Below are 45277 nucleotides of genomic sequence, written 5' to 3'. Positions count from 1 at the left end.
GTCTTGCCGTGGTCAACGTGACCAATCGTGCCGATGTTGCAGTGCGGCTTCGTCCGTTCGAACTTTTCCTTGGCCATGGCCAAACTCCTGATGGCCCGGGTCCGTCAGCGGAGGGGCGCGATGCTGATCTTTTAAAAACCTGGAGCGGGTAGACGGGATCGAACCGACATCCTCAGCTTGGAAGGCTGCTGCACTACCATTGTGCTATACCCGCGCGGAGACTACGGAAGTTCTTTCGGAACGCCGCAGCCGGTTCCTCTCCGTCGTCCTGATCCGTCGTATCCGTCAAGGCGCGTGGTGGGGGAAGAAGGACTCGAACCTTCGAAGCTTACGCAGGGGATTTACAGTCCCCCCCCTTTGCCACTCGGGACATTCCCCCAGCGCGCCTTGTCGAACCGTCGGACCCCTCGTTTCCGCCCATAAAGAAGCGGGACGAAACAAAAGCCTTCGGCTTGTCGCCTCCTCTAGGATAGAGGGGGCGCCCAGACCCGAAAGCCCTTGGGGCTCCAAATCGGAGGGCGTCTTATAGTGTCGTCGAAATCAGAACGCAACGACCGTAAAAGCGGTAAAAAACCGGTCTTCGGAAACCGTCCCGACGGCCCCCGCGACAAGGGCCAAAAGCCCGCTGCGCAAGGGTTTGGCCGGCGCGAGGAAACTCCTCGCCAGCCCCGTTCGCCCGATCGGGGCAAGTCGGACGCCGATAATTTTCTGTGGGGCCGACATCCGGTTTTGGCCGCTCTGGCGAATCCCGCCCGTCGCGGCATGGGTCGTCTGCTGGCCACGGCCGAGCGCGCCGCCGAGATCGAGAACAATGCTCTCGCAAACGGCCATAAGATCGAGGTGGTCGATATCCAGGCCCTGACCCGGATGCTGCCCCCCGGCGCCGTGCATCAGGGACTGGCCTTCAAGGTCCAACCGCTGGAGGGCGTGTCGCTGGAAGAGCTGGCCGATCCGGCTGAGGGCGTCATCGTCATGCTGGATCAGCTGACCGACCCCCAGAACGTGGGCGCCATCTTCCGTTCGGCCCTGGCGTTCGGCGCGCGGGGAATCATCGTTCAGGACCGTCATGCCCCGGCCCTGGCCGGCGCCCTGGCCAAGGCGGCCGTCGGCGCCACCGAACGCCTCCCTCATGCGCGCGTCACGAATCTGTCTCGTGCGCTGGAGCGGCTGGCCGATCTAGGCTGGCGCGCGGTCGGCCTGGACGGAACGGGCGAACAGACGCTGGAAGAAGCGCTGGATCATCAGCCGACCGTTCTGGTCATGGGGTCCGAAGGCGACGGCATCCGTCGTCTGGTCGCCGAACACTGCGACGTCCTGGCCAAAATCCCCATGCCGGGCGGATTCGAGAGCCTGAACGTGTCCAACGCGGCGGCGGTCGCGCTTTATGAAGCGGCGCGCGCGCAACGCGGCTGACAGAACGCCGCACCGAGGCTAAGGAGCGGAAATGGAATTCCTCTCGTCTCCCGAACTCGCCAGCCAGGCCACGGCCCTGGGCCAGGTCTTGCTGATGGATCTGGTCCTGGCCGGCGACAACGCCGTCGCCGTGGGCCTGGCCGCCGCCGCCCTGCCCCAGGACCAGCGTAAGAAGGCCATTCTGATCGGCCTGGCCGCCGCCGTCGTCATGCGAATCGGCTTTGCGCTGATCACCGTGCAGCTTCTGGCTCTGGTCGGCCTGTTGCTGGCCGGCGGCCTGCTGCTGCTGTGGGTGTGCTGGAAGATGTGGCGCGAACTGCGCGAGCAAGCCACGCACGACCAGGCCGAGGCCGAAAAGGAACTCGAACTGGCCATGAGCATCGAGCACGGCTCTGGACCGTCGCCCGAGGAACTGGGCCTGAAGCGCAAGAGCTTCGGCGCCGCCCTGCTTCAGATCATGGTCGCCGACATCACCATGTCGCTGGACAATGTGCTGGCCGTCGCCGGCGCCGCGCACGAACACCCCTGGATCATGGTCTTCGGCCTGGTCCTGTCGATCGCCCTGATGGGCGTCGCCGCCACCTATATCGCCAAGCTTCTGCACCGCTTCAGCTGGATCGGCTACATCGGTCTGGTCGTCGTCCTTTATGTCGCCCTGCACATGATCTGGGACGGCGCCCGTCAAGTGGTGGTGCGCACCGGCCATATGGACGAATTCAACGCCTCGGCCCCCGCCTTCCTTGAGATCGGTCCCGAGGAAGCGGCCAAACATCTGGGCCAGAAGCGCACCGGGGACAGCCCGACGCCGGCGCCCGCCGAACCGACGGTCGCGCCATGACCGTCGCCACGGTCACCGTCGAAGAGGCCGCCGCCTGGCTGCAGGCCGGCGAAGCGGTGCTGATCGATGTGCGCGAGCCTCACGAGTTCGCCGCCGCCCGCATCGACGGCGCGATCCTGGCGCCGCTCAGCCAGATGCCCGCCGCTTGGGAGGCGTTGGACCTTCCGGCCGACAAGAATATCATCGTCCAATGCTTGAAGGGCGGCCGCAGCCACCAGGTCTGCGCCTTTGTCGGCCCGACCGGCCCCGACGGCCAGCCGCTGTTCAACCTGACCGGCGGCATCCAGGCCTGGAATGCGGCGGGGCTTCCCATCGTGTTCGCCGAACAGGACTGATCAAAGGACGCACAGACAAAAGCCGCGCTCGATCCCGAGCGCGGCTCTTTCTTTGCAACACACGTGGGGTGGATCAGCCGTCCGCGCCGCCGAAGCGTTCGGACCATTCCGCGACCTGGGCGTCCTCGATCTTGGCGAACAACACACCCTGGGCCTCGACCTTGCCGCCGACGGGCAGGACGTTCAGCAGATCCTCGTCGGCGCCAGGCCAGCTCAGGTCCTCCATCCCAACCGACGCCGCGATCTTGGGCGCGGTGAACGGCAGGATCGGCGCGGCCAGACGCGCGAACAGGGCCACCAGGTTCAGACCCGTGCGCACCCCGACCGCCGCGCGGTCTCGATCGGTCTTCAGCGCCGTCCAGGGCGCGGCGACCTGCAGATACTCGTTGCCCAACACCCAGGCGGCGCGGATGGCGACAGCGGCCTTTCTGAACTCCATCGCTTCCAACTGTTCGGTCGCCTCGGCGACGGCGGCCTTGATATCGGCCTCCAGCTGGATCTCGACCGGTCCGGCCTCGCCGCCCTCGGGCACCACGCCGTCGAATTTGGATTCCGCGAATTTGACGATGCGGTTGACGAAGTTGCCCAGCACGTCGGCCAGGTCCTTGTTGGTCGAGGCCTGGAAGTCCTCCCAGGTGAAGGCCGAATCCGCGTGCTCCGGCCCATAGGCCGTCAGACGCCAGCGCCAGTAGTCGGCGGGCAGCAGCTCCAGCGCCTGATCCATAAAGACGCCGCGCTTCTGGCTGGTCGAAAACTTGCCGCCATACCAGTTCAGCCAGTTGAAGGCTTTCAGCTGGTCCACGGTCTTCCACGGCTCGCCCGAGCCGATGATGGTCGCCGGGAAGCTGACGGTGTGGAAGGCGACGTTGTCCTTGCCCATGAACTGGACATAGCGAACGTCCTCCGCCCCCTCGTCCAAACGCCACCAGTCACGCCACGTATTGCCGGTCGCCTGCGCCCACTCCTCGGTCGCGCCGATATATTCGATGGGGGCGTCGAACCAGACGTAGAAGACCTTGTCCTCCATGCCTGGACGCGGGAACCCTTCCTTGGTCACCGGCACGCCCCAGGCCAGGTCGCGGGTGATGCCCCGGTCGATCAGCCCCTCGTCCAGATGTTTGTAGGCGATGGACTTGGCCAGCTGTTGCCAGCCCGTCTTGCCGTCGACCCAGGCGCGGATTTCCGGCTCGATTTTGGTCTGAAGCAGATAAAGGTGACGCGTGTCGCGCACCTCCAGGTTCTTGGAGCCCGACACTGACGAATAGGGATCGATCAGGTCGGTCGGATCCAGCAGGCGTCCGCAGTTGTCGCACTGATCGCCGCGCGCGCCGACATGGCCGCAGTGCGGACACGTCCCCTCGACATAGCGGTCGGGCAGGAAGCGGGCGTCGTCGATCGAATAGATCATCCGATCCACCCGCTCTTCGATCAGGCCATTCTTCTCCAGCGCCTCGGCGAAATGCTGGGTCAGCCGATGGTTCTGCGGGTTCGACGACCGGCCAAACCAGTCGTAGCTCAGGCCGAAGGCCTGACCGGCGGCCTTCTGAATCTCGTGTTGCTCGTCGCAATAGGTGCGCACATCCTGACCGGCCGCGGCGGCGGCCAGTTCGGCCGGGGTGCCGTGTTCGTCGGTGGCGCAGATATAGAGCACCTCATGCCCCTGAGCCTGCTTGAACCGGGCCCAGACGTCGGCCGGCAACATCGAGCCCGCCAGATTCCCCAGGTGCTTGATGCCGTTGATGTAGGGCAGCGCCGAGGTGATAAGGATGCGGGCCATGATCGTCCAGGTGTTCGGGGAAGCGCAGGGATATAGAGCGGTGGCGCGGTTTCCTCAAACGCCTTGCGGCAGACGGCGCGCAATACGGATGAAACGCCCGGTCAGCAGGGTCGAGGACGCCAGGCTGGCGATCACCACCGCCCACACCAGGCCGTTGACGCCCATCTGGTGCGCCAGCACCCAGCCCAGCGGCATCATCACCGCCCCATAGGCGGCGAAATGCATGATGGTGGGCCACCAGACGTCGCCTGCCGCGCGGTTGGCCTGCGCCGCCACGACCTGAATGCCGTCCGCCACAAAGAACAGCGTCGCCAGCACCAGGGCCGGCGCCGCGATGGCCAGCAGGGCCGGGTCGCGATTGTAGGCGCCGACGATCAGATGGGCGCTGGGCCAGACCAGCAGGGCGACCACCAAGGTCAGGGCCGTCACGACGCCCAGCCCGACCAGCCCGGCGCGCATCACCCCTCGCCCGTCGCCGGCGCCATAGCTGCGGCCCACCAGCACCGCCGTCGCCGACGACAGCCCCATCGGCAGCATGAAGACGATGGCCGAGACGTTGAGCACAACCGCCCAGGCCGCCGTCTCCGCCGTACCGATCTGACCGGCGAAGAAGGTGAAACCGGAAAAGGCCCCGACCTCGATGAAATAGGATGCGCCGGCGCCCAGGCCGACCTTGACCTGTTCGCGCGCGGCCTTGGGATCGCGCTCGGGCTTGTCGAAGATGCCCAGCGCCCGCGCCTCGGGCAGACGCAGGATGTAGATCACCAGAAAGATCGCCAGCGCGGCCCGCGCCCCGAACGTCGCCCAGGCCGAGGCGAAGGCGCCGTCGAAGCCGAAGCCGAGCAGGTCCGGGACCAGCACGATGTTCAGCACCAGATTGACCCCGTTCGCCACCCACATGGCCACCATGCCGGGCTTGGGCCGGCCCAGAGCCTCCAGGAAGAACTGGCCCGTCACCGAGACCAGATAGAAGGGCATGGACAGGGCGAACACCACCAGGGCAGGCCCCGCGCCCTCCGCCAGACCGTCCTCCAGCCCCAGCTTGCCCAGTCCCCACGGGCCAATGGCGATCAGGGCGATCATCGACACGACGCCGATCTGCAACGAATAGGTCAGGCCGCGACGCAGCACCGAGCCGACCGCGTGCCGACGCCCCTCGCCCAGCATCCGCGCCGTCACCACCTGCACGCCCAGCATCAGGCCCACCGCCGTCGTCACCACGATCGACGTCGGCGCCCAGGCCAGAGAATGGAACGCCAGTTCCTGGCTGGAATAGTTGCCCACCACGATGGCGTCGGTCAGCCCCATGGTCATGATGCCGATGCGCGCCAGGATCACCGGCCATGCCAGGTTCAGCAGGTCGCGGAAGGCGGTACGGGTCTGGGGGCTGAGCGCGATCATCGGACGCGGCACAGGCCACGCCGACTCGCCGGGGTCAACTCCCAAAAACTTTGAGGGCTTGGCCTACCAGGCGCCCAGTTCGCGCAGCTGACGCACCAGTTCTTCCGGAGCCTCGCCAGCGTCGAGGTCGGTCAGATCGACCGGCGCATCTTTTGGCTCGAAATATCGCCAACCCTGGAAGGGACGCCGAGCCATGGGCGCGGTGCGAATGACTTTGGGTTCGAGCGTGATCTCGCATCGGATCTGCTTGCCCTCGCCCAAGGTTGTGATGTCCAGCACCGGCTGTCGACAGACGATCGTTCCCTTCACCACCCAGTAAAGAGAGCCGCCGTCCTCGATCTCGGTCGCCCGTTTCGGTGTCATTCGCGTATGAACCACCAGCGGCCCGCCCTTGGCGGCGCGGGTTTCCAGCCATTCGACGTCCGGCACCCCGACGCCCAGCTTGATCATGTGAAGCGGCATGGCGACCACGTAGTGCCCCTTAAACGCATTGGCCAGATTCTTAATCTTAGAGGGCTAACCATCGGCTCGCGCCGCTCAGTTCGCCCAGCGCCTTTAGGACCAGTATGTACGGATTGATTACCCGCCTGACGGCCCATCCCGGCCGCCGCGACGAACTGGGCCTCTGCCTGCTGGATCCCAATGTGAAGCGACCGGGCTGCCACAGCTACGTCGTGGCGCACGATGTGAATGACGCCGACGCCCTGCTCGTCACAGAGGTCTGGATGAGCAAGGCCTCGCACGATGCCTGGTTCAACACGATCCGCGAATCCAGAGTGATGCGTCCGGCGCTCGGCTTGATCGCGCTATGGGGCGACACGGTCGTGACGCGCCCGATCGGCGGCGTGGGGCTTTAGTCCGCCTTCACCACCGCCAGCACGGCCGCCTCGACGACCTGGTCGCCAAGAGACGCGACGCTTTCCACCACGCCGTCGAACGGCGCGGTCAGGGCGTGTTCCATCTTCATGGCTTCCAGCACCACGACCGGCTGGCCCTTCGTCACAGCGTCCCCTGCCTTGACCGGCGTCGCGACGATCTTGCCCGGCATGGGCGCGCGCAGCGAACCATCCGACACCGCGCCCGCGCCTGAACCCACGGCGGCGCGATAGGGCGTGACGCGACGCGCCTCGCCATCGACGAACAGGACAAACCCGTCATCGACGGCCTGATAGCCGAACAGGCGATCCCCCGCCTGAACCTGGTCGAACCCGACGTGGGCCAGTTCTCCTTGAGAACCGCGCCAGCCCGTTTCGACCGGCGTCACCGCAGCGGACACGCCCTGACCGTCGACATGGGCCCAGACGGTCGTCTGCGCCGGCGCATTCAGACGCACGCCATAGGACAGGCCTGGCTGGCCGCCCCAAGGGCTGAACCGGTCCGAACGCGCATCGACCGCATCCGCCGCTGCTTCCGCAATCAGGGTCAGAGCCGCCAGCGTCGCTTCGTCGGAAGGCTGCGGCTGCAAAGCCGCCTCCTCCGCCGCGATGAAGCCAGTGTCCACGTCGCCTGCGACGAAGCGCGGATGCTCCAGGCAGCGTTTCAGGAAGCCGGCGTTGGCCTTGACCGGCCAGACCTCGACCTCGCCCGCCGCCTCGGCCAGACGCGCCGCCGCCGCCTCGCGCGTGTCTTCATGCACGATCAGCTTGGCGATCATCGGGTCGTAGAACTGGCTGACCTCACCGCCCTGCTCCACGCCTGTATCGACGCGGATGCCGTCCGGCATGACGAAATGCTCCAGCTTGCCGATGGAGGGCAGGAAGCCGTTGGCGGGATCCTCGGCATACAGACGTGCCTCCATGGCCCAGCCGTTTAGCTGTATCTGATCCTGCTTCAACGGGACCGGCTCGCCCGCCGCCACGCGGAACTGCCATTCGACCAGATCGACGCCCGTCACGCTCTCGGTCACGGGATGCTCGACCTGCAGCCGGGTGTTCATCTCCATGAACCAGACGCCGTCCGCCTTCAGCCCGTCCGAGGCGTCGGCGATGAACTCGATGGTCCCGGCCCCGACATAGTTGACCGCCCGGGCCGCCTTGATCGCGGCCCCGGTCACTGCGGCGCGCACGGCCTCGCTCATGCCCGGCGCGGGCGCCTCTTCGATCACCTTCTGGTGGCGGCGTTGCAGCGAACAGTCGCGCTCATAAAGGTGGACGACCTCGCCGTGCTTGTCGCCGAACACCTGCACCTCGATGTGGCGTGGGCGGGTGATGTAGCGTTCAATCAGAACCCGGTCGTCGCCGAAGGCCGCAGCCCCCTCGCGCTTGGCGCTGGCCAGACCGGCGGCGAAATCGGCCGGATCATCGACCCGTTTCATCCCCTTGCCGCCGCCGCCCGCGACCGCCTTGATCAGCACCGGATAGCCGATCCGCGCCGCCTCGGCCGTCAGGGTCTCTTCCGACTGGTCCGCGCCCTGATAGCCGGGCGTCACCGGCACCCCGGCCTGGATCATCAGCTCCTTGGCCGCGTCCTTCAGCCCCATCGCCCGGATCGAGGACGGGTCCGGCCCGATCCAGACCAGGCCCGCCGCCGCGACGGCCTCGGCGAAGTCGGCGTTCTCACTCAGGAAGCCATATCCGGGGTGGATCGCTTCGACCCCTGTCGCCTTGGCCGCCGCCAGCACCTTGGCGCCGTCCAGATAGCTTTCGCGCGCCGCCGCCGGTCCGATCAGCACCGCCTCGTCGGCTTCGCGCACATGCAGGGCGTTGGCGTCCGCCTCGGAATAGACGGCGATGGTGCGAATCCCCATCCGCTTGGCGGTGCGGAAGACACGGCAGGCGATTTCGCCGCGATTGGCGACAAGGACGGACTTGAACATGAAGCGGTCTTAGCCGGATCGTGCGCATCAGGCGAGAGGCAGAGCACGACCCTTCTCACGCGACGCGGCAGGCGTTAAGCCCCTCCCATGTCCCTGCGCCCCCTCTTCGTCACCCAGGTCTATGAAGCCTCCCTCGCCGAAGGGCGTGGCTGGCCTGACTTCAACGCACAGCTGATCGACGTCATCCGGATGATGGCCGAGGAGGACGAGGCCGGCCGCCGGTGGTGCAAGGCCAACGCCTATCGCGGCTATACCTCCTACGGCTCGCTGGACGACCTGCCGCAGCGGTTCCCCGAGTTCGCCGAGCTGAAGCGTCACCTGGATCGCCATGCCGTCGCCTATGCCAAGGCCCTGAACTTCGACCTGGCGCGCAAACCCCGCCTCGACAATCTGTGGGTCAACATCCTGAAGCCCGGCGGCGGCCATACAGGTCACATCCACCCGCACGCCTTCCTGTCGGGCACCGTCTATATCGCCGTGCCAGACGGCGCCTCATCGCTGAAGCTGGAAGATCCCCGCCTGCCCTTCATGATGGCCCGCCCGTCGGTGACCGATGACGCGAGCGAGGCCGAGCGGCCGTTCGTCTATCTGCAGCCTCAGGCAGGCACGGTGCTGATGTGGGAAAGCTGGCTGCGGCACGAGGTGCCGACCAACCTGGCCAAGGCCGACCGGATTTCGATCAGCTTCAACTACGCCTGAAATCGGCCGCCGTTTCCGGCGGCCGATCAGCGCATTCAAACCGTCCAGCTGGCCTTGCGCTTTTCCAGGAAGGCGGCGACGCCCTCGCGGCCTTCGTTTGATACGCGGGCGCGGGCGATGCGTTTGGCGGTTTCATCCATCAGACCGTTGTCGATCTTGTGGTGGGCGATGTCGTTGACCAGACGCTTGGCCTCGCCCATCGCGCCCGGCGCATTGTTGGTCAGGCTGTCGCTCAGCATCGAGATGAACTCGTCCACCGATCCCTCGGGCAGGACCAAGTCGATCAGGCCGGCATGGGCGGCGTAGTCGGCGTCGAAGGCGTTGGCGGTCAGGAACAACTGGCGGGCGCGGCGCGCGCCGACGGCCTCGATCACATAGGGGGCGATGGTCGCCGGGATCAGACCCAGCTTGACTTCGGAGAAGGCAAACCTCGCCCCCTCGACCGCCACCGCCATGTCGCAGGCGGCGACGATGCCCGCTCCGCCGCCCATGGCGTTGCCTTCGACCACCGCCACCGTCAGGGCGGGAATGTCGTGCAGGGCCTTCAGCATTTTCGCCAGGCCCATGGCGTCGTCGCGGTTGTCGCTCTCGGACCAGCCGGCGGCGTCGCGCATCCAGTTCAGATCGGCCCCGGCGCTGAAGGTGCCGCCCGCCCCCCGAATGAAGACGGCCCGCACCCGGTCCGCGCCGTGCAGCGTTTCGAACGCCTCGTGCAGGGCCGCGATGGTCGCCGCGTCGAAGGCGTTCTTCTTCTGCGGACGGTTGATGGTGACGAAGACGACGCCGTCGGTGGTCGAATCGATCTGCACCAGATCATCGTCGGCGTCCGGCGCCGCATCGGGCAGCAGCGGCTGGGCGATGCTGTTGATCTCGGCCGCCTCGGCGTCGGTGACGTCCAGGGCGTTGAGGTCGGCTTCGGTCGGTTGATCGGCCATGGGGGTCTCCAAACTGCGTGTCCGCTCACAACGAGGCGCGGACCAATAGGTTACATCCGGAACAGGCCGAACGTCGTCTCCGGGATGGGGGCGTTCAGGCTGGCGCTGATGGCCAGGCCCAGCACATCACGGGTCTGGGCCGGATCGATGACGCCGTCGTCCCACAGGCGGGCGGTGGCGTAATAGGGATTGCCCTCGTCCTCATACTTCTGGCGGATCGGCGCCTTGAAGGCCTCGGCGTCGTCAGGGGACCAAGTCTCGGCGTCGCGGTGCACGGTGGCCAGGACGCTGGCGGCCTGCTCGCCGCCCATGACCCCGATCCGGCTGTTGGGCCAGGTGAACAGGAAGCGCGGCGAATAGGCCCGGCCGCACATGCCGTAGTTTCCGGCTCCGAAGCTCCCGCCGATCAGGACGGTGAACTTGGGCACTTCGGCCGAGGCCACGGCCGTCACCAGTTTGGCGCCGTCCTTGGCGATGCCGCCCGCTTCGTATTTCCCGCCGACCATGAAGCCACTGATGTTTTGCAGGAACAGCAGCGGAATCTTGCGCTTGCAGGCCAGTTCGATGAAGTGCGCGCCCTTCTGGGCGCTTTCGGAAAAGATGACGCCGTTGTTGGCCAGGATGGCGACCGGATAGCCCCAGATGCGCGCGAACCCGCACACCAGGGTCGAGCCGTACAGGCTCTTGAACTCGTCGAACTCCGACCCGTCCACCAGCCGGGCGATGACCTCGCGCACATCATAGGGGGCGCGCACGTCGTCGGGGATCAGGCCGTACAGCTCCTCCGCGTCGAAGGCCGGCGCGCGCGGTTCGCGCACATCCATCTCGACGGCCTTGGTCGTGTTCAGATTGGCGACGATGGAGCGCACGATCTCCAGCGCGTGCTCATCGTTCTCGGCGACATGATCGACCACGCCCGAGCGACGACCGTGGGTCTCCGCCCCGCCCAGCTCCTCCGCCGAGATGACCTCGCCGGTTGCGGCTTTCACCAGGGGCGGCCCGGCCAGGAAGATGGCGCCCTGGTTTCTGACGATGATCGTCTCGTCCGACATGGCCGGCACATAGGCCCCTCCGGCGGTGGACAGGCCCATGACGCAGGCGATCTGGGCGATGCCCTTGGCGCTCATCCGGGCCTGGTTGAAAAAGATGCGGCCGAAATGGTCGCGGTCGGGAAACACCTCGGCCTGGTGCGGCAGATTGGCCCCGCCGCTATCGACCAGATAGACGCACGGCAGGCGGTTCTGCTCGGCGATCTCCTGGGCGCGCAGGTGCTTCTTCACCGTCATGGGGAAGTAGGCGCCGCCCTTCACCGTAGGATCATTGCAGACGATCATGACCTCGCGGCCCGAAACGCGGCCGATGCCGGCGATGACGCCCGCCGCCGGGGCCTCGCCGTCATACATGTCGTGCGCAGCCAGCTGCCCGATCTCCAGGAAGGGCGAGCCGGGATCCAGCAGGCGCTCGACGCGGTCGCGCGACAACAGTTTGCCGCGAGCGACGTGACGCTCGCGGGACTTGTCAGACCCGCCGCGCGCGGCCTTGGCCACATGGTTGCGCAACTCGGCGACCAGGGCGCTGTTGTGCGCGTGCAGGGACTTGTATTTTTGGCTTTGCGGATCGACCGCGGACGTCAGCTTCGGCATGGGGCTGGTTTAGGCGGGGTCGAGGGGCGCCACAAGCGTCTGCCGCCATCCTTGCTTCCTCGCCCCTTTTCGCCTATAGGCCCCGCCTTTCCAGGGCTTCGGTCCTGTCGCGGAGCACCAAAGGGTTGGACGTTCGGTCCGGCCGCCGCGCCAGGAGCCATCGTGGAGACCGACTTACCCGGTCGTTTCCGCGCCGACGCCCACAAGGGAGACTACCGCATGGCTCTTTACGAGCACACGGTCATGACGCGCCAGGATATCTCGGCGCAACAGGCCGAAGCGCTAAATGACACCATCAAGGATCTGATCGTCGCCGGTGGCGGCTCGGTCGCAAAGATCGAATACTGGGGTCTGCGCAACCTGACCTACCGCGTGAAGAAGAACCGCAAGGCTCACTATTCGCTGCTGGCCGTCGACGCCCCTCCGGCCGCCATGGCCGAAGTCGAGCGTCAGCTGTCGATCAACGAAGACGTGCTGCGCTGGCTGACCGTCCGCGTCGAGGAACTCGACCTGGAACTGTCGCCGCTGCTGGCCCGCCGCGAGCGTGAGCGCGAGCGTGAGCGCGAGCGCACCCCGCGCGACGACGCCGCCGCCGACGCCGAATAAGGAACCCGGAACATGACCGATACCACCGCCCCGACCCCGGGCGCACCGGCGGGCTCCGGCGCCGCCGGCCGCCGCCCCTTCTATCGTCGCCGCAAGGTCTGCCCGTTCTCGGGCGCCAATGCGCCGAAGATCGACTACAAGGACGTCAAGCTGCTGCAGCGTTACGTCTCCGAACGTGGCAAGATCGTGCCTTCGCGCATCACCGCCGTCTCCCAGAAGAAGCAGCGTGAACTGGCCAAGGCCATCAAGCGCGCTCGCTATCTGGCCCTCCTGCCTTACGTGGTGAAGTGAGATGAAGGTCGTTCTGCTTGAACGCGTCGAGAATCTCGGCGCCATCGGCGACGTCGTGTCCGTCAAGGACGGCTTCGCCCGTAACTTCCTTCTGCCGCGCGACAAGGCCCGCCGGGCCACCGCCGCCAACCTGAAGGCGTTCGAACTCGACCGCGCCGCCATCGAGCAGCGCAACGAGAAGAACAAGGCCGATGCACAGAAGGTCGCCGACAAGATCGACGGCCAGACCTACGTCATGATCCGTCAGGCCGGTGAAACCGGTCACCTGTACGGTTCGGTCGCCGGTCGCGACGTCGCCGAGGCCATCCAGGCCGAAGGCGGCAAGGTCGAGCGCTCGCAGGTCGTCCTGAACACGGCGATCAAGAGCCTGGGCGTCCACGAAGTGCCGGTTCGCCTGCACGCCGAGGTCCGCGCCACGGTCAAGATCAACATCGCCCGCTCGATGGACGAGGCCGAGCGCCAAGCCAAGGGCGAGGACGTGATCCGCAGCCAGTTCGACGATGAGCGCCAGGCCGCCGAGCAATCGGCCCAGGAACTGATCGAAGGCGGCGCCGGTCAACAAGAAGGCTTCGGCGACGAAGCCTGATCCGACCGGATCCCAAACGACATCAAGGGCGCGTCTCGCAAGGGACGCGCCCTTTTTGCTGCGCGGCAGACGGTCGCCAACCGCACGGCCGATCGCCACCTTGATCTATGACAAGATTACAACAAACCCAGATCATTGATCTCCCAGACGGACATCTAGACATTAAGCTTGCTTGACGTCGTCACATTGCGGTCACAGCCTGCAATCGCGGCTCGCGTTTCGATTATACGCGCAAGATTATTGCGCCTCTTGAGAAGCTGGCTCAGGGCGACGGCATGGCGGCCTGCCGAGCGCCGACACAGAGGGCTGTCGTGCATCGTCGGGGACTATCAATGAAAATCGGATACGGTCGTCAGGCCCTGTTGGCCTTTGCCTCCACCAGCGCTCTCTTCATCGCCTCATCGGCATTCGCTCAGACCACCCCTCCGTCAAGTGAAGCCACCGATGTCGATGAGATCGTCGTCACCGGCACGCGCACCGTCGGGCGCAGCCGGCTCGACAGCGTCGCGCCCGTCGATGTCATCACCGGCGAAACTCTGGCGAAACAGGGCACCGGCACAGAATTGGCCGCGGCCCTCGCCGCCACCGCGCCGTCCATCAACTTCCCTCGTCCCGCCATTTCCGACGGCTCGGATCATGTTCGTCCGGCAACCCTGCGCGGTCTGGCTCCTGACCAGACCCTTGTCCTGATCAACGGTCAGCGCGGCCATGTCGGCGCCCTGGTCAACGTCAACGGCGCGCTTGGCCGTGGCTCCACAGCCTTCGACCTGAATACGATTCCGTCGATCAGCCTTGGCTCGGTCGAAGTCCTGCGTGACGGTGCTTCGGCGCAATATGGCGCCGACGCCATCGCCGGCGTCATCAATCTGCGTCTGCGTCAGGCGTCGAGCGGCGGCGGCATCACCGCCAACTACGGCATCTACGACACCGACTTCACGACCGCGCGCGGCGAGCACAGCCGCCGCGACGGCGAACAGACCTCGCTCGCCGGCTGGGTCGGCCTGCCCCTGTTTGGCGACGGCTTCCTGACCCTTTCGGGCGAAGTCCAGAAACGCCAGCCCACCAATCGCTCCGACTACGCGGCGACCACCGCCGTCAACGGAGGCAGTGCGACCACCGTCATCGGTCGCTTCGGCGATCCCTATACAGAAGCCTACACCGGCTATTTCAACGCCGGAAAACCGCTTGGCGGCGAATGGGAAGCCTATGCCTTCGGCGGCTATCAGAAGCGCAAGTCCGAGGCTGCGGCGACCGCCCGCGCCTTCAACAACTCAAACAACGTCACCGCCATCTATCCCAATGGCTTCCTGCCAATCATCGCCGCCGACATCGACGACTACAATATATACGGCGGCCTGAAAGGCCCCGCCGCCGGCTTCGACTGGGATATCTCGGTCGGGTACGGCCGAAACGAGTTGGACTATCGCGTCCTGAACTCCCTGAACGCCTCCTATGGCGCCGCGTCTCAGACCCAGTTCGACGCCGGCGGCCTCAGCTACGGTCAACTGACCATCGGCGTGGATGCGGTGAAACAGATCGAAGCGAACCTGTATGAACCGCTCAACGTCGCCTTCGGAGTCGAATACCGACGCGAGGACTTCAACGTCACCGCAGGCGAGCCGACATCCTACAACAAGGGCCCCGTCACGGCCGGCGGCGCCGGATCGCAGGGCTTCCCTGGCTTTGCGCCATCCAATGCGGTCGATGTCGATCGCAACAACATCAGCGCTTACATAGACCTGGAGGGCAAATTCTCCGAACAGTTCAGTGTCGGTCTGGCCGGGCGCTACGAGGACTATTCCGATTTCGGCGATCAGTTCACGGGCAAGATTTCGGGACGCTACGACTTCACCGAGGCCTTCGCCCTGCGTGGCGCCATTTCGACGGGCTTCAAATCGCCAGCCCTTCAGCAACAGTACTTCAGCTACATCGCCACCAACCTTGTCGCCACAGCGGGCGGCGTGGTGCTGCAGCAGAACGGCTCGTACCGGGTCGACGATCCTATCGCGATCGCCTTGGGCTCAAAGCCGCTGGAGCCCGAGACCTCGACCAACTACTCGCTCGGCGCGGTCTTCCGACATGAAGGCTTCGAACTGACGGTGGACACCTACCGCATCGATGTCGCTGACCGGATCATCTATTCCGAGACGCTCGGCGTGTCGCGGCCCAGCCAGACGGCGCAATCCACGGCTGCCATTCAGGCTCTGCTCGCTCCGTTCGGCGTGACCGGCGCGCGGTTCTTCCTGAACGGTGTGGACACCTCGACCAGCGGCGTCGATGTCGTGGCGCGCTATCGGACGCAGCAGGATTTCGGGCGGTTCGATTTCACACTGGCGGGCAACTTCAACTCCACCGAAGTGACCAAGACGCCAGCGGTTCCCAGCAACCTCGCCATTGCCCCGTCCGACGCCTTCCTCTTCGACCGCTCTTCCAAACTGTCGTTTGAGCAAGGCACGCCGGAACAGAAGATTGTCGCCAGCGTGGACTGGTCGCTGGGCGACTTCGGTGCGACCTTGAAGGGCACCAGCTACGACAGCGTTCTGGTCGCCAACAACAACGCCACCCTGGACTACGAAACGGGCGACGCGCTGCTGGTGGATCTGGAGGGCCGTTACACCCTACCGTTCGGCGTGTCGCTCGCTGTCGGCGTGAACAACCTGACCGACGAATATCCAACCGCCACGCCGACCAACATCAACGGCGCGACCGGTTCGGTGGGCTACCCGAGCTACTCGCCTTACGGCTTCAACGGCCGCTTCTTCTACGGCCGTCTGAGCTACAACTTTTAAGCCAACTGATATCCCACTCGAATGGGGCGTTCTTCGGAGCGCCCCATTTTGCGTGGCAATAGATTTCCTACTGACTGCCGCAACAAAACATGGCCGCCTGCGTCGATTGACCCGCCGCACCTTCGCCCTGATATGGCCATGACCGCCGGGATCTCCCCGACCTTGCGGTTGGAGAGGCCATGAAGATCACCCCCCGTTTTACGGCTACGCCGCTCGCCATCGCGCGATGTTGCGGCTGAGACCGCACGCCATACCCAATCCCAAGCCGATCATAAAAAGCCCGTCGCGGTTAGCGGCGGCGATGCGCGCTCGCGCCAAAAAACAAACTTTAGGAAATCTCTCAATGCGCTCTCTTTCTCAACGGGCCGCCGCACCGGCCCTGCTCGCCACCGTCTCGACCTTCGCCCTGCTGACCGCCGCCCCGGCCTTTGCTCAAAGCGCCGAACCCGTCGCCGATGAGGCGGCGCAGGTGGACGACATTGTCGTGACCGGCACGCGGGTCCAGAACCGGTCGCGCCTCGACACCCTGGCGCCCGTCGACGTCGTGACGTCCGAGGCGTTGCAGACGCGCGGCACGACGGAGTTCGCCACGGCCCTGGCCCAGGCCGTGCCGTCGCTGACCTTCCAGCGGCCGTCCGCCAACGATGGCTCGGACTCGATCCGCCCGATCACCCTGCGCGGCCTGTCGCCGGATCAGACGCTGGTGCTGGTCAACGGCACGCGTCGCCATGCCTCGGCCTTGGTCAACGTCAACGGCGTGGTGGGGCGCGGGTCAGCCGCCGTCGATCTGAACACCATTCCGACCGGCGCTCTGGACCGGGTAGAGGTGCTGCGTGACGGCGCCTCGGCCCAGTACGGCTCGGACGCCATCGCCGGGGTGGTGAACCTGCGCCTGAAGGAGGCCTCCAGCGGCGGCGGCGCCAGCGTGACCTACGGCCAGTATTTCACCACGGTGAAGACCGCGCGCGGCGAACGCGACGAGACCGACGGCGGCACAGTTACGGCCTCGGCCTGGCAAGGGTTCTCACTGGGCGACGACGGCTTTCTGACCCTGTCGGCGGAGTATCTGAACCGCGAGTCGACCAATCGCTCGGACTATGACCCCCGTGCGGCGGCGAACGGCGCGATCACCGCCCGGTTCGGCGATCCGGATGTGGAGCAGTGGACCGTGTTCGCCAACGCCGGCAAGGGCCTGGGCAACGGCTGGGAGGCCTATGGCTGGGCCGGCTATCAGGACCGCGACAGCGAAGGCGCCGCCTTCCCTCGCCTTTCCGACAACGTCAACAATGTCGCCTCGATCTACCCGAACGGCTTCCTGCCGAAGGTCGCCATCAATTCGAAAGACGCCTCGCTGGCCGGCGGCCTGCGCGGCGAACTGGCGGGCTGGAACACGGACATCAGCCTGACCTATGGCCGCAATGCTCTGGACTTCCGCACCGAGGATTCGCTGAACTCCACCTACGGCGCGACTTCGCCGACCAGCTTCGGGTCCGGCAGCCTGATCTATGACCAGTTGGTGCTGGGCGCCGACTTCAGCCGTGAGTTCGAGGTCGGTCTGTCCGGCGGCCCACTGAACTTCGCCTGGGGGCTGGAGCAGCGCTGGGAAAACTACAAGATCGAGGCCGGCCAGCCTGAAAGCTACAACCGCGGGCCGTTGGGCGCCAACACCGCCCTGACCGGCGGCGCCCAGGGCTTCGTCGGCTTCCAGCCCTCGAACGCCGTGGATGTCGACCGCGACAACTTCGCCGCATACGCCGACGTCGAAATTCCCCTAACCGACAAGCTGCGCGTCGAGGGCGCCGTGCGGTTCGAGGACTATTCCGATTTCGGCGACACCCAGACGGGCAAGCTGTCGGCCCGCTATGACTTCACCCCCAGCTTCGCCCTGCGCGGTTCGGTCTCGACCGCCTTCCGCGCGCCGTCGTTGCAGCAGTCGTATTTCACCTCCACCGCCTCGGTGATCCAAAACGGCGCCGTCGTCGAAACCGGCACATTCCCGGCCACCAGCGCGGTCGCGACGGCTCTTGGCGCGCGTCCGCTGAAGGCTGAGACCTCGACCAACTACTCGGTGGGCGCCGTGGTGCGTCTGGGCCGGTTCGACCTGACGGTCGACGCCTACAAGATCGACATCGACGATCAGATCGTTCTGTCGGAACTGATCAACCGGACGTTCTCGGGCCAGGTCGCCGGCCTGCTGGATCCGCAAGGCGTTCAGGCCGCGCGCTTCTTCCTGAACGGGGTCTCGACCTCGACCGAAGGCGTGGACATCGTCGGGCGTTATCGTCTGCCGACCGATACGCTCGGCGATTTCGACTTCACCGTCGCGGCGAACTTCAACGATGTGTCTGTCAACCGCGTGCCGACGTCCTCCTCGGTTCTGAACCCGGTGCCGACCCTGTTCGCCCGCCAACGCATCCTGACCATCGAAGACGGCACGCCCGACACCAAGGTTTCGGCGTCGGCGGACTGGAGCCGGGACAAGTGGGGCGCCACGATTCGCGCCACCTACTATGGCGACGTGCTGCAACCCGGATCGACGGCGGCGAACGACTATAGCACCGGGGCCAAGACGGTCGTGGATCTGGAAGGCCGGTTCCAGTTGACCGAGCGCGTGGGCGTGGCGATCGGCGTGGACAATGTGTTCGACGAATATCCGGACTTCGTGCCGGCGTCGCTGAACTCCAACGGCGTTCTGGGCTTCCCCTACTATTCGCCCTTCGGTTTCAACGGTCGTTACGGCTATGCGCGCCTCAGCCTGAAATGGTGAGGTCGGCCTGATCGCCGGCCAGGCAGGGGCGCTCTTCGGAGCGCCCTTTTGCTTGTTTGCATTACGAAACCTTCAGCTTGGCCGTTCTGCTCCGCCCCAGTTGCGACACATATCACCGTTCAATCTGGGCGCAGCCAGAGGGGGCTTTGGAGGGGACCAGATGAAGACCAGATCGATCGCAGCGGGCGTCCTGGCGCTGTCGCTTTTCGCCGGCGCGGCCAACGCCATGACGGTTCAGGAATTCCTGACCACCGCCAACGCCATCCCGCAGAACCCCACCGCTCTCCTGCGCTCGGACACCCGCCGTCTGATGGCCGAGTTCCGGGGCGCCGTTCGCACCGTCCGCGCCGAACAGAGCCAGGCCAAGGCGGCCGGCCGTCAGCCTGCGACCTGCATGCCCGACAAGGTCAGCGTCTCGCCCAACGCCATCCTGAGCCGTTTCAACGCCATTCCGCAGAGCCGTCGCAACATCAGCGTGACACAGGCCTTCCGCGAATGGATGGCGCACGACTATCCCTGCGCCTGACCCGCGCCGATTGAGGAATTCCGGTTCGTCCCCAAGGCGGGACGATCTGTCCACGGTCCAGGCGGCGTCCGCGTCTGACGCAGGGGCGTGAGAGGGCTAAAGCGTTAATCGATGAACGCCTTCGCCCCCATGCCCTTCTCGTCGTCTCCGCTGGACTCCGGCGGCGTCACTTCGATGCCGCACAATCTGGAGGCCGAGCAGGCGCTGCTGGGCTCGCTGATGTTCGACAACGCCGTGTTCGAGCGGTTGAACGACCGGCTGCGCGGCTCGCACTTCTACGAACCCTTCCACCAGCGGCTGTTCGACGCGATCGAGGACCATATTCGCCAAGGCTTGCTGGCCGAGCCCACCATTCTGATGGAGCGGTTCAAGCAGGATCCGGCGTTCCAGGAGTTCGGCGGCCTGCGCTATCTCGCCGACCTGGTCGACCGCGCGCCGCCCGCCGCCAACGCCCCCGACTACGCCCGCGTCGTCTATGACCTGGCGCTGCGCCGCGATCTGATCCGCATCGGCGGCGACATGATCAAGGAGGCGCCCAATCCGGAGACGCCCGCCGACGAGCAGATCGAACAGGCCGAACAGACCCTGTATTCGCTGGCCGAGACGGGCAAGCCTTCTTCCGGTTTCGTCAGCTTCTCCAACGCCTTGTCCGGCGCCGTTCAGATGGCGGCCGAAGCGTATCAGCGCGAAGGCAAGCTGGCCGGCCTCGCCACCGGCCTGAACGATCTGGACCGCAAACTGGGCGGCCTGCACCCGTCCGACCTGCTGATCCTCGCCGGCCGTCCGTCGATGGGCAAGACGGCGCTGGCGACCAACATGGCCTTCAACGTGGCGCGCGCCTATCAGTGGGAGCCGACGCCAGAGGGCCGCAAGACGGTCAACGGCGGCGTCGTCGCCTTCTATTCGCTGGAAATGAGCGCCGAGCAGCTGGCGATGCGTATTCTGGCCGACGCGTCCGGCGTGTCCTCGGACAAGCTGCGCAAGGGCGAGATCGACGCCACCGACTTCGGCAAGTTGCGCGACGCGGCGGTCGAGATCGGCGAAAGCCCCCTCTACATCGACGCCACCGGCGGCCTGTCCATCTCCAAGCTCGCGGCCCGCGCGCGCCGCCTGAAGCGCATGGAACATGGGCTGGACCTGATCATCGTCGACTATCTGCAACTGGTCACGACCGGCAACAGCGGGGGCCAAAAGAACCGCGTGCAGGAGGTGTCCGAAATCACCGGCGGGCTGAAGGCCCTGGCCAAGGAACTGTCGGTGCCGATCATCGCCCTGTCGCAGCTGTCGCGTCAGGTCGAGCAGCGCGACGACAAACGCCCGCAACTGTCCGACCTTCGCGAATCCGGCTCGATCGAGCAGGACGCCGACTGCGTGATGTTCGTCTATCGCGAAAGCTACTACCTGGGCCGCGCCGAGCCTCGTGAGGGGACCGAGGAACACCTGCAATGGCAGCAGGATATGGACCGCCTGCAAGGCCAGGCCGAGGTCGTCATCGGCAAGCAGCGCCACGGCCCCATCGGCATCGTCAAATTGGCTTTCGACGCCGACACCGTCCGCTTCGGCAACCTGGCGCATGGCTATGAGGAAGTCAGCTACGAGTAGCCTCTTCCATCGGCGCGGTGTTGGCGCATAAGGACGCCATGACCGTATCGACCCCCGCCGTCCTCTCCGTCGATCTGAACGCCCTGGCGCGCAACTATCACACGCTGGAGGCCGTCAGCGGCCAGCCGGTGCATCCGGTGGTCAAAGCGGACGGGTATGGGCTGGGCGCCCAGGCCGTGGCGACACGGCTCATGGCCGAGGGGGCGCGGACCTTCTTCGTCGCGCGGGCGGCGGAGGGCGTGCGGCTGCGCGCGGCCTTGGGCGCCGACGGTCCCGTCATCTATGTGCTCGACGGCTGCCACGGCGACGATGCGGCGATGCTGAAGGCGTCGGACCTGCGGCCCGTGCTGAACCATCCGGCGCAGATCCAGGCCTGGAGGGCGGCGGGCGGCGGGACCTGCGGCCTGCAGATTGACACTGGCATGAACCGGTTGGGTATTCGGCCCGAGGACGCGCCTGACGCTTTCGACGGCCTGGCCCTGGTCCTGACCCACCTCGCCTGCGCCGACGAACCGGCCAATCCGATGAACCGGCGCCAGCGTGACGCCTTTGCGGGCGTGCTGGATCGCTATCCGGGCGTGGTCCGGTCGTTCGCCAACTCCAGCGGCTGTTTCCTGGGCCCGGACTTCGCCTTCGACACAGTTCGGCCGGGCATCTGTCTTTACGGCGGCGGTCCAGAAGGGCGTCCCGATTCCCGGATTGCACCCGTGGCCACCTTGACGGCCGAGGTGCTTCAGGTCCGCGACGTGCCCGCCGGCGAGAGCGTCGGCTATTCCCGCGGCTATATCGCCGAGCGGCCGATCAAGGTCGCCACCGTGGCGGCCGGCTATGCGGATGGATTGCTGCGATCCTATTCGCCCAAGGGTGCCGTCTGGATCGCCAACGAGACCCGCCCTCTGCTGGGTCGGGTCTCGATGGATGTCTGCGCGGTGGACATCACCGGCCTGGATGTCGCGGTCGGCGATCCGGTCGAACTGTTCGGCCCGAACCGCCTGTTGGACGACGCCGCGACCGCAGCGGGGACCATCAGCTATGAGCTGCTGACCTCGCTCACCCCCCGCGTGCCGCGCGTCTATTCTCAGTAGCCGGGGCCCATTCCGGCGAGACCGGCCATGCCGACCGATGCGGCGACGAAGCTCATCGAAATGGCTCCGACGATCGCCGAGATGATGAAATACATCACGACGCCGGCGATCACCGTCACGATGAAATAGCCGACCTTCTTGTCTTCCGGCACCTTCATCAGGATCGGCAGGCCGACGAACAGCAAATAGAAGCTGTACAGGCCCAGGATGGCCAGAATGCCCAGCATCGGGATCAGGCCGAAGACGCCCGCCAGCCAGGCGGCGGTCCAGGAATAGACGGCCAGCTTCATGGCCTGAACCTTGTTGGCCGTGCCGCCGAAGTTCGGCGCCAGCGCATTGATGATCAGTCCCAGCAGGAAGACCCCCAGCAAGGACATGCCGTAGCTGACGAGCGCCACGACGATCGCGCCCACGATCGACAGCTTCACGCCCATGATCGGCATCAACTGACCGCCGAGCAGCGAACAGACCGGGCCGATCGCCGCCAGGATCATCGCATATCGGGTGAACAGGCTTTTGGTCGTGGCGAACTCACCGTCGATCTTCAGCCATTCGGACTTGGGTTGCAGCAGTATGCCCTTGACCCGCGCGACCAGGGCCGGATCGACAGCGGGTTGGGAGTGGGTCGTCGGATCGGTCATGACAGGCCTCGGCGAGAGAAGATGGGCGGATGTTGACGTTGCGTCGCCTCAAGAAGCAAGGGTGTGCGACACATTCTCAATCCTTCAGTATGGCAAAGGTTGCGCCTGCGACCGAAACTGTCGTGAGCCGAGGCCATGTCCGGCGCGACCGTTCGATCTGCTAAGGAAGCCCATGGCTCGCGATTCCGCCCTTTATGTCTGTCAGTCCTGCGGCACGGTCCACGGCAAATGGTCGGGACAATGCAGTTCCTGCGGCCAGTGGAATACCCTGAGCGAGGAAAGCCGCTCGGCCCCGCCCGGTGCGATCAAACCATCGGCGGCGGCTTCGGCCCGGACGCGTGGCATCCAGTTCGAGACGCTTCAATCCGACACGCCCGAGCCGCCGCGCATCACGACGGGCGTGGCCGAGTTCGACCGGGTCTGCGGCGGCGGCCTCGTGCCCGGCTCGGCCATCCTGCTCAGCGGCGACCCCGGCGTCGGCAAGTCCACCCTGTTGCTGGAGGTCGCGGCCAAGGCGGCGCTGCGTGGATCGCGCGTGGCCTATATCTCGGGCGAAGAGGCGGTGGAACAGATTCGCGCCCGCGCCAAACGGATGGGCCTGGCTGACGCGCCGGTCAATCTGGCGGCCGCGACGGCGCTGCGCGACATCCTGGGCACGCTGAAGCGCGAACAGTTCGACATCGTCATTGTCGATTCGATCCAGACCCTGTGGTCCGACGTGCACGAAAGCGGCCCCGGCTCGATCACCCAGGTCCGGGCCTGCGCCGGCGAGATGGTGCGCCTGGCCAAGTCGCAGGGCGTCGCGGTGGTCCTTGTCGGCCACGTCACCAAGGACGGCCAGGTCGCCGGCCCTCGCGTGGTCGAACACCTTGTCGACGCCGTCATGACCTTCGAGGGCGAGCGCGGCTATCCGTTCCGCATCCTGCGTGCCGGCAAGAACCGCTTCGGCGCCACCGACGAGATCGGCGTGTTCGAAATGGGCGACGCCGGTCTGCGCGAGGTCGCCAATCCCTCCGCTCTGTTCCTCGGCGAGGGCAAGGAGCGCGCGCCGGGCGCCGCCGTCTTCGCCGGGATCGAAGGCTCGCGCCCCGTCCTGGTCGAGATGCAGGCCCTGGTGTCCAAGTCCGCCTATGGCACCCCGCGCCGCGCCGTGATCGGCTGGGAGACGGGACGTCTGGCGATGGTTCTGGCCGTACTGGAGGCCCGCTGCGGCTTCGGCTTTGGCGATCAGGACGTCTATCTGAATGTCGCGGGCGGCTTGCGCATCAACGAACCAGCGGCGGACCTCGCGGCGGCGGCGGCCCTGATCAGCTCGGCGACCGGCGTGTCCCTGCCCCAGGGCTGCGTCGTCTTCGGCGAAATCGGCCTGTCGGGCGAGGTCCGCAGCGTCGGCCGCGCCGAGGCCCGGCTCCGCGAAGCGCAAAAACTGGGCTTCGATCAAGTTCTGAGCCCGACTTTGACCGCCAAGACCAAGGGGGTGAAGGTGACATCCGTCACGCGCCTGACGGATGTGGTCGAACGAATCTCGCAGAACCGCTATTAGACCCTGGTAGCAACCGCAGGATCCCGCACGCGTGACCGGATACGACGTCTTCGCCATCGTGGTGATCCTGTTTTCCGTCGCCGCCGGCTGGGTGCGCGGCGGGGTGCGCGAGGTCATCACCCTGCTCAGCGCGACCCTGGCGGCTTTGGTCGCCCTGATCGCCCTGCCCTGGACCGCCGGCGTCACGCGCGCCTTCGTCGATCCCGAGTGGGCCGGGTCGATCCTGGCCGCCGTCCTGACCTTCTTCGTCGTCTATTTCGGCCTGCGCCTGGTCGGCTCGATGATGTCCAAGAGCGCCAAGGATCATCCGCACCTCGACGTCATCGACCGCATCTTTGGGCTGTTCATCGGCGGCATTCGTGCGCTGGTCCTGATCGGCGCGGTGCATCTGGTCATCGTCGCAGCCCTGCCAGGCGAGCGCACCCCGCTCTGGCTCGGGAGAGCGGCCCTCTATCCGGTCAGCGCCATGGGCGCGCGGATGATCCAGATCGTCCTGCCCAGCATCGGACGCGGCGCCGACGCCATCACGCCGGTCGTGGATTCGTCCGTACGCCGGGGGTTTTCGGACGACGAAGCCTTGCCCCCGACGCAATCAGAGCCTAACTCGCGCCGCGAAGCCGCCCCTTAAGTTTCCCCGGTCATCGGAGCCCCACGATGCGCCACCATATCGCCGATCCCGTCGTTCACCGCGAGCACTGGCGCGAGCCGGAGGATGACCAGCTCCGTCTGGAATGCGGCGTCTGCGGCGTCTGGGGCGCAGACGAGGACGAAGGCTCTTCCGTCGTCGCCTTGGGTCTTCACGCCCTTCAGCATCGCGGCCAGGAAGCCTGCGGCATCGCCAGCGTCAAGGACGAGCGCTTCTACACCGAACGCCACCAGGGCCTGGTGGGCGAGGCCTTCGGCGGCGCCGACCTGATGACGCGGATGCCCGGCCGCGCGGCCGTGGGCCACACCCGCTATTCCACCGCCGGCGGCAGCTTCCTGCGCAACATCCAGCCGATGTTCGCCGATCTGGACCAGGGCGGCATCGCCATCGCCCACAACGGCAACCTGACCAACTTCAAATTCCTGCACGCCCAGCTGGTCAGCGAGGGCGCCATCTTCCAGTCGACCTCGGATTCCGAGGTCATCCTCCACCTGATCGCACGTAGCCGCAAAGCCAAGATCGTCGATCGCTTCACTGACGCCCTGGCCCGGATCGAGGGCGGTTACGCCCTGGTGGCCCAGACCCGCACCAAGATGATCGGAGCCCGCGACCCGCTGGGCATTCGCCCGCTGGTGCTGGGCCAGCTGGGCGACGGCTGGGTTTTGGCCTCCGAGACCTGCGCCCTGGACATGATGGGCGCCACCTTCGTGCGTGACGTCGAACATGGCGAGATCGTCGTCATCGACGACAGCGGCCTGCGCTCGCTGAAGCCCTTCCCCGCCCGCGCGGCGCGTCCCTGTCTGTTCGAGTACGTCTATTTCTCACGCCCGGATTCGGTCGTGAACGGCCGCTCCGTCTATGAGGTCCGCAAGGAAATGGGTCGCGGCCTCGCCCGCGAACTGGGCGTCGAGGCCGACATCGTCGTGCCTGTGCCCGATTCCGGCGTACCCGCCGCCCTCGGCTACGCCCAGGAAAGCGGCGTCCCCTACGAGATGGGCATCATCCGCAGCCACTATCTGGGCCGCACCTTCATCCAGCCCAGCCAAGGCGCCCGGCAAAAGGGCGTGCGCATGAAGCACAGCCCCAACAAGTCGGCCCTGGCCGGCAAGCGCGTCGTCCTGATCGACGACTCCATCGTGCGCGGCACCACTTCGTTGAAACTGGTCCGCGCCGTCCGCGCCGCCGGCGCGACCGAAGTCCATCTGCGCTCGGCCAGCCCGCAGATCCTCTTCCCCGACTTCTATGGCATTGACATGCCCGAGCGCGCCCAGCTGCTGGCCGCCAACAAGACGCTGGAAGAAATGCGCGACATGCTGGAGGTCGATTCACTCGGCTTCCTGTCCATCGACGGCCTGTATCGTGCAATGGGCGAGACCGGCCGCAGCGCCGCCGCCCCGCAGTTCACCGACCACTATTTCACCGGCGACTACCCCACCCGCCTCTTGGATCGCGAGATCGAGGAAGGCGGGCGCGAGTTCGGCGCCAAACAGCTGTCCTTGCTGGTCAGCGCCTGACGGCCGTCACTCGCGGTCCTGCGCTGTGTGGAACAGGCGGATGATCTGGACCTGGCCGCCTTCGGCGTCGTCCGCTAGGGCATAGACGATCAGATACGGCGCGCCGGCCACAAGCTTTTCGTAGGTGTCCGGCTGTTTGCCCGGCCGACCGATCGGTCGTCGCGCCAGCTTTTCCGTCGTCTCGATAATGCGGGCTTCGATCTTCTGCGCGGCGGGCAGATTGCGCTGGGCCAGATAGTCGATGGCGTGGGTCAGTTCCAGCAGCGCACGCCGTGACCAGACGACGGAGCGCATCAGGACTCATATTTGGCGATGGTCTCGCGGATCTGCCGCATGGCCTCTTCGTGCGGGACCACATTGCCTGTTCTGAAATCTTCGAGACCTTCCTCGACGGCCGTCATCATTTCCAGTTCTCGTTCGACGTAGCCAGCGATGGCGCGTTCAGCGAGAAAAGACTGGGTGCGCTGGGTTTTCTCGGCAAGCAGCCCCAGCCGCTCTTTCAGCGTTTCACTCATGCGGACAGTAACGGTCGTGCTGGCGGCCATGACAGAGTGCTCCTGTACACATCTGCTTACAGCTTAACACATTGACCCGCCGCATCGCCACTCCTACCACCCGAACATGACCGACGCCCTCCCCCTGCACGACCGTATCGCCCTCGTCGTCGGCGCCTCGCGCGGCATCGGTTATGAGAGCGCCCTGGCCCTGGCCAAGGCAGGCGCGCACGTCATCGCGACGGCGCGCACACAGGGCGGTCTGGAAGAGCTGGACGACGCCATCTTCGCCGCCACCGGCCGCCACGCGACCCTGATCCCGTTCGATCTGGTGGACGGCGGGGCCATCGACCGGCTGGGCGGCGCCATCTTCGAACGGTTCAAGAAGCTGGACATCTGGGTCCACTGCGCCGCCACCATGGGCCCCTCGGGCCTGACGCCGGTGTCGCACGCCGACCCGCGCGAGTTCGCCAAGGTCGAAAAGACCAACTTCACCGCCGTCTATCGCCTGATCCGCTCGCTGGAGCCGCTGCTGCGCGCCTCCGACGCCGGCCGCGCCATCCACTTCACCACCAGCGTCGCCAGCACGCCCAAGGCCTTCTGGGGCATGTACGCCGCGACCAAGGCGGGCGCCGAGGCCTTGGTAAAGGCCTGGGCCGACGAGATCGAGAGCACGCCCGTCCGCGTCAGCATCGTCGATCCCGGCCGCATGCGCACCGCCATGCGCGCCCAGGCCTATCCGGGCGAAGATCCGTCCGTCCTGCCCCACCCCTCCGAGATCGGCCCGCTAGTCGTCGAACTGTCGAACGCCGCCGCTACGCCTCCGCTGACCATCAAGTTCCGCGACTGGACCGCCGGCCCCTCGGTCGACGCCTTGATCTGAGGATTTCGACCCTACCCGCTGACATTCGTCCCAGACTCGTGGCGACAGAGGGCGAGCGCCGACAAGCAGGGATCATGACCCTGTTTTCAGCCTTCCTGATCATCCACGTCTCGACCGGACTTTGCGCCGTGCTGGTCGGCGTATTGCCCATCGTCACCCGGAAGGGCGGCCGAGCCCATCGGGCTTGCGGGCGGCTGTTTGCTGGCCTGATGACCGTCCTGTTGGTCTGCGCCTGGGCGATGACGGCGCTGCGGTTCAACACCTATTTTCTGGCCCTGTCGGCGACCGCCACCCTCAGCCTGTTTTCAGGCATCAGGGTGCTGAGACGCAAACGGCCCAACCTAAACACAGCCGATCGGGCCCGTCCGCTGGATTGGGCCGCGACCCTGGGCGTGATCGGGATCGGCCTGTGGGTTCTCGTCCTTCTGGCCAAAGGCCGATCGGACGGTCCCGCCGCAGTCTCGGCCGCTTTGGCCGCCAGCGCCCTGACCATGGGAGCGTGGGACTTGCGGCGGTTCAGCGCGCCCAGATCCTGGCCCTTTTCACCTGAGCTCTGGACCTATGAGCATCTGACAAAGATGCTGGGCGCCTATTCTGCGGTCCTGAGCGCCTTTTCCGGCAACTTCCTGACCGCCCTGCCCGCCCCGTGGAGCCAGCTCTGGCCAACCGTCCTGTTCCAATGCCTGATCGTGGTGTGGATCGCGACCTTGCTGATCCGCAAACGCCGTTGCACCCCGTGCATCGGCTGATGCGCCTGTCCGTCACGGCGGTCGTCGGCCTGTTCACGGCCTATAGCTATGTTGCGACCGTGCTCGCCGTCGCCTGGTATCTCAGGCGGGGATCGGCGGACCTATCGGTTGGCGGCTCGCTCCTCTGGGCGGCCCTGTCCTACACGCCGTGGCTGGCCGTTGCGGGCCTGACATGGGCGGTGATCCGCCGAACCGGCGCACGGTGGCGGGCAATAGGCGTGCTGGCTGCCGTCATGCTGGTGGCCGTCCCCCTGATCGCCGCCCTGAACGCCCGCACCGACATGGGCTTCCTCAACCACGCCGGCGAGGGTGGCGAATGGCTGGCGCGGACCATCGACCGGCTCCCGGTCGTCTTGCTTCTCTACACCGCCGTCGTCGCTATCGGTCTGGCAGCCGCCTATTGGCGCAGCGCCCGCGACGCCAGCGACCGGATCGCCATCCTGACCACGGCCCTGACCGAGGCTCGTACGCTGGAGCCGGAGCAGACCCAGCGCCTGCTGGTCTCCATGGGCCGGGCGCGCACCTCGCTCGCCGTCGGCGACATCGAATGGTTCGCCTCGGCCGGCAACTATGTGGTGGTCAACTGGGACGGCAAGGAGGGACTGATCCGCGACACCCTACAGGCGCTGGAAGCGCGTCTGGATCCACGCCTGTTCACCCGCAGCCACCGCTCCAGCCTGATCAACCTGGCCCGCGTCAGACAGGTTCAGCCCTTGTCCGACGGCGCCTGGCGACTGACGATGAACAGCGGCGCCGAACTGGTGGTCAGCCGCACCTACCGCGACGCCGTGCTGCAAAAACTGGGTCGCAAACTGACTTGAGCCTCATCGCTCGAGCGGCTGCAAACCCTGGATGATTTCCGCCAACTCAGCCGGCCAGATCGTTTCTTTGGAAACGCGGATGTCGTCGAGGCTCCACCAGCGGTGTTCGGTCAGAACCCGCTGCTCCTCGTCCGTCCAACCCTTGGGCGACAGGACGAAGTCGTCGGTGCGCAGCACGAAGAACCTCTGATCCACGTCCGCCATCCGGCCGTCGGGCAGGCGGAAGCTGACGCGGACCTGGGCGACCTGCGGACCGGGGTCTTCGACGACCAGCCCCGTCTCTTCGAACAGTTCGCGGCGCGCGGCGTCCTCGAAGGTCTCGCCAGTCTCGCACCCGCCGCCGGGCGTCGCCCAGAAGGCTGTGCCGGCGAGCGGTCCTTCGGAAAACACGAAGTGAAACAGCAGCACCCGCCCCTGCCCGTCCATGATCAGCCAACGCGAGGTGGGCCGGGCGGGAAGAGCGCTCTCGGCCTCGCTCACGCCGTCACTTCTTGGCGCCGCCCTTTTGGCCCGTGCGGATCCGGCCCGAGCGCGACACCTGGCGAGCGCCGCCGCGGGCGCCCTTCTGGATCGCCACGGACGAACCGGCCTTCTTCGACGCGCTGGACTTCAACCCGCCCAGAATCTTGGGCTGGGCCTTGCGGGTCTTCTTCTGCTCCAGCGCCTTGCCGGGCAGTTTGGACAGGGCCTCTTCCTTCTCGGCCTTCTTGACGCGGCGCGGCGCGGTCTTGGCGTCGCCCTTGTAGCGTTCCGGCCCGGACTTGGCGCCGCCCTCGGCATAGGGGTTCACACCGCTGGACTTGACGTTCAGGCGGATCGGCGTGCCCGGCAGGTCGAAGCTCTCGCGGATCGAGTTGACCAGATAGCGCTTGTAATGCTCCGGCATCGACTCGGCGCGGTTGGCCATCAGCACGAAGGTCGGCGGGCGAGCCTTGGTCTGGGCGATGTATTTCGGCTTGATCCGCTTGCCGTCCACGGCGGGGGGCGGGTGACGCTGGGTCGCCATGGACAGCCAGGTGTTCAGGTCCTTGGTCTTCACCTTGACCGACCAGGTGTCATAGGCCTGAAGCACCGCCGGCATCAGCCGTTCGACGCCGCGTCCGCTGTGCGACGACAGGGCCACGAAGGGCGAACCCTTCAGTTGCGGCAGCTTGTCCTCGGCCATGCCCTTCAGCTTGGCCATGCGCGACTGGGGCTCGTCTTCCAGGTCCCACTTCGACGCGACATAGACCAGGGCGCGGCCCTCGCGCTCGACCAGATCGGCCAGCTGCAGGTCCTGTGTGTCGAACGCGTCGTCCTTGTCCATCATCAGGATGACGACTTCGGCGAAGGTGATGGCCCGGATGGTGTCGGCGACCGACAGCTTCTCCAGCTTCTCCTGCACCCGCGCCTTGCGACGCATGCCGGCCGTATCGACCAGACGGATGTTCTTGCCCTCGAACTGCCAGTCGACCGAGATGGAGTCGCGGGTGATGCCCGCTTCCGGCCCGGTCAACAACCGGTCGTCGCCGATCAGGCGGTTGATCAGGGTGGACTTGCCCGCATTGGGCCTGCCGATGACGGCGATGCGGATCGGCTTGTCCGGCTCGTCGATCTCCTCGACGAAGATGTCCTGCGAGGCCGCGACGATGGCGGCGTACAGATCGGCCATCCCCTCGCCGTGCTCGGCCGAGATGGCGACGGGTTCGCCAAAGCCCAGGGCGTGCGCCTCGCCGACGCCGCCGCCGCTTTCGCGGCTCTCGGACTTGTTGGCCAGCAGGATGATCGGCTTGTGCACTCGACGCAGGCGCTCGGCGAAGATCCGGTCCAGCGACGTCACGCCCTCGCGGGCGTCCATCATGAACATGACCAGTTCGGCGTCGTCCAGTGCGGCCTCGGTCTGCTCGCGCATCCGGGCTTCCAGGCTGTCGTCGGTGACGTCCTCGTATCCCGCCGTGTCGATCAGCGTCAGATCCATGTCGCCGATGTTGCCGTCGGCGTAGCGTCGGTCGCGGGTCACGCCGGGGCGGTCGTCGACGAGCGCCAGGCGCTTGCCGACGAGGCGGTTGAACAGTGTCGATTTGCCCACATTGGGGCGGCCGACGATGGCGACCTTCAGAGCCATGTCGGCCTTCTAGCTTAGTTTGGGCTGAAAATCAGCGGATGCAGATCAGTTGGCCGTTGTCGGTCAGCACATAGAGCGCGCCGTTATAGGCGGCCGGCGCGATATAGGCAGGCGCGCCCAGCTTCAGCGTCGTCTGCGCCACGCCGGTCTTCGGATCGAAGGCGACGGCCTCGCCGAACGAGTTGACCATCACCAGACGGTTGGAGGCCAGCAGCGGTCCCGACCATTGCGGGCGGATGGTGCGACGGCCGAAGGTCAGGAAACCGCCCTCGCGGCGCTCGCGGCCCTCGTTCAGTTCGCGCGTCCAATAGATCTGGCCCGTGTCACGGTTGGCCGTGATCAGTTGACCCGACTTGGACACCACGAAGACGGCGTCTCCGACCGGCAGCGGCGCGTTAACGCCCGTCACCGGCAGTTGCCACTTGGGCTGGCCCGAACGCAGGTCCAGCGCCGACATCACGCCCGAGTGGCTGACGCCATAGACCATGCCGCGGCTGATGACCGGACGGCCCGCCACGTCGCGAACCTCAGACAGGGCGCTGGTGCGGCTGGTGCGCGACAGGGTCTCTTCCCACACCGCCTGGCCGTTCAGGGCGCTCAGCGCGACCAGCTGGCCCGAGGCGAACGGGGCGACGACGGTCGTGCCGCTGACGGCGGGGCTGGAGGCGCGCATGACGCGCGCCGGCTCGGCGATGCCGCGATAGGTCCAGTCCTGCGCGCCGGTGTTGGCGTCAAAGGCGAACAGCTGGCTGTCCACGTCCACGACGAAGACCCGGTTGCCCGAGACGGTCGGGGCGCCGTGGATCGGGGCGTCCACCTGCTGCGTCCAGACCACCGCGCCGGTATTGGCGTCCAGCGCCGTCATCGAACGATAGCCGGACGAGACGAAGACCTTGCCGCCGCCGACGGCGACGCCGCCGCCGAAGCCGCCGTTGCGGTCACGATCGGCGTTCTTGACGTTGGCCTTCCACAGGATCGCGCCGGTGTCGGCCGAAACCGCCGAAACGGTCGATTCGCCGTCCAGCACGAAGATCTTGCCGTCGGCGGCCACGATCGGGGCCATGACGTTGCCGACGTGGGCCGATCCCGAGCCGACGCCCCGCTTCCAGGCGATCTGGAAGTTCGGCGCCGCAATGACGTGCTCGACCAGGTTCTCGGACGTGCCGCCCGGCTGCGTCCAGGCCGTCACGGCCTGCGGACCCGGCAGGAAGAAGTCGCGGCCGGACAGGGCGGCCGACGGCGACAGGCTCTGTTCGAACTCCAGCACCGAGATGCGCTGGCCGGCCGAGGCGGTCGCGCCGGCGTCTTCCTTGCCGCCGCCCAGACCGAACGGCAGGTTGCGGCGCACGGTGCCGCAGGACGCCATCGTTGCGGCGACGCCGCAGATCAGCGCGACTTTCAGAACTCGGTTCATCGGGGGCGTCCTGTAAGGGGTCGTCACTATTGGGCGGCCGGCGCGGCGGCGGGAGCCGCCTGAGCGGGTGCGGCCTGAGCCGGGGCAGCTTGGGCCGGAGCAGCCTGGGCGGCCGAGGGCGTCATCGCGTTCGCAGCGCCGGCGGCCGGAGGCGTCGCCTTGGCGGCGGCGTCGATGATGGGCTTGATGGCGGCTGCGGTGCCGGCGTCGATGGATTCCACGGCGATCTGGGCGCGCTGACGGATCGAGTCCGGCACGTCCTGACCCAGTTGCAGCAGCACGAAGGCCTCACGCGCTTCCTTGGTCTTGCCGTGTTGCAGGCGCGCCAGGGCCAGGGCTTCCTGGGCGAAGGCGTGCAGCGGGCGCTTGTCTTCGGCCAGCGGCGTCAGGCGCTTTTCGATCTCGGCCAGCGGCGCGGTGTCCATGATCAGGAAGGCGGCCTTCAGGGCGGGCGGGTCGGACAGGATCGGATCGCTGGACGCCTTGGCGGCCTCGTCGAACAGGCGAACCGCGTCCTGGAACTTGTTGGCGCTGACGGCCAGGCCGGCCTGCTGCTGCAGGGCCAGTACCTTATAGGCGCCGTTGCCTTCCTTGATCGCTTCCTCGAAGGCGGCGCGGGCGTCCATCGGCTTGTCGGCGCGCAGAGCCTCCATGCCGCGATCATAGGCCTCGGCGGCCTTGGCGGCCTTGTTGGAGTTCAGGCTGTCCCAGCCCCACCAGCCCAGGGCGCCGATCAGGGCGACGACCAGCACCACGCCGAAAACGGGCAGCCAGGTCTTGGCCAGGCGCTTCAACTTGTCGGAGCGAAGCTCCTCCTCGACCTGCTCGAAGACATCAACCACTGAAACGTCGCCCCAAAATCGCGAAATGCAAACCGGCGCGGACCCTAGAAGGTCGGCTCCCCGCCCGCAACGTCGTCCGTTACTGCGAAGCCGGCTTTTTCGAGAAGTAGGTCTCGACTTCGGCAGGAAAACGGCGGGTTTTCACATCGCTGGCGAAAGCAGAGGCGGCGCGGTCGATCTCGGTGCGCAGATCGGCGTATGTGCGCACGAACTTCGGGGTCCAGTCGAACATGCCCAGCATGTCGTTGACCACCAGCACCTGACCGTCGCAGGCGGCCGAGGCGCCGATGCCGATGGTGGGCGCGTCGATCGTCTCGGTGATCTCGCGCGCCAGCGATTCCGCGACGCCCTCGATAACGATGCAGAAGGCGCCGGCCTCGGCGACGGCCTTGGCCTCGGCCAGCACCCGATCACGCTCGCTCTCGGTCCGGCCCTTGGCCTTGAACCCGCCTTCGGCCAGGATCGCCTGGGGGCGCAAGCCGACATGGCCCATGACCGGAATGCCGCGCTTGACCAGGAAGGCGACGATCTCGGCCATTTCGATGCTGGTTTCCAGCTTCACCGCCTGGGCGCCCGTCTCCTTCATCACCCGCACGCAGTTGGCGTAGGCGACCTCCTCGCCGCCTTCGTAGGAGCCGAACGGCATGTCCACGACCACCATGGCCCGCTTGGCGCCGCGCATGACGGCCTGCCCGTGCAGGATCATCATCTCCAGCGTCACGCCCACGGTATTGGGCAGGCCGTGAACCGCCATCCCCAGGCTGTCGCCGACCAGCAGCACATCGCAGTGTGGATCCAGCAGGGCCGCCATCGGCGCGTCATAGGCCGTCAGGCAGACGATCGGCTCGCCGCCCTTGCGCCCCGCGATATCGGGCACGGTGATGCGTTTGACGCTCTCTTGGGTGTGGACGGACATCGCCGGGCCTCCTGACGTGAAGGGGTCAGATAGGCCCCTGCCCCGCCGGTGTCACCCTTGCAGCCGCGCTCACACGTCCTGCGACAGCTTCGCCACGCCCGCCGCCATCAGGGCGACCAAGGCCCCGGCGACGATCCAGAAGGCCATCATGCCCGAGCCGTTCATCACATCCAGAGACCCGACGCCGAGACCTTGAAGGCCTAATCCGTCCAGGCCCGATTGCGCCGCGCCCTGCGCCGTGGCGGCCGCCGCCCTGAGGCCTTGCGCCAGGGTCGTATCGCCGTCGGCGGTGAAGTTGATGTTCACCCCCTCGCGCACCGCCAGCACGCCGCCGATCAGTCCCGCCGCCGTCAGGGTCAGGGCGCGCCAGCGCGACCGCGTCTCCATGCGCGCTTGCACCGTCGCCAGGAACAGAGCCTCGTCCGGCAGGCTCGGCGCCTGGGCGAACAGCCTTTCGATCATCGGATCGAATTCGTCAGCCGACATGGACCGACCTCCCGCCTGAGCCGTGCGCCGGTTGAAGCCGCGCACGGAGTTTATCCAGACCACGTTTGACATGCGATTTCACCGTGCCAAGCGGCAAATTCATGGCTGCCGCGATTTCCGGATGCGACATCCCCGCGCCGTGGCACAGGGAGACGCAGACACGCTCTGTTTCGCTGAGCGTCTTCAACGCCTCGTCCAGGTCCATCAGACCGCCGCGATCGACGACCACATCCGCCTGGTCGGCCTCAATCTCGGCGACGTAGCGCGCCTCCTTGGCCACCCGCTTCAGATAGAGTCGTGCGGCGATCTTCTTGATCCAGCCCGCAAACGTCCCCTGCCCGCGAAACTCCGCGCACCGCTGAAACCCTTGCAGAAAGGCGTCCTGCGCCACGTCGTCGGACAGGGACGGCGTCGCCCCCATCCGGCGCAGCAGCCCCCGCACCGCCGACCCGTGCCGACGCACCAGCTCGCCATACTCCCGCCGACCGCCGGCCGCCGCCTGGGCGGCCAGCTCCACATCGTGGAAGTCTCTCAATGATTTGACCATGACGTTTCCCCCTTCCGGCGGACGTCAGTCTTTGTTCGGGTTGAAGAAGCCCAGGATGATGAAGGCGACGCCGATGGCTGCGGGAATACAGGCGATGCCCAGCAACGCGCCCTGGCCATTGCCGCCCCAGACGTGCGTCGTGCCCTGAACGACGATGCCGAACCCGGCGATGCCGATGCCGCTCGCCAAGCTGAGCACGCCCTTGCGAATGTCCTTGCTGCGCGACGGCAGCCCCTTCTGCACATCCTTGGTCATCACATCGAGCAGTTCGGGCGGCAGCTCCTGACCCTTATCGACGGCGAGACGCACGGTCTCCTGCATGTCGCGCTTTTCGCGGTACTTCAGGAAGGTGGGGCCGAAGACGATGGCCGTAATCGTGCCGAAGACGGCGAAGATGGCGAAGATCGGAATGAAGTCTTCCATGTCGAGTATCCCTTGAACCGTTGCAGCAGCCTGATGCGGCGGCCTTCTGATCACAAGAGGCTGGCCGACGCCTCAACGGATGCGCGGCGTTAGGTGAAATCTTCGTAAGGTCGCCGTTTCGGCCGCCGTCGGTTCGGTCTAGGGTCCGGTTTCATCAATCTCAGGAGCGCGTCCCATGGCCCATGTCACCTATCGCATCGTCGAGCATGACGGCGGCTGGGCCTACAAGTCCGGCGACACCTATTCCGAAACCTTCGCCACCCACGACGACGCCAAGGCCGCCGCCGTGCGCGTCGCGCGCGAGCAGCGCGTGCCGGACCAGACCGCAGCGATCGAATACGGGACCGCCGCCGGCGAATGGGTCACCGAAAGCGCGGACGGCCACGACCGTCCCTCGACTGACGTCGAGGGCTGAGGCCAAGATGATCCACCGTCGCACTCTGCTGGCCGCCGCCGCCCTCGCGCCGCTGGCAGGCTGCGCCACGGCCCCAAAGGCTAAGACGCCCACCGAGCTGAAGCTCGTCACCTTCAACATCTGGCACAACATGGGCGACTGGGCGGCCCGCCGTCCGCTGCTGGTCGCCGCGCTGAAGGCCCAGGACGCCGACGTCATCGCCCTTCAGGAGGTGCTGGAGGACGCCAATGTCGGGCTGGAGAACCAGGCCCGGATGGTGGCGCGCGAACTGGGCGGCTATCATGTCGCCTTCGTCTCGACCGACGCCGAGGGCGCCCCGCGTCGCTATGGCAACGCCCTGCTGACCCGACTGCCGGTTCTGGCCGAGGCCTCGACCAAGCTTGAGCCGCTCGACGATTTCCGCACCGCGCTTCGGCTTCGCGTCGCGGTCCAGGGTCGCCCGGTCGATGTCGTCGTCACCCATCTGGCGTGGCAACAGGACGCCGGCCCGGTGCGCGCCCGCCAGATCGCATCCCTGCTCGGCTGGCTGCCGCAGGACGGCACGCCTCTGATCGTCATGGGCGACTTCAATGCGACGCAGGAGGATTCCGGCCTGGCGACCCTGACGGGCCCCCGCTTCTTCAGCGCTCTGCCCCGCAGCGCGGTCACGACCACCCTGAACCCGGCCAAGGGTCACCCCGAGCGCGTCATCGACCACATCTTCGTCGAACAGGCCGCCTTCATCGCCGGCGAGGCCCGCCGCTTCGGCGATACGCCGACCAACGGCGAATACCCGTCCGACCACTTCGGCGTCGCCGCGACCGTCCGGCTCAGGTAAGCGCTGAGGCGTAGGCCTCGGGCTTGAACCCCACCAGCCGCCGATCCCCCAGATCCAGCACCGGCCGTTTGATCATCGACGGCTGGGCCTTCATCAGCGCGATCGCCTTCGATCTGTCGATGTCCGCCTTGTCGGCTTCGGGCAGCTTCTTGAAGGTCGTCCCGGCCCGGTTCAGCACCGTCTCCCAACCGTGCTCGTCGACCCACTGGCCCAGCCGCCCCGCATCCACTCCGGCCTTCTTGTAGTCGTGGAAGACATAGTCGACCCCCTGCTGCTCCAGCCAGACCCGGGCCTTCTTCACCGTGTCGCAGTTGGGAATGCCATAGAGTGTGTAGGTCATGGGTCTCTCGGAGGTCGTGGATCAAGCTGACGCAGCCGCTTTCGCCCCCTCGCAGGGCATCGTCAACTGTCGGTCAGACGCGACGCCGGCGCTGTGAACGTCGCCGAGAACCCCTCTACGCCGTAACGAAGATCCGCGCCGCCGCACCCCAGCAGGCCTCTCGCGAGCAGTTTGACGCCAAAGCCGGTCTTGAGCGGCGGATGGGCCGGCGCGCCCCCGCCTTCGATCCACGTCAGAACGAGTTCACCCTCATCCAGCCGCCAATCGACCGAGACGCGGCCGCCAGGCTTGGCCAGCGCGCCATGCTTGAACGCGTTCGTCGTCAGCTCGTGGATGATCAAGGCGACCGTCTGCGCCACACGCGGCGACAGGTGCACCGACGGCCCCGAGATGGAAACCGGCCTGCGCACCAGATTACCGACCGCGTCGCGAACAATCTCACCGAGGTCGCCGCCATTCCACGCCTTTTCATCCAGCGTCTGCTGGGTCTTGGCGATGGCGTTCAGTCGCTCGTCGAAACGCTCCAGCACATCCCGATCGACGCCCGACAAGGTGCTGCGGGCGACCGCTTGAACCAGGGCGAGCGTGTTCTTCACCCGGTGGCCGCATTCGTCGACCAGCATCTGCCGGTGTTGCTCGCCCCGCACCCGCTCGGTCGTTTCGATGGCGATATTGAGAATGCCGACGATCGCGTCGCCGTCCCGCACGGGGCTGTAGGACAGCACCCAGCAGGTGTCTTCCGAATAGCCGTTTCGAACCATCGTCAGCGGCAGGTCTTCCAGAAAAACGGTTTCGCCTGCCAGCGCGCGCTCCGTCAGAGGGCGCAAATCGTCCCACACCTCATGCCAGACCTGATCCAGCGGACGGCCCAGGGCGCTCGGGTGCTTTTGTCCGAGCAGCGGAATATAGGCGCCGTTGTAGAGCAAGGTGCGCTCCGGGCCCCACATGACGCTGGCCGCGAAACCCATTCCCATCATCATGTCATAGGTAATGCTCAGCGCGGGCGACCAATCGCGCTTTGGCCCCAGGGGCGTCGTCGCCCAGTCGAACGCATCAATAAGGGCTGGCATCGGCGCGGCCCCTGTTGACGACGGCATTCGACGAGCAACCGACGAATGCAGCCCCAGCATCAATCTGTGATGCGAACCTCATCATCGTCGTTCAGAACAATCGAATGGTGTCGCTCGGGCGATCGACGATCACGCCCGCGACATAGAGTTTGCGCACCAGCTGCTGCGTGCCGAGGATGGTCCGGCTTTGGAAATCGAGCCAGTTCGCGACCAGAGTCTGATCCGGCAGATTGATGTCTCTCTTGCCGGCGACCCGGATGACCAAGCCTGCGTTTTCAAGCTGACCCAGGTGCCTGCGAACCGTTTCGTCGTCCATTCTGGCGGCCTTGGCGACCTCGATCACGCTCACCGGCCCGAACGGCGGGTTCAGGGGGCCAAGACGGCCGGCGTCCGGCTCCTGAACAACCCTCAAGGCGCTTCCAGTGAGATGCGACAGCCAAAGCAGGACGTAGTGCGTCGTCAGGCTGATTTCGGGCTTCAGCGATCGGGCGTGCTGGATGCCTTTCAGGACGTGCGCCGTCATCAGCCGCGTCGCCAAGCCTGCGACTGGCCAGGCTGGCGTGACGACCCGGTCGCCGTCGCGGGCGCCGCATGCATTCAGCATCGCCAGCCCATCGACGAATTCCACCGTGGCCAGAAGGAAGGCTTCCATCGCGGACTTGAACGGTTTCGACTGCGACACCTCGGCGCGCAAGACGAAGCCGCCGTCGGTCCGCACCAGCACGCCCCGCTCCACCAATCCCGCCAGTTTGGTGCGTGCGCTCTCGCGCGGCACGCCCAGGGACATGGCGATGCTGATTGCATTCACAGGCCGCCGCAGGGCGTTCGGCAAAATGCCGGCTCCAATGGAAGAGTCGCGTGCCGCACCTTCGTCGTCGGCGCCTCTGACGTTTGCATCCACGACGCCCGCCGTCAGCAGCGCGGATATCAGGTCCTCGTCGATCCAGGTGCGGGATGCGGCGATGAAATCGAGGGTCAGCTTCGTATTCAGCCAAGCGACCTGAGCGGCCTGTAAACGCAGAGACATTGGTGGACCGTTTGAGGCTTCGACGAACACTGTCGCCCTCGCTCGCGCCCCTGTCGACAAAGCAACTACCGAAAATGAGGTTTCGGGACAGAAGTGGGCCGACGACCGATCCACGCACAAAGGCGCAGCCTTGCCGTCATTGTTCGCCGACAAATCCCCTTTAGTGTCGGGCGCTTAGAGACGGCCTTCGTCAATCGACCTGACGCATCCCCGAACGGGACTATGATGTCGACGGGTCTTTGAAAACAGCAGCGCTCAGGAATTGCACCACCTTGCATTTTGCACGCCCTTTTTCGGCGCCGTGCAATTTCGCTCTGTCGCTGATTTTAGACGAATTAGACGAATTAGACGGTGTTTTTGTCAGGCGGCCGTCTAGGCCGCGAACCCGGCGAAGACGCCGATGACCATCACGATAAAGGTCGCAACGACGCTGGACAGACCGATGGCCGTCATCACGATCAAGCCCTTGGCCAGGCCAGGAACCACGCCCCGATACCACCGTCCCCGCCCCATCCGCATGAAGGCCACGATGCCCAGCACCAGCATCAACAGGCTGCACGCCGCGGCCAGCGGGCCGGGGCTGAACATGAACCAGGCCAGCGGGAGCAACGGGACGGTCCAGGCGTTCAGATAGGCGAAGGCCGCGCGAAACCCGCATCTCAGGCCCAGGTCCTCGGCGTCCCACAGGCGAAACAGCGGCATGGCCGCCAGGGCGTAGAGCGGCGCCATGATCGGCACAGCCACCAGCGACATCCAACCGTCGGCGTCCGACATGAAGGCGTCGCGCGACTTGCCTGCCTCCTGAAGCAGGGGGTTCAGCACCTCGGCCGGCATGCCGTCCAGATAAAGGCTCAGGCCCCCGCGCAAAAACACGATCAGCATCAGGATCGCGTTCAGCGCCAGATACAGCTTCAACGGCTTGGCGTAACGCCCGCCCCCCGTCGGCCCCTCGATCATCCAGGCCTGCAGCACCAACCGGGGCCGCACCAGCAGGTCGCGCGCGGTCCGCACCTCTGCGCCGCCAAAGCCCAGCGCGTCCTCGGACAGGTCCTTGAACGCCTGCTTGCGCGTCGTCTCGCCGTCGGTCATCGGATTCTCCCCCAGGGGATGCATACACCGCCCGGTTGACCGCGCAACCGCCGATCAGAACCGCTTGCTCAGGCCGATGCTGACCACCCGTCCGCGCGGATCGGCCACGACCGGGTCATAGCCCAGGGCGAACTGCGCCAGCGGCGGGGCCTTATCGGCCACATTGACCACTCCTACCGACAGATCCAGGTCGGCGCCGATCGTGCGGCTGTAGAGCAGGTCGACCGTCGTCTGGCTGGCGATGCTGGCGTCGGTGATGCCGCTGCGGTCGTTGGCGTATCCGTCGGTGTAGTGGACCAGGGCCGTCACCGCATGCGCCCCACTGTTCCAGCCCAAGGCGAACTCCCCGCGATTGCGTGGCAGGGACCGGCCGATGTTGTTCAGGTTGGTCGAACCGACGCCCGACACCTTCGCGGCCGACGCGTCCAGCCGGATGTCATAGGCGTCCACATAGGTCCAGGTCGCCGAGGCCGTCGCCTCCCCGCCCCACAGACCGCGCCGATAGCGGGCCGACAAGTCGATCCCTTGGGTCTCGATGGACGAGGCGTTGACGAAATAAAGCTGCACGAAGGTCAGGGCGCCGCTGGCCGAGCGGGTGATGCGGCTCTGCGCCTCCGTGCCGGTCCCCCCCGCCGCCGTATCGGCCGCCGCCTGGTTGATGATGGCCTGGGCCGACTCCTTGACCACCTGGTCAGTATAGTCGAACCGCCAGGCGTCCACGCCCAGTTCCAGCCCGTTCATCGGCGTCCAAACTGCGCCCAGGTTCAGGCTCTCGGACTTCTCGGGCTTCAGGTCGGCCCGGCCCGAGGTCAGGGTGTTGACGAAGACGAACGCCCCTCGGTCGAACACCGACGGCTGCGACGCCTGCGCCCCCGACTGGGCATAGACCGACGGCGCCCGGAACCCCTGCCCCCACGACGCGCGCAGGGCCAGGGCGTCGGTGACGTCCCACCGGATCGCGGCCTTGGGGCTGAACCGGCCCTCGTTGCCGTCGTAGGATTCGTAGCGCCCGGCCAACTGCGCCTCGATCCGGTCGCCCAGATCGAGGCGGGCTTCGGCGAAGGCGGCCAAGGCTTCCTGATCGCCCTCGAAATCCGGCGACACGCCCGCCGTCAGCAGATCGCCCCGGTTCACCAGATCGCTCCAGTCGTGACGGAAGCCGCTGCGGCGATACTGGGCGCCCACGGCGACATCGACCGACCCGCCGGCCCAGGCCAGGGCCTCGCCGCTGGTCGAGGCGTCCGCCGTCGTCAGGGTCGCCGCGCCCCGCAGGCCGGTCGAGCCGATCAAACTGTCGATCAGGGCGGCGCTGTTCGCCGTCCCGGTCCCCAGATAGGCGCTGCCGAACGGGTTGAAATACTGGCAGGACCCGACGCCGGGCCTCCCCGTCGCGGGATTGCAGCCCGCCCCGCCCAGGCCATTCAGCGCATTCTGCACGGCGCTGCCGATGGTGTCCGGCTTGTCATAGGCGACATGCTGACGGCTGCTGGTCGCCGATAGGTTCCAGGTCCAGCCATTGCCGAAGCGGCCATCCAGCCCGGCCGCCACACGCCATGTGCGATAGTCGAACTCGGCCTGCGACGCGCCGGCCTCCGCCCCCAGCAGCCGCCCTCGGAACAGCACCGCCTCGCCAAACGGATTGTCGGGATGGCTCGCCGGCACCGTCAGAGACCGCGCCAGGATCGGCAGCGAGGGCGACTGGCGCGCGATGGTGTTGGTCGCCGACCACGCCCCTTGCAGCGACAGGGTCATGTCGCCCACAGGCCGTCGGTAGTCCGCGAACAGCTGCGTCCGCGTCTCCTCCGGGACCAGATCGAAGAAGTCCGAATAGTCCAGCCGGCAGAAGGCGTCCGTGGGCGAGTTCAGATAGGCGCTACCGAACGCCGGATTGCCGCACGCCGGATCGGGCGAAAAACCGTTGCGGCTGGGTCGGAAATAGGAACCCGGCTGGCCATAGCTGGTCACGGCCGTCCAGGCGGCGCGGCCATAGCGTTCGGCCTGGGTGAAGTCCCGCTCGTCCGAGCCCAAGGCCGAACGGTGGAAATGCGAGGCCGCCAGCGTCAGATCGCCGCCCAGCAGTTTCAAGCCGCCGAGGGCCTCGATCACGCTCTCTTCCGACCCGTCGGCGACGGCGTATTTGACGCTGATCTCTGGGCGGTCCACGCCCCGCCGGGTGATGAAGTTGACCACGCCCGCCACCGCGTCCGAGCCATAGACCGCCGAGGCGCCGTCCTTGACCACCTCGGCCCGCTGAAGCGCGATCATCGGAAACAGCGAGTTGATGTCGACGAAGCCCGAACCGTCCGTCGCCACCACGGCGCTGTTGGTCCAGCGCTGGCCGTCCACCAGGACCAGGGTCGACCCCAGGCCGAGATTGCGCAGATTGAACTGGGCCGTGCCCGAACTCTGCGGCTGGTTCAGCTGATCGATCTGGGCCTCCGAGCCCGAGTTGGCGGTCACCAGGCGGACCAGTTGCGACGCATCGGCGATCCCAGCGGCGGCGATGACCTCGCGCCCGACCATCTCCACCGGCGCGATCCGGTCGCCGGCCGCGATCCGCGAGCCGGTGACGACGATGTCGTCCACGCGCGACGCTTCCTGCGCCTGCACGGCTCCGGCGAGCGACATCCAGGCGACCGAAGCCGTCGCCATCAGGATTTTGCGCTGTGTCATGTCGTGGTCCCCGCGATCTGTGGCGGGCTTCTATCCAGCGCCTCCATTTTGCGAAAGTGTAATTTTGCAGGTTTGCAAATTGACTCTCCGTCATGCCGGGTGAAAGTCGCATCGGACGACTGGTCTGGAGGACGCGATGAAACTCTACGCCCACCCCTTCTCCTCCTTCTGCCAGAAGGCGCTGATCGCCTTCTACGAGAACGACATCGCCTTCGAATACCGCAGCCTGGAAGATCCGTCGGCCAATGCGGAACTTCGCGCCCTATGGCCGCTCAAACGGTTCCCGGTCTTGCAGGACGGCGAGATGACGGTGCTTGAATCCGCTTCCATCATCGAACATTTACAGGCGCATTATCCCGGCCCTGTCCGTCTGATCCCCGACGACGCCGCAGCCGCCGTCGAGGTTCGGATGATGGATCGGGTGTTCGACAACTACGTCTCGACACCCCAGGGCCGGATAGTCTTCAATTCCATGCGGGCAGAGGCCGACCGCGATCCGCTAGGCGACGCCGAGGCGCGCAAGATGCTGGAGACGACCTACGCCTGGCTGGATCAGCGTCTGGCCGGACGCGAATGGGCGACCGATCATGGGTTCAGCCTGGCCGACTGCGCCGCCGCGCCCGCCCTCTTCTACGCCGACTGGACCCACCCGATCCCTGAACGGTTCGAGACGCTGAAGGCCTATCGCGCCCGTCTGCTGGCGCGCCCGTCAGTCGCCCGCTGCGTGGACGAGGCCCGCCCCTATCGCGACTATTTCCCGCTGGGCGCGCCAGCCCGCGACTGAGACGTCTCGCGCCATTGATCCTGCGATGTAACCGGTTACGGTGCGGCAAAACAGAAACGGGTCAGGGAAGCAGGAAGCATGGCGAACGTCCGTCTGGTCGACGTGAAGAAGGCGTTCGGCGCCGTCGAGGTGCTGAAGGGTGTCGATCTGGAGATCGCCGACGGCGAGTTCATCGTCTTCGTCGGGCCCTCGGGCTGCGGCAAGTCCACCCTGCTGCGCACCATCGCCGGTCTTGAAGAGGCGACGACGGGCCAGATTCTGATCGGCGACCGCGTGGTCAATGACCTATCGCCGTCGGACCGGGGAATCGCCATGGTGTTCCAGTCCTATGCGCTCTATCCGCACATGACCGCCTATGAGAACATGGCCTTCGGTCTGAAGCTGGCCAAAACGGACAAGGCCGAGATCGATCGCCGCGTCCGCGCCGCCGCCGAGGCGCTCAGCATCACCGACTATCTGGACCGCAAACCCAAGGCCATGTCGGGCGGCCAGCGCCAGCGCGTCGCCATCGGCCGCGCCATTGTGCGCGAGCCCGAGGTCTTCCTGTTCGACGAGCCCCTGTCCAACCTGGACGCCGCCCTGCGGGTGCGGATGCGCTATGAGTTCGCGCGGCTGCACGCCGAGCTGAAGACCACCATGATCTACGTCACCCACGACCAGGTCGAGGCCATGACCCTGGCCGACCGGATCGTGGTGCTGAACAGCGGCAGGATCGAACAGGTCGGCGCGCCGATGGACTTGTACGAGCACCCTGCCAACCTATTCGTCGCCGGCTTCATCGGCAGCCCCAAGATGAACCTGCTGGCCGCTGAGATCGTGGAAGCCTCGGCTGCTGGAGCTACGGTGAAGACGTCCGCAGGCGAGACTATCAGGGTGTCGGTTGACGCCGCCTCGGCCAAGCTTGGCGATGCCGTCACCCTGGGCGTCCGTC

The 45277-nt window shown here is 66.3% G+C and carries 46 protein-coding genes and 2 tRNA genes (1 of these 48 cut by a window edge); 23 read left to right on the top strand and 25 right to left on the bottom strand.

Annotated features, from left to right (window positions below; genetic code table 11):
- The 3 genes from AC3WRC_RS04075 to AC3WRC_RS04065 all read right to left on the bottom strand — a co-directional run.
- Window positions 1-77: hypothetical protein (locus tag AC3WRC_RS04075; protein ID WP_007443273.1), on the bottom strand; the 77-nt coding region annotated here is incomplete at its 3' end.
- Between the two features lie 63 nt (window positions 78-140).
- Window positions 141-214: transfer RNA gene (locus AC3WRC_RS04070), tRNA-Gly, on the bottom strand.
- Between the two features lie 81 nt (window positions 215-295).
- Window positions 296-379: transfer RNA gene (locus AC3WRC_RS04065), tRNA-Tyr, on the bottom strand.
- A 149-nt stretch (window positions 380-528) separates the two neighbouring features.
- Between AC3WRC_RS04065 and rlmB the strand changes: the two genes are divergently transcribed.
- From rlmB to AC3WRC_RS04050, 3 genes are read left to right on the top strand one after another with little or no spacing between them, the layout of a single operon-like run.
- Complete coding sequence (rlmB, locus tag AC3WRC_RS04060; RefSeq protein ID WP_354074744.1) at window positions 529-1413, top strand: 23S rRNA (guanosine(2251)-2'-O)-methyltransferase RlmB; 885 nt, start codon at window positions 529-531, stop codon at window positions 1411-1413.
- A gap of 31 nt (window positions 1414-1444) precedes the next feature.
- On the top strand, window positions 1445-2251 hold the full coding sequence (locus AC3WRC_RS04055) for a TerC family protein (RefSeq protein WP_492302984.1): 807 nt from the start codon (window positions 1445-1447) through the stop codon (window positions 2249-2251).
- Window positions 2248-2586, top strand: coding sequence for a rhodanese-like domain-containing protein (locus AC3WRC_RS04050; RefSeq protein ID WP_055754935.1), 339 nt, complete (start codon window positions 2248-2250; stop codon window positions 2584-2586). The genes AC3WRC_RS04055 and AC3WRC_RS04050 overlap by 4 nt, the downstream gene beginning before the upstream one ends.
- A gap of 73 nt (window positions 2587-2659) precedes the next feature.
- Here AC3WRC_RS04050 and metG read toward each other — a convergent pair whose 3' ends face one another.
- The 3 genes from metG to AC3WRC_RS04035 are packed head-to-tail and all read right to left on the bottom strand — an operon-like array spanning window position 2660 to window position 6226.
- On the bottom strand, window positions 2660-4363 hold the full coding sequence (gene metG, locus AC3WRC_RS04045) for a methionine--tRNA ligase (RefSeq protein ID WP_492302983.1): 1704 nt from the start codon (window positions 4361-4363) through the stop codon (window positions 2660-2662).
- Between the two features lie 54 nt (window positions 4364-4417).
- Window positions 4418-5776, bottom strand: coding sequence for an MATE family efflux transporter (locus tag AC3WRC_RS04040; RefSeq protein WP_492302982.1), 1359 nt, complete (start codon window positions 5774-5776; stop codon window positions 4418-4420).
- A gap of 51 nt (window positions 5777-5827) precedes the next feature.
- Entirely contained in the window at window positions 5828-6226 is a 399-nt protein-coding gene (locus tag AC3WRC_RS04035) for a DUF1489 family protein (RefSeq protein ID WP_492302981.1), read from the bottom strand.
- A 104-nt stretch (window positions 6227-6330) separates the two neighbouring features.
- On the opposite strand from AC3WRC_RS04035, the gene AC3WRC_RS04030 reads away from it, so the two are divergent.
- On the top strand, window positions 6331-6621 hold the full coding sequence (locus AC3WRC_RS04030) for a putative quinol monooxygenase (protein ID WP_039247635.1): 291 nt from the start codon (window positions 6331-6333) through the stop codon (window positions 6619-6621).
- On the opposite strand, the gene AC3WRC_RS04025 is transcribed toward AC3WRC_RS04030, so the two are convergent.
- Entirely contained in the window at window positions 6618-8579 is a 1962-nt protein-coding gene (locus tag AC3WRC_RS04025) for an acetyl/propionyl/methylcrotonyl-CoA carboxylase subunit alpha (protein ID WP_492302980.1), read from the bottom strand. The two genes, AC3WRC_RS04030 and AC3WRC_RS04025, sit on opposite strands and share 4 nt — an antisense overlap.
- An 87-nt stretch (window positions 8580-8666) precedes the next feature.
- Here AC3WRC_RS04025 and AC3WRC_RS04020 point away from each other — a divergent pair, with 87 nt between their 5' ends.
- The gene (locus AC3WRC_RS04020; protein WP_492302979.1) at window positions 8667-9278 is read left to right on the top strand and encodes a TIGR02466 family protein; all 612 of its coding nucleotides are present in this window, start codon (window positions 8667-8669) and stop codon (window positions 9276-9278) included.
- A 35-nt stretch (window positions 9279-9313) separates the two neighbouring features.
- On the opposite strand, the gene AC3WRC_RS04015 is transcribed toward AC3WRC_RS04020, so the two are convergent.
- Both AC3WRC_RS04015 and AC3WRC_RS04010 read right to left on the bottom strand, forming a co-directional pair.
- The gene (locus AC3WRC_RS04015) at window positions 9314-10213 is read right to left on the bottom strand and encodes an enoyl-CoA hydratase-related protein (RefSeq protein ID WP_492302978.1); all 900 of its coding nucleotides are present in this window, start codon (window positions 10211-10213) and stop codon (window positions 9314-9316) included.
- A 50-nt stretch (window positions 10214-10263) separates the two neighbouring features.
- On the bottom strand, window positions 10264-11856 hold the full coding sequence (locus AC3WRC_RS04010; protein WP_174086368.1) for a carboxyl transferase domain-containing protein: 1593 nt from the start codon (window positions 11854-11856) through the stop codon (window positions 10264-10266).
- A gap of 219 nt (window positions 11857-12075) precedes the next feature.
- Here AC3WRC_RS04010 and rpsF point away from each other — a divergent pair, with 219 nt between their 5' ends.
- The 8 genes from rpsF (at window position 12076) to alr (ending at window position 22108) form a co-directional block, all read left to right on the top strand.
- The gene (gene rpsF / locus AC3WRC_RS04005; RefSeq protein ID WP_026108635.1) at window positions 12076-12462 is read left to right on the top strand and encodes a 30S ribosomal protein S6; all 387 of its coding nucleotides are present in this window, start codon (window positions 12076-12078) and stop codon (window positions 12460-12462) included.
- A gap of 12 nt (window positions 12463-12474) precedes the next feature.
- Window positions 12475-12753, top strand: a complete 279-nt coding sequence (rpsR, locus tag AC3WRC_RS04000) for a 30S ribosomal protein S18 (protein ID WP_008259463.1) — start codon at window positions 12475-12477, stop codon at window positions 12751-12753.
- 1 nt (window position 12754) lies between these two features.
- Entirely contained in the window at window positions 12755-13339 is a 585-nt protein-coding gene (gene rplI / locus AC3WRC_RS03995) for a 50S ribosomal protein L9 (protein WP_055754943.1), read from the top strand.
- 332 nt (window positions 13340-13671) lie between these two features.
- A complete protein-coding gene (locus AC3WRC_RS03990; RefSeq protein WP_492302977.1) occupies window positions 13672-16128 on the top strand; it encodes a TonB-dependent receptor plug domain-containing protein in 2457 nt (818 codons plus the stop codon).
- A 343-nt stretch (window positions 16129-16471) separates the two neighbouring features.
- Entirely contained in the window at window positions 16472-18895 is a 2424-nt protein-coding gene (locus AC3WRC_RS03985; protein WP_492302976.1) for a TonB-dependent receptor plug domain-containing protein, read from the top strand.
- Between the two features lie 160 nt (window positions 18896-19055).
- Window positions 19056-19421, top strand: coding sequence for a hypothetical protein (locus AC3WRC_RS03980; RefSeq protein ID WP_492302975.1), 366 nt, complete (start codon window positions 19056-19058; stop codon window positions 19419-19421).
- A 111-nt stretch (window positions 19422-19532) separates the two neighbouring features.
- Complete coding sequence (locus AC3WRC_RS03975) at window positions 19533-21023, top strand: replicative DNA helicase (RefSeq protein ID WP_066551169.1); 1491 nt, start codon at window positions 19533-19535, stop codon at window positions 21021-21023.
- Window positions 21024-21061: 38 nt separating this feature from the next.
- A complete protein-coding gene (gene alr, locus AC3WRC_RS03970; RefSeq protein ID WP_492302974.1) occupies window positions 21062-22108 on the top strand; it encodes an alanine racemase in 1047 nt (348 codons plus the stop codon).
- Here alr and AC3WRC_RS03965 read toward each other — a convergent pair.
- Window positions 22102-22749, bottom strand: coding sequence for a Yip1 family protein (locus AC3WRC_RS03965; RefSeq protein ID WP_492302973.1), 648 nt, complete (start codon window positions 22747-22749; stop codon window positions 22102-22104). The two genes, alr and AC3WRC_RS03965, sit on opposite strands and share 7 nt — an antisense overlap.
- A 172-nt stretch (window positions 22750-22921) precedes the next feature.
- Between AC3WRC_RS03965 and radA the strand changes: the two genes are divergently transcribed.
- Genes radA through purF form a run of 3 tightly spaced genes read left to right on the top strand, consistent with a single transcriptional unit; the run spans window position 22922 to window position 26452 of the window.
- Window positions 22922-24292 (top strand): DNA repair protein RadA, encoded by a 1371-nt coding sequence (gene radA / locus AC3WRC_RS03960; protein WP_492302972.1) that lies wholly within the window; start codon window positions 22922-22924, stop codon window positions 24290-24292.
- Window positions 24293-24323: 31 nt separating this feature from the next.
- Window positions 24324-24920: a CvpA family protein gene (locus tag AC3WRC_RS03955; protein ID WP_492302971.1), complete on the top strand. Its 597-nt coding sequence runs from the start codon at window positions 24324-24326 to the stop codon at window positions 24918-24920.
- Between the two features lie 26 nt (window positions 24921-24946).
- Window positions 24947-26452 (top strand): amidophosphoribosyltransferase, encoded by a 1506-nt coding sequence (purF, locus tag AC3WRC_RS03950; protein WP_492302970.1) that lies wholly within the window; start codon window positions 24947-24949, stop codon window positions 26450-26452.
- Window positions 26453-26458: 6 nt separating this feature from the next.
- Here purF and AC3WRC_RS03945 read toward each other — a convergent pair whose 3' ends face one another.
- Complete coding sequence (locus AC3WRC_RS03945; protein WP_492302969.1) at window positions 26459-26746, bottom strand: type II toxin-antitoxin system RelE/ParE family toxin; 288 nt, start codon at window positions 26744-26746, stop codon at window positions 26459-26461.
- A complete protein-coding gene (locus tag AC3WRC_RS03940; protein WP_017506570.1) occupies window positions 26746-26997 on the bottom strand; it encodes a CopG family ribbon-helix-helix protein in 252 nt (83 codons plus the stop codon). The genes AC3WRC_RS03945 and AC3WRC_RS03940 overlap by 1 nt, the downstream gene beginning before the upstream one ends.
- Before the next feature lie 76 nt (window positions 26998-27073).
- Between AC3WRC_RS03940 and AC3WRC_RS03935 the strand changes: the two genes are divergently transcribed.
- The 3 genes from AC3WRC_RS03935 (at window position 27074) to AC3WRC_RS03925 (ending at window position 29399) form a co-directional block, all read left to right on the top strand.
- On the top strand, window positions 27074-27829 hold the full coding sequence (locus tag AC3WRC_RS03935) for an SDR family NAD(P)-dependent oxidoreductase (protein ID WP_492302968.1): 756 nt from the start codon (window positions 27074-27076) through the stop codon (window positions 27827-27829).
- Window positions 27830-27903: 74 nt separating this feature from the next.
- Window positions 27904-28578, top strand: a complete 675-nt coding sequence (locus AC3WRC_RS03930) for a DUF2306 domain-containing protein (RefSeq protein ID WP_492302967.1) — start codon at window positions 27904-27906, stop codon at window positions 28576-28578.
- A complete protein-coding gene (locus AC3WRC_RS03925) occupies window positions 28578-29399 on the top strand; it encodes a LytTR family DNA-binding domain-containing protein (protein ID WP_492302966.1) in 822 nt (273 codons plus the stop codon). Before AC3WRC_RS03930 ends, AC3WRC_RS03925 begins: the two co-directional genes overlap by 1 nt.
- Window positions 29400-29402: 3 nt before the next feature.
- On the opposite strand, the gene AC3WRC_RS03920 is transcribed toward AC3WRC_RS03925, so the two are convergent.
- From AC3WRC_RS03920 to AC3WRC_RS03885, 8 genes are all read right to left on the bottom strand, one after another.
- Window positions 29403-29879 carry an NUDIX hydrolase gene (locus AC3WRC_RS03920; RefSeq protein ID WP_492302965.1) on the bottom strand — a complete coding sequence of 159 codons (477 nt, stop codon included), beginning with the start codon at window positions 29877-29879 and terminating at the stop codon, window positions 29403-29405.
- Between the two features lie 4 nt (window positions 29880-29883).
- Window positions 29884-31503, bottom strand: coding sequence for a ribosome biogenesis GTPase Der (der, locus tag AC3WRC_RS03915; protein WP_066625896.1), 1620 nt, complete (start codon window positions 31501-31503; stop codon window positions 29884-29886).
- A gap of 31 nt (window positions 31504-31534) precedes the next feature.
- Window positions 31535-32917, bottom strand: a complete 1383-nt coding sequence (locus AC3WRC_RS03910) for a PQQ-binding-like beta-propeller repeat protein (RefSeq protein WP_088582173.1) — start codon at window positions 32915-32917, stop codon at window positions 31535-31537.
- Between the two features lie 26 nt (window positions 32918-32943).
- A complete protein-coding gene (locus tag AC3WRC_RS03905; RefSeq protein WP_307510757.1) occupies window positions 32944-33759 on the bottom strand; it encodes a tetratricopeptide repeat protein in 816 nt (271 codons plus the stop codon).
- A 79-nt stretch (window positions 33760-33838) separates the two neighbouring features.
- The gene (panB, locus tag AC3WRC_RS03900; RefSeq protein ID WP_492302964.1) at window positions 33839-34675 is read right to left on the bottom strand and encodes a 3-methyl-2-oxobutanoate hydroxymethyltransferase; all 837 of its coding nucleotides are present in this window, start codon (window positions 34673-34675) and stop codon (window positions 33839-33841) included.
- A 69-nt stretch (window positions 34676-34744) separates the two neighbouring features.
- The gene (locus AC3WRC_RS03895) at window positions 34745-35161 is read right to left on the bottom strand and encodes a hypothetical protein (protein WP_017506107.1); all 417 of its coding nucleotides are present in this window, start codon (window positions 35159-35161) and stop codon (window positions 34745-34747) included.
- Window positions 35151-35708 (bottom strand): RNA polymerase sigma factor, encoded by a 558-nt coding sequence (locus tag AC3WRC_RS03890; RefSeq protein ID WP_055808384.1) that lies wholly within the window; start codon window positions 35706-35708, stop codon window positions 35151-35153. The genes AC3WRC_RS03895 and AC3WRC_RS03890 overlap by 11 nt, the downstream gene beginning before the upstream one ends.
- Window positions 35709-35732: 24 nt before the next feature.
- Window positions 35733-36131: a DUF6249 domain-containing protein gene (locus AC3WRC_RS03885; protein WP_055808381.1), complete on the bottom strand. Its 399-nt coding sequence runs from the start codon at window positions 36129-36131 to the stop codon at window positions 35733-35735.
- A gap of 175 nt (window positions 36132-36306) precedes the next feature.
- Between AC3WRC_RS03885 and AC3WRC_RS03880 the strand changes: the two genes are divergently transcribed.
- Window positions 36307-36546, top strand: a complete 240-nt coding sequence (locus AC3WRC_RS03880) for a DUF2188 domain-containing protein (protein WP_492302963.1) — start codon at window positions 36307-36309, stop codon at window positions 36544-36546.
- A 7-nt stretch (window positions 36547-36553) separates the two neighbouring features.
- Window positions 36554-37363, top strand: a complete 810-nt coding sequence (locus AC3WRC_RS03875; protein ID WP_492302962.1) for an endonuclease/exonuclease/phosphatase family protein — start codon at window positions 36554-36556, stop codon at window positions 37361-37363.
- On the opposite strand, the gene AC3WRC_RS03870 is transcribed toward AC3WRC_RS03875, so the two are convergent.
- The 5 genes from AC3WRC_RS03870 to AC3WRC_RS03850 form a co-directional block, all read right to left on the bottom strand.
- Window positions 37356-37703, bottom strand: a complete 348-nt coding sequence (locus AC3WRC_RS03870; protein WP_316407333.1) for an ArsC family reductase — start codon at window positions 37701-37703, stop codon at window positions 37356-37358. The two genes, AC3WRC_RS03875 and AC3WRC_RS03870, sit on opposite strands and share 8 nt — an antisense overlap.
- Before the next feature lie 62 nt (window positions 37704-37765).
- Window positions 37766-38773: a sensor histidine kinase gene (locus AC3WRC_RS03865; protein ID WP_492302961.1), complete on the bottom strand. Its 1008-nt coding sequence runs from the start codon at window positions 38771-38773 to the stop codon at window positions 37766-37768.
- Between the two features lie 91 nt (window positions 38774-38864).
- A complete protein-coding gene (locus AC3WRC_RS03860) occupies window positions 38865-39800 on the bottom strand; it encodes a hypothetical protein (protein ID WP_492302960.1) in 936 nt (311 codons plus the stop codon).
- Window positions 39801-40172: 372 nt separating this feature from the next.
- Window positions 40173-40889 (bottom strand): hypothetical protein, encoded by a 717-nt coding sequence (locus AC3WRC_RS03855; protein ID WP_492302959.1) that lies wholly within the window; start codon window positions 40887-40889, stop codon window positions 40173-40175.
- A 54-nt stretch (window positions 40890-40943) separates the two neighbouring features.
- The gene (locus tag AC3WRC_RS03850) at window positions 40944-43562 is read right to left on the bottom strand and encodes a TonB-dependent receptor plug domain-containing protein (protein ID WP_492302958.1); all 2619 of its coding nucleotides are present in this window, start codon (window positions 43560-43562) and stop codon (window positions 40944-40946) included.
- Window positions 43563-43698: 136 nt separating this feature from the next.
- Between AC3WRC_RS03850 and AC3WRC_RS03845 the strand changes: the two genes are divergently transcribed.
- On the top strand, window positions 43699-44346 hold the full coding sequence (locus AC3WRC_RS03845) for a glutathione S-transferase family protein (RefSeq protein ID WP_055754967.1): 648 nt from the start codon (window positions 43699-43701) through the stop codon (window positions 44344-44346).
- 78 nt (window positions 44347-44424) lie between these two features.
- A protein-coding gene (locus AC3WRC_RS03840) for an ABC transporter ATP-binding protein (RefSeq protein WP_492302957.1) crosses the window boundary here: on the top strand, window positions 44425-45277 show its 5' portion. 236 nt of this gene lie beyond the right edge of the window; 853 of the gene's 1089 nt are visible here — the first part of the coding sequence; its start codon is at window positions 44425-44427; the stop codon falls past the right edge of the window.

Source organism: Brevundimonas sp. EU05-FHT14B07, assembly GCF_058790795.1.
Note: the sequence above shows the minus strand (reverse complement) of the source record. Positions and strands in the feature narration are given on the sequence as shown.

Coding starts and splice junctions, on each gene's coding strand:
- AC3WRC_RS04055 (WP_492302984.1), top strand. CDS start 1,445: ATGGAATTCCTCTCGTCTCCCGAACTCGCCAGCCAGGCCACGGCCCTG.
- AC3WRC_RS04050 (WP_055754935.1), top strand. CDS start 2,248: ATGACCGTCGCCACGGTCACCGTCGAAGAGGCCGCCGCCTGGCTGCAG.
- metG (WP_492302983.1), bottom strand. CDS start 4,363: ATGGCCCGCATCCTTATCACCTCGGCGCTGCCCTACATCAACGGCATC.
- AC3WRC_RS04035 (WP_492302981.1), bottom strand. CDS start 6,226: ATGCCGCTTCACATGATCAAGCTGGGCGTCGGGGTGCCGGACGTCGAA.
- AC3WRC_RS04030 (WP_039247635.1), top strand. CDS start 6,331: ATGTACGGATTGATTACCCGCCTGACGGCCCATCCCGGCCGCCGCGAC.
- AC3WRC_RS04025 (WP_492302980.1), bottom strand. CDS start 8,579: ATGTTCAAGTCCGTCCTTGTCGCCAATCGCGGCGAAATCGCCTGCCGT.
- AC3WRC_RS04020 (WP_492302979.1), top strand. CDS start 8,667: ATGTCCCTGCGCCCCCTCTTCGTCACCCAGGTCTATGAAGCCTCCCTC.
- AC3WRC_RS04015 (WP_492302978.1), bottom strand. CDS start 10,213: ATGGCCGATCAACCGACCGAAGCCGACCTCAACGCCCTGGACGTCACC.
- AC3WRC_RS04010 (WP_174086368.1), bottom strand. CDS start 11,856: ATGCCGAAGCTGACGTCCGCGGTCGATCCGCAAAGCCAAAAATACAAG.
- rpsF (WP_026108635.1), top strand. CDS start 12,076: ATGGCTCTTTACGAGCACACGGTCATGACGCGCCAGGATATCTCGGCG.
- rpsR (WP_008259463.1), top strand. CDS start 12,475: ATGACCGATACCACCGCCCCGACCCCGGGCGCACCGGCGGGCTCCGGC.
- rplI (WP_055754943.1), top strand. CDS start 12,755: ATGAAGGTCGTTCTGCTTGAACGCGTCGAGAATCTCGGCGCCATCGGC.
- AC3WRC_RS03990 (WP_492302977.1), top strand. CDS start 13,672: ATGAAAATCGGATACGGTCGTCAGGCCCTGTTGGCCTTTGCCTCCACC.
- AC3WRC_RS03985 (WP_492302976.1), top strand. CDS start 16,472: ATGCGCTCTCTTTCTCAACGGGCCGCCGCACCGGCCCTGCTCGCCACC.
- AC3WRC_RS03980 (WP_492302975.1), top strand. CDS start 19,056: ATGAAGACCAGATCGATCGCAGCGGGCGTCCTGGCGCTGTCGCTTTTC.
- AC3WRC_RS03975 (WP_066551169.1), top strand. CDS start 19,533: ATGAACGCCTTCGCCCCCATGCCCTTCTCGTCGTCTCCGCTGGACTCC.
- alr (WP_492302974.1), top strand. CDS start 21,062: ATGACCGTATCGACCCCCGCCGTCCTCTCCGTCGATCTGAACGCCCTG.
- AC3WRC_RS03965 (WP_492302973.1), bottom strand. CDS start 22,749: ATGACCGATCCGACGACCCACTCCCAACCCGCTGTCGATCCGGCCCTG.
- radA (WP_492302972.1), top strand. CDS start 22,922: ATGGCTCGCGATTCCGCCCTTTATGTCTGTCAGTCCTGCGGCACGGTC.
- purF (WP_492302970.1), top strand. CDS start 24,947: ATGCGCCACCATATCGCCGATCCCGTCGTTCACCGCGAGCACTGGCGC.
- AC3WRC_RS03945 (WP_492302969.1), bottom strand. CDS start 26,746: ATGCGCTCCGTCGTCTGGTCACGGCGTGCGCTGCTGGAACTGACCCAC.
- AC3WRC_RS03940 (WP_017506570.1), bottom strand. CDS start 26,997: ATGGCCGCCAGCACGACCGTTACTGTCCGCATGAGTGAAACGCTGAAA.
- AC3WRC_RS03935 (WP_492302968.1), top strand. CDS start 27,074: ATGACCGACGCCCTCCCCCTGCACGACCGTATCGCCCTCGTCGTCGGC.
- AC3WRC_RS03930 (WP_492302967.1), top strand. CDS start 27,904: ATGACCCTGTTTTCAGCCTTCCTGATCATCCACGTCTCGACCGGACTT.
- AC3WRC_RS03925 (WP_492302966.1), top strand. CDS start 28,578: ATGCGCCTGTCCGTCACGGCGGTCGTCGGCCTGTTCACGGCCTATAGC.
- der (WP_066625896.1), bottom strand. CDS start 31,503: ATGGCTCTGAAGGTCGCCATCGTCGGCCGCCCCAATGTGGGCAAATCG.
- AC3WRC_RS03910 (WP_088582173.1), bottom strand. CDS start 32,917: ATGAACCGAGTTCTGAAAGTCGCGCTGATCTGCGGCGTCGCCGCAACG.
- panB (WP_492302964.1), bottom strand. CDS start 34,675: ATGTCCGTCCACACCCAAGAGAGCGTCAAACGCATCACCGTGCCCGAT.
- AC3WRC_RS03895 (WP_017506107.1), bottom strand. CDS start 35,161: ATGTCGGCTGACGAATTCGATCCGATGATCGAAAGGCTGTTCGCCCAG.
- AC3WRC_RS03890 (WP_055808384.1), bottom strand. CDS start 35,708: ATGGTCAAATCATTGAGAGACTTCCACGATGTGGAGCTGGCCGCCCAG.
- AC3WRC_RS03885 (WP_055808381.1), bottom strand. CDS start 36,131: ATGGAAGACTTCATTCCGATCTTCGCCATCTTCGCCGTCTTCGGCACG.
- AC3WRC_RS03880 (WP_492302963.1), top strand. CDS start 36,307: ATGGCCCATGTCACCTATCGCATCGTCGAGCATGACGGCGGCTGGGCC.
- AC3WRC_RS03875 (WP_492302962.1), top strand. CDS start 36,554: ATGATCCACCGTCGCACTCTGCTGGCCGCCGCCGCCCTCGCGCCGCTG.
- AC3WRC_RS03870 (WP_316407333.1), bottom strand. CDS start 37,703: ATGACCTACACACTCTATGGCATTCCCAACTGCGACACGGTGAAGAAG.
- AC3WRC_RS03865 (WP_492302961.1), bottom strand. CDS start 38,773: ATGCCAGCCCTTATTGATGCGTTCGACTGGGCGACGACGCCCCTGGGG.
- AC3WRC_RS03860 (WP_492302960.1), bottom strand. CDS start 39,800: ATGTCTCTGCGTTTACAGGCCGCTCAGGTCGCTTGGCTGAATACGAAG.
- AC3WRC_RS03855 (WP_492302959.1), bottom strand. CDS start 40,889: ATGACCGACGGCGAGACGACGCGCAAGCAGGCGTTCAAGGACCTGTCC.
- AC3WRC_RS03850 (WP_492302958.1), bottom strand. CDS start 43,562: ATGACACAGCGCAAAATCCTGATGGCGACGGCTTCGGTCGCCTGGATG.
- AC3WRC_RS03845 (WP_055754967.1), top strand. CDS start 43,699: ATGAAACTCTACGCCCACCCCTTCTCCTCCTTCTGCCAGAAGGCGCTG.